The organism is Rhizobium sp. 05L429 (assembly GCF_056397645.1).
Genome location: NZ_JBFTNV010000018.1, coordinates 56,865 through 114,220, shown reverse-complemented (window position 1 = coordinate 114,220; position 57,356 = coordinate 56,865). Strand labels below are relative to the sequence as shown.

Sequence of the window (57,356 nt, the reverse complement as noted above, 5' to 3'; positions counted from 1 at the left end):
TGCTGTATCGAACCCCGTCATATTCGCTTGGACCCGCCCCCGGAGATCGGCAGAATGCAACCTCAGATCAAAACGCGCAAACAATAATCGATTGAAATACGAGGAAAATTTGCGGCAGCAAAAATCCAGTCAAATCATGGTGTTCTGATATGCGTGAGGCTCATCGCTGCACTGCCTAAAAGATGATGCCGCGATGCACAAAATGGCGTCACGGTAACTTGGCATTAGCTTCGCGATCATATAGCTATCGCTTAGGACGCTTAACCCTTATGGCGCTTTTGCGGCGCCACCGCCACCCCGGAGGATCAGCATGACGGATCAAAGCGCTACAATCAAAATCGGTGACAAATCAGTCGACCTCGCCGTGCGAAAAGGCACGGTCGGACCAGACGTGATCGATATCGGTGCACTCTACAAAAACACGGCTTCCTTCACGTACGACCCCGGGTTTACGTCGACCGCATCSTGTGAATCGAAGATCACCTATATCGACGGCGACGAGGGCGTTCTGCTGCATCGCGGCTACCCGATCGAGCAGCTTGCCGAGCACGGCGACTTTCTGGAAGCCTGCTACCTGCTGCTCTACGGCGAACTGCCGACCGCCGCTCAGAAGAAGGATTTCGACTATCGCGTCACGCACCACACCATGGTGCATGAGCAGATGAGCCGCTTCTTCACCGGCTTCCGCCGCGACGCACATCCGATGGCCGTCATGTGTGGCTGCGTCGGTGCGCTTTCGGCATTTTATCACGACTCCACCGACATTACCGATCCTCACCAGCGCATGGTCGCCAGCCTGCGCATGATCGCCAAAATGCCGACGCTTGCCGCCATGGCCTACAAGTACCATATCGGCCAGCCCTTCGTTTACCCGAAGAACGACCTGGACTACGCGTCCAACTTCCTGCGCATGTGCTTTGCCGTTCCTTGCGAAGAATATGTCGTCAATCCGGTGCTCGCACGCGCCATGGACCGTATCTTCATCCTGCATGCCGATCACGAGCAGAATGCTTCGACCTCGACGGTTCGTCTCGCCGGCTCCTCGGGCGCAAACCCGTTCGCCTGCATCGCCGCCGGCATCGCCTGCCTCTGGGGCCCCGCTCACGGCGGCGCTAACGAAGCAGCCCTCAACATGCTGACGGAAATCGGCACTGTCGACCGCATTCCGGAATATATCGCCCGCGCCAAGGACAAGAACGATCCGTTCCGCCTGATGGGCTTTGGTCACCGCGTCTACAAGAACTATGACCCGCGCGCCAAGATCATGCAAAAAACCACGCATGAAGTTCTCGGCGAACTCGGTATCAAGGACGATCCGCTTCTCGAAGTCGCCATGGAACTGGAGCGCATTGCGCTGACCGACTCGTACTTCATCGAGAAGAAGCTCTATCCGAACATCGACTTCTACTCCGGCATCACGCTAAAGGCCCTGGGCTTCCCCACGACCATGTTCACCGTGCTCTTCGCTCTGGCCCGCACCGTCGGCTGGATCGCGCAGTGGAACGAAATGATCGAAGATCCGGAACAGCGTATCGGCCGTCCGCGCCAGCTCTATATCGGCGAACCGAAGCGCGACTACGTGCCGGTTTCCAAGCGCTAAGCGCTGACTTCATAGACAAAAGAAAACCCGGTCAGGAATGGCCGGGTTTTTTGTTGGCTAGAACATCAAGCAATATTTGCGCCGCATGCTCGCCAGGCGGCCTTTCCGTCTGCATACGCTGCCAGATGAGATCGTAGCCTTCCTTCACCGCCTTGAGCTGGTAGGTGTCGGCTGACAGCCTCTCCATCCAGCGCGCGAGGCTTGCGCCGCGAACGATGTCGTTCAGATATTCGGGCACGACCGCGTAGTCGGCGATCAGATTGGGCAGGGCGCCGCTCCAGGTCTTGATGCCTGATGTCAGCATGCGCATGATCCAGTCGACCTTGTAGGCGGAAACGACGGGGACATCGGCAAGCGCCAGCTCCAGGATCACGGTGCCGGACGCCGCCATGGCCGCATCGGCTTCGGTGAAGGCTTTCCATTTCGCTTCAGCGCCGACGACGATGTCAGGCTTTACCGCCCAGCCTGCTGTCATTTCTCGCACGAGGGTTTCCCTGTGCGCCACAGTCGGCAGAATGAAGCGCTTCGCACCATTGCGGGCAACGAACTCGTTCGCGGCGGCTTCGAAATAAGGCAAAAGCTTCCTGATTTCTGACGAACGCGAACCAGGGAGGAGCAGGATCGCACCGTTACCGGGCTGCCGGCCAGCACGCAGGCGTCGGGTCTCCAGAAGTGTTGTATCGGCAACGAGACGGTGGCCTACATAGGTGGTCGCAGGTCCGTTGAGACGCCGCATCACCGCCGGCTCGAAAGGAAGCACCGCTAGCACATGATCGACATAGGCGAGCATGCGTTGCGCGCGATATTCCTTCCATGCCCAGACACTCGGACAGACATAGTTGACGACAGGCAGATCAGGCAGCGCGGTACGCACGCGCTTGGCGACGCGGTGTGTGAAATCCGGGCTATCAATGATGAGCAGGATATCGGGCTTTGCCGCAATGATCGCCGCTGTTGATTGCCGAATACGGGAAAACAGCGTCGGCAGCGTCGCCAGGACCTGCGTGATGCCCATGACCGAGAGTTCGGAGAAATCGAAGAGCGACGTCAATCCTTCGGCCTGCAAGCCCTCGCCGCCGACACCGACGAGTTCGATAGGGCCRGAATAGATTTTCTTGAGACCCGCGATGAGATCGGCGCCAAGCAGATCGCCAGATACTTCGCCGGCTACGACGGCAATTTTCAACGGCCTGTCGCTCATGCAAGCCCCCATCCAGGCAAGCCTTTGTCGATACCGCAGACAAAAAGACCGTTCTCGTCTGCCGCCTTGATGAGCGCGTCGCGATCAAGCACCAGCGAGCGGCCGGCTTCGATGGCCACTCCTGCAAGCCCGGCGGCTTTGGCATTGAGCACGGTGGACACGCCAATCGCCGGCAGATCAGCGCGGATATCCTGCTGTGGCTTGCAAAGCTTGACCAGCACGCCGCGCCGGCGTGGCGAAATACGGCCTGCTGATCTCAGGGCCGCCACGCGGTCGAGCATGCTGTCCGTGCCCTCAACGCCCTCAACAGCGACAACGCGTCCGCCGATCGAGACCGCACCCTGCCCGATATCCAGACTGCCAAGCACCTCCGCCGCCTTGCCTGCGCGCGCTATATCACGACGATCCTCTTCATTGGGCGAAACAGCACCAACAGGACCTGCGGTTGCCAGAAGATCCGGGGCAATCTCATGGGCACCCACGACACGCAGACCTCGCCCTTCGATCAGCTTGATCACCATCTGCAGAACGGTATCGTCGCCGCCCGAAAGCAACGTACGGATGGCGGCGGGTACCTTAGTCAGAATGCGCAGCGTCGGCCGCACTTCACGCCACTCCGGCCGGCGGCGCACGCTGCCCGACATGACGACACGATCGATGTGATATTTCTTGAAAAGCCTGTCGAGGGCAGCGAAATCACCGATACCGATGGTGGCGTGGTCGAAGCCGTCCCAGCGACGATCGCCCTCATCCTTCAGGATCACGATAACAGGATTTTCACCAGCCGAACGCGCAGCCTCGGCGACATAGGACGGCAGAAGGCCGCCACCGGCAATAATCGCCAGCCGGCCTTCAGCGGTGTCGCCAGCGGAAACCACAGATCAGCCCTTCTGTCCCCGGCTCGGCGAAGACAGCGCGCGATCGCTCTCGGCGGCGATAAAATCGAGGATCTCGACTACCTGCTCGCAATCGGCATATTCGTCGCGAATCTGGGCCGCATTCTCGCGGATCGAGCCGGCACCCTCGAAGATCGCCTTATAGGCACGGCGAACCGTGTGAATGACGGCGCGATCAACGCCGGCGCGCGTCATGCCGACGACGTTCAGGCCGCTCAGAATGCCGGGATTACCGTTCAGCATGCCGTAGGGAATGACATCGTAACTCACGGCCGAGAGCCCCCCGACGAAGGCAAATTTGCCGACTCGGGTAAACTGATGCACTGCCGCGCCGCCGCTGATGATTGCGTGATCGCCGACGGAAACATGGCCGGCCAGCATGACATTGTTCGACATGATGACATGGTCGCCGACCCGGCAATCATGGGCGACATGCGAATAGGCCAGGAAGAGACTGTTGTCGCCGATGACAGTCGAGCCGCCATGTTCGACGGTGCCGGTGTTCATCGTAACGCCCTCGCGAATGGTGCAGTTGCGCCCGATGATCAGCGACGTGTCGACGGCGCTGTGACGGGCGCTCTGCGAGTCGCCACCGATAACGGCCGAAGGAAATATACGCGTACCGGCGCCGACGGTCGTCAGACCGAGAACAACCACGTGGCTGATCAGTTCCACATTGTCGTGAAGCGTGACCTTGGGGCCAACATGGCAAAACGGGCCGACCACCACGCCTTCACCGACCGCGGCGCCGTCTTCGACCACGGCCGTCGGATGGATCCTGGCGCTTTCGGCGATCATGCTCATGCGTTGTCCTTGCGTACGATCATCGCGCCGATATCGGCCTCGGCGACAAGCGCGCCGTCGACCTTTGCGTCGCAATGGAATTTCCAGATATTGCCGCGTTGCTTTATTTTAAGCACGTGAAATTCAACGCGATCGCCCGGCACGACCGGCTTGCGGAAACGGGCGTTGTCGATCGTCATGAAATAGACGAGGTTGCCGGTCTGGCCTTCTTTCTTGGCGCAGATCGCACCCGCCGTCTGTGCCATGCCTTCGACCAGCAGAACGCCCGGCATGATCGGCGCGTCAGGGAAGTGGCCGGAAAAATGCGGCTCGTTGACCGTCACATTCTTGATGCCCACGGCGGCGTTGTCACCATCGATATTGACTATCTTGTCGACCATCAAAAATGGATAGCGATGCGGCAGCAGCTTCATGATTTCCATGATGTCGGCCGAAGAAAGCGTGGCGGCTGTAGCTTCAGTCATTCTTGCCTCCCTTTTTTCCGCGCGCTCCCGATTTTGCCAAGAGCTGTGTAGCATATTTCAGGTAGTCATTTAGCGGACGTGCCGGTATTCCGCCATAGCGGCCGCCAGCAGCAAGATCGGTCATGACACCACTTTTTGCAGCGATCTGCGCGCCATCGCCAATGGTGATATGTCCCTTGAGGCCAACCTGTCCACCGATCTGCACACCATCGCCGATGATGGTGCTGCCGGCCATGCCGACCTGCGAAACGATGGCGCAATGGCGACCGATACGGACGTTGTGGCCGATCTGCACTTGATTGTCGATCTTGGTTCCTTCGCCGATGACGGTATCGTCCATGGCGCCGCGATCGATGGTCGTATTGGCACCGATCTCGACATTGTCCTGGATGATGACTCGACCGATCTGCACGATCTTGATCATGCCGCGCGGGCCTGGTGCATAACCGAATCCATCCTGGCCGATACGGACACCATTATGGATGATGACGCCGTTACCGATGAGCGCACAGAGAATGCTCGCGCCCGTCGCGATCGAACCATTGCGGCCGATCTTGACGTTGGGACCGATGACCGAGTKAGCGCCGATACGCGTGCCCTCGCCGATCTCCGCGCCGGGACCGATGATCGCCAGCGGCTCGACGATTACGCCCTTCTCAAGCCGCGCCGTCGGATCGATAACGGCGCTCGGCGCTATCTCGGTCTCGCCGGACGAAAACGTCACCGGCTTGAGAGCCGCGGGATAGAGAAACCCGCCGGCCATCGCGAAGGCAGCATGCGGATTGGAGGAGATCACCACAGGGATATGCGGCGGCACCAGCTCAGAGAGCGCCTTGTCGCAAATTACGGCCGAAGCCTCGCAGGTCAGGAACTCGTCCCTGTTCCGGCGAGAGAGGATATAACAGATATCCCCGGCCTGCGCCCTGGCAATAGGTGAAACCGAGCGGATGATGACATCGCCATGAGCGGAATTGCCAAGCTCTGCCCCAAGAAATTGCGCCAACTCAACGAGTCTCACGCCTTCATGGGGCAGAAAAAAAGTATTTTGCTCCATCGGCAAAACTCCAGAACGGAATTGAAATTTACAGTTCCGGACTGCCGATATCAGAATTGGTTGTTAATGCCAAACTTGAAGCGCTGAGTCTTGTCGAAGTCTTCCTTCACGACCGGGATCGCATAGTCGACGCGGAGGGCGCCGAAGGGCGACTGCCAGATCAGACCGAGACCGACCGACGCACGCAGAGAGGAACCGTCACCTTCTTCGGTATCCGAACCGAGAAGCTCGACATCATTGCCGAACAGCGTGCCGGCATCTGCGAAGACTGCGCCGCGCAGGTTGAAGTCGCGCGGGAAGCCCGGCATCGGGAATGTCGCTTCAGCAGAAGCGGTGAAATAGGTCGTACCACCGAGCGGATCGTCCGGGTTGGTGATGCGCGGGCCGATACCCTTGTTTTCAAAGCCKCGAATATCGGAATTGGTCAATGTGAACTGGTCGAAGACGTTCAAGTGATCGCCGAAGCCGACAACGTAACCTGCCGATGCCGAGAGCGAACCGATGATATCGGCATCGTCAGCAAGCAGATGGTAGTAACGAGCCTTACCGTAGATCTTGTAATACTGCGAGTCGCCACCGAGCCCGGCAATTTCCTGCGTTGCGGTCGCGTAGATACCTTCACGCGGCAGGACGGTGTCGTCCAGCGTGTTGTAAGTCAGCGTCTGCGAAATGGAAGAGCGAGTCCACGGGCTTTCATCGACGAGATTTTGATAGGTAGCCGACAAATCACTTAGATTGCTTCCGCTGGAATCGTACTTCATCTGCTTGTAATTGTAGCGGAAAGTGGTCGCCAGATCTTCCGTGATCGGCGCAGTAACGCGCAGAACGCCGCTGGTTTCTTCGTAATCGTAGTTGTCGTTGCTCGACGTCTCGCTGTGATTGACATCGAAACCGGCGGCAAGGCGATAGCCGAGGAAGTAGGGCTCGGTGAAGTTGATGCCGTAAGCGCGCGAGCCTTCCTGACCGCCACCGGCCGAAACGCGGATGTACTGACCGCGGCCGAGGAAGTTCTTTTCTTCGATCGAGGCTTCAAGCAGCAGGCCGTCGCCGCCGGCCGCATAACCGGCGCCGATACCGAACGAACCTGTTGACTGATCCTGCACGTCGACAACGATGACGACGCGGTCAGCAGAACTGCCCGGCTGGGTCGAGATATTGACTGCGGAGAAGTAGCCGAGCGCTTCAAGACGGCGCTTTGCGCGAGTGATCATCTGCTGATTGAAGGCGTCGCCTTCGCTGAGATCGAATTCGCGGCGGATAACGTAATCGCGCGTGCGGCTGTTGCCGCGGATTTCGATACGCTCGACATAGGCGCGCTCGCCCTGGTCGACGAGGTATTCGACGCCGATCGTGTTGTTGTTCAGGTCGCGGTTACCACGCGGGGTAACGCGCGCAAAGGGATAACCGGCCGAAGCAACCTGATCCGAAATCGCTTCGATGGACTTCTGAACTTCCTTCGCGTTGTAGACCTGACCTTCGTGGGTTCTGACCAGCCCCTGCAGCTGCTGGGCATCGACGCCTTCAACGGTCGACTGGACGGTAACTGCACCGAAGTCGTAGCGCGGACCTTCCTCGATGTTGAAGGTCAGCGTGTACTTGTTCGTCGATTCGTCGAAAGCCGCATCGGAAGAAACGATGCGCATGTCGGCATAACCGCGATTGTAATAGAACTGGCGCAGCGCGTCTTCGTCAGCGTGCAGCTTGTCTTCGTTGTAGACGTCCTTGCGAGTCAGGAACGAGAGGAAGTTCGAACGCTTTGTCTGAATGACCGCGGCGAGACGGCCGGCGCTATAGGCTTGGTTGCCAACGAAATTGATGGCATCGATCTTGGTACGGTCGCCTTCATTGATAACGAAAGCGAGATTGACGCGGCCTTCGCCGAGCGGAACGACCTGCGTCGTCACTTCGACTTCGCTGCGGCCAGTAGCGGCATAGGCTTGCTTGATCGCCTGGATATCGGCCTGGATCTGCGCGTCGCTGTAAGGTCCGGCGGCATGCGTCTGGACGACGGCTGCCAGCTTGTCATCCTTGACCTTGCGGTTGCCGTTGAAGACCACCTGGTTGACGAGTTTTGCTTCCTGGACGTCGACGACGAGGGTGCTGCCCGAAACCGAGATCTTGACGTCGGAAAAATAACCGGTGCCGTAAAGCTGCTTTACGGAGTCGTCGATATCGGTGTTGGAGAAGCTCTTGCCGGGAGCAATGGTGATGTTCGACCGGACGGCCTCAGCACCGACGCGGCTTGCACCGCGGACGTCTATCCGCTGAATGACAGCAGCTTCCGCAGCCGTAGCCGAAACGAAAGTCAAAGCACCTGCGCCAGAAGCAACAACACCAGCAGACAGCGCAATCGCCGATACTGCGTTCAAAAACCTTGAACCAGCCTTCATTTCACCCATTACCTTTGTTTCCCTCGTCTCCGGCCCCGGGAGCCYCCGATTCCGGCCACGTGTGTCGTTTTACCCGCTTTTGACATACAAGCAAGGGAGCTCGTTAATTTCTGTTTACTTCATTTCCAAGCGTGACCCATTCGCCACTACAGCTTTGAAACATCGTAAATAAACAGTAATTTTTCCTCACTTTTACGCGCTAGCCAATGAGCGCGCTAATGTCATTCCAGGTGGCAAAAACCATTAATGTAAGTACCATGGCCAGACCAATGCGAAACGCAATTTCCTGAGCCGAAGAACCCAGCGGCCTTCCCCTAATCGCTTCCACCGCATAGAACATCAGGTGGCCGCCATCAAGTACCGGAACCGGCATCAAATTCAGCAATCCAATCGAAACTGACAAAACCGCAGCGAGCTGCAGCAACGCACCTATTCCAAGCGTAGCCATCTGGCCCGAAGCTTGCGCCACGCGGATCGGACCACCCAATTGGTCGGCTTTCATCGATCCATTGAGCAGATTGCCGATATATTTGAAGGTGCCGGTGACAATATGCCAGGTCTGGGTCACGCCTTCATGCAGCGCTTGCAGGGGCGTATAGGTCTGCAGGCGGAAGTGGCCGACCTCTTCGTTCGTGACGATGCCGATCAGGCCGATCTCGATCTTGTTGCCAAACTGGTCTGTAATGTCGGTGCGTTGCGGCACCATCGGCAGGTCCATCTTTTCGCCGTTACGCTCGACGCTCACGACAATATTCTGGTTCGGACGGATGCTGACATAGCGGCGCACGTCGTCGAAGGTCTGAACCTTGGTGCCATCGATGGAGACGAGCAGGTCGCCGGGCAGTATCCCGGCTGCGGCGGCAGCGCTATCCGGCTTCACTTCGGCAACGACGGGATCGGACACCGTGCGGCCATAGATCGCGAAAAGAACGGTGAAGATGGCAATGGCCAGGATAAAATTGGCGATCGGGCCGGCTGCGACGGTTGCTGCACGCTTCCACAGCTTTGCGCCCGCAAAGGAACGCTGCCGCTCTTCGTCCGTCATCGCGGCAAGCCTGTCGGTATCGGGCTTGCTGGATGCATCCTCATCGCCGAAAAAGCGCACATAGCCGCCGAGCGGGATCGCCGAGATCTTCCAGCGTGTTCCGTGACGATCGGTGAAACCGGCAATCTCCGGGCCGAAGCCGACGGAAAAGGCGAGAATACGGATACCGCTCCAGCGCCCCACCAGATAGTGGCCCATCTCATGCACGAATACGAGCAGCGACAGCACGATGACGAAGGGGACGATGTAGCCCGTCAAAAAACCGAATATGCCGGTCACCGCTTCCATGATTTCTTTCTTCTATCTGGCCGTAATGATCAAAGGCCGAACAATGCCGCACCGAGCGACGTCGTTCCGCCGCCCTTTATCAGCGAAAAAAGGCCAGCAAGCAAGAACGCTGAAAAACAGGCGAAAATCAGTCCATCGACACGGTCCATGACGCCACCATGCCCCGGAATGAGACGGCTGGAGTCCTTCACACCGAATTTTCGCTTGATGAAACTTTCGAAAAGATCGCCTGACTGGCTGAAAACGGACAGGACGAGCGCAATCACCGCGGCGCGATCCAGGGCTTCCGGAATCAGAAAGTGGACAATGACGGCTCCGGCAATGACGGCCGAAATGGCCCCGCCGACCGCCCCCGACCAGGTCTTGCCGGGCGATATGCGGGGAGCAAGCTTTGGACCGCCGACCGCACGCCCAATGAAATAGGCGAGAATATCGGTCGCCCAGACGACGGCGAAGATGAAGAGCATCGCGTAGAGGCCAAACGTTTCATCGCCGCGGATCGCCGCAAGCGCCAGCCCAGTGCCGCCAGCATATAAAAGCCCCGGCGCGAACCACCGGCTGGCACGATGCAGGAAGATCATGGCAATGCCGACCGCGGTCAGGGCGATCAGCATTCCGAGCGCATATTCGAAGGCCCCGGCGAGAACGAGCACGGCAACCAGCACCTCGCCGACCCAGCCGAGCACGTTGGTGACAGGGTCGCGCACGATACCCGTAATCGTCGACCATTCGTAATAGATCAGAAGCGCGATTGCCGCCGCCAGGATACGGAAGATGAAGCCGCCATACCAGGTGGCGGCAAGAACGATGATTGCGAGAATCAGACCTGAAACGATGCGGAGCTTCAGTTCCTGCTTCATCAGGTGTTCACAGCCGCAGCCTGCGCGGAGAGACCGCCGAAGCGGCGATCACGCGAAGCAAATTTCTCAAGCGCCGACAGGAAGAGCTCGCGGCTGAAATCCGGCCAGTATTCCGGCAGGAAAACGAACTCCGAATATGCGGCCTGCCACAAAAGGAAGTTGGACAACCGCTCCTCGCCGCTGGTGCGGATGATGAGATCGGGGTCGGGGATGCCGGCTGTGTCCAGCCGGGCGTTGATCAGCGCCGGCGTGATATCCTGCGACCTTAAGCGCCCCTCCTCCACGTCCTTGGCGAGGCTCATCGCAGCGCGGGCGATCTCGTCGCGAGAGCCATAGTTGAAGGCGATGACGAGTGTCAGCGCCGTATTGGCCCTGGTCGTCTCTTCGGCTTCAAGCAGAAGCTTGAGAATATCGCTACGCAGGTTGACGCGGTCGCCGATCACCCTGATGCGCACATTCTGCCGATGGAGCTCGGCGAGATCGCTGCGGATGAAGGCCTTCAGCAGGCCGAGGAGATCGGTGACCTCGGCCTCCGGGCGGCGCCAGTTCTCCGACGAGAAGGCAAAGAGCGTCAGGTATTTGATGCCCAGATCGCCGGCAGCGCGCACAGTCTGGCGAACGGTCTCGACCGCCCTGCGGTGTCCCATCGTCCGCGGCAGGCCGCGCTGCTTTGCCCAACGGCCGTTGCCATCCATGATGATGGCAACGTGTTCTGGCGCAGTCAAAAATGAAGTTTCCGACATTTTCCGTCCGGTCTTTCTTGGCGAGGACGCAAGTATACTAAACTTGCATGATTTCCTTTTCTTTCTCGCCAAGCAAGCGGTCGATTTCCAAAATCGTCTCGTCCGTCATTTTCTGAACGCGTTCCGACTGTGCCCGGCTTTCATCCTGGCCGATTACGCCATCCTTTTCGGCTTTCTTAAGGCCGTCCATACCGTCGCGGCGAACATGGCGAATCGCAACCTTGCTCTTTTCCGAATATTCGTGCGCCACCTTGACGAGCGACTTGCGGCGCTCCTCATTGAGTTCCGGCAGCGGAATACGCAGGTTCTGGCCATCGACGATCGGGTTGAGGCCGAGATTGGATTCGCGAATCGAACGATCCACGGCGCCGACCATGGTCTTATCCCAGACGGAGACCGACAGCATACGCGGCTCGGGCACGGTGATGTTGGCGACCTGGTTCAACGGCATGCGCGAACCATAGGCTTCAACCATCACCGGATCGAGAATGTTGGCCGAAGCACGGCCCGTGCGCAGCGATGCAATGTCGCTCTTGAACGCGGAAATGGCACCGTCCATGCGGCGCTTCAGTTCCTTGATATCGATGCCTTCACTCATGTCTATGCTCCCGTCTCAGAAGATTTGCGCCGGCAACGGCGCAGCTCCCATCAGTTGTCGGATACGATGGTCTTGAGACCACCACCCGTCAAGATTTCAGCGAAACGTCCCTTCTCGTGTATCGAGAAAACAACGATCGGAATGGAATTCTCGCGTGCGAGCGCAACAGCGGCGACGTCCATAACGGCGAGGCCCCGATCCAGCACCTCTTTGTGGGTCAGATGATCGAAACGCGTTGCGGTCGGATCCTTCTTCGGATCGGCGGTGTAGATGCCGTCCACCTGCGTGCCCTTGAAGATTGCCTGAGCGCCMATTTCAGCGGCGCGCAGCGCAGCAGCAGAATCTGTGGTGAAGAAGGGATTGCCGGTGCCGCCGGCAAAAATCACCACCCTGCCCAGCGACAGATGGTAGAGGGTTGCGCGCTGCGAAAAGCTCTCGCAGATTTCCGGCATGGAAATGGCCGACAGAACCACCGTGTCGATKTTCAGCTTGCGCAGCGATGTCGCCAGAGCGAGCGCATTGATGACGGTACCGAGCATGCCCATGTGGTCGCCGGTGACGCGGTCGCCGCCCTTGGACGCAACCGCCACGCCGCGGAAGATGTTACCGCCGCCGATGACGACGCCAACTTCGACACCCATCTGCCGTGCATCGGCGATGTCGGACGCGATGCGGTCCGCCACCGCAACGTCGATCCCGAAGCCCTGAGAACCCATCATGGCTTCCCCGGAAGCCTTGAGTAGAACGCGTTTGTAGATTGGTTCCGACGTCATGTTGGCTCCTCGTATATTGCCGCAGTTGCCCGATACACGAAGGGCATCGCGTTGTCACGCGATGCCCTTCGGTTTTCCCAAATATGGCTGAAAGATCAGCCCTTCGCGACAGCAGCAACTTCGGCTGCGAAGTCGGTTTCTTCCTTCTCGACGCCTTCGCCGAGGAGCAGGCGAGCCATACCGGTGACTTCGATCGGGGCGCCGGCTTCCTTTTCAGCGGCCTTGATGGCAGCGCCGACCGTCAGGTCCGGATTGATGACGAAAGCCTGCGAGAGAAGAGCGACTTCCTCGAAGAACTTGCGCATGCGGCCTTCCACCATCTTTTCGATGATGGCTTCCGGCTTGCCGGATTCGCGGGACTGCTCGATGAAGACGTTGCGTTCGCGCTCGGCGACTGCGGCATCGACTTCTTCGGCGCGGATAGCCAGCGGATTGGTCGCAGCAATGTGCATGGCAACCTGGCGGCCGATCGACGTCAGAACGGCCTTGTCACCGACCGACTTCAGCGCAACGAGAACGCCGAGCTTGCCGATGCCGTCGCCGGCAGCGTTGTGGACGTAGGTCGCAACGACGCCGTGCTCGACTTCGAGCTTGGCGGCACGACGGAGGGTCATGTTCTCGCCGATGGTTGCGATCGCTTCCTTGATGGTGTCGGCGACCGGCTTGCCGGATGCCGGATAGGTCGCAGCCGAAACGGCTTCGACCGTGCCGTCGGTGGAGAGCGCAACTTCGGCGATGCCGCGTGCGAGATCCTGGAAGGCATCGTTACGGGCAACGAAGTCGGTTTCGGAATTGAGTTCGATGACGACAGCCTTGTGACCGGCGCCGGCGATGGCGACCAGGCCCTCAGCGGCGGCGCGGCCGGACTTTTTGTCGGCCTTGGAGATGCCCTTGGCGCGCAGCCAGTCGATCGCGGCTTCGATATCGCCGTTGGTTTCAGTCAGCGCCTTCTTGCAGTCCATCATGCCTGCGCCGGACTTTTCGCGCAGTTCCTTCACCAGTGCAGCCGTAATCTCGGTCATAAGCTTCCTCTTGTCGGTTCAAGCGGTGGCCCGCAGTAGGCGGCGCGGCACCGGATTGAGGCACGAAATGTACCTGTATGTATGACAGCGTTATGAAGACGCGTCCTAACAGAATTCATAGGGGCAAAAGCAGTCGTAGCTTCCGCCTGAAAAGGGCAAGGCCGCCGAACTTCTGAGAGTCGCGAGCGGCCTTTCCCAATCTTCGCAAGCTTTGGCGGAGATTTTACTCCGCCCGCTTTATCAGGCTTCGGTCGCCTCATCGAGCGCCGGCTCGAACGGAGCTTCCGCAGAAGCGCCGAGGTCGYGGCCCGATCCGCTCTGCTGACGGGCAATACCGTCGATGGCAGCGCGGGCGATCAGGTCGCAGTAGAGAGCGATGGCGCGCGAAGCGTCGTCGTTGCCCGGGATCGGATAGTCGATCAGGTCCGGATCGCAGTTCGAGTCGATGATGGCGACGACCGGGATGCCGAGGCGCTTGGCTTCGTCGATCGCGATCTTTTCCTTGTTGGTGTCGATGATGAACATCAGGTCCGGCGTGCCGCCCATGTCCTTGATACCGCCGAGGGCCTTATCGAGCTTTTCGCGCTCGCGTTCGAGAGTCAGGCGCTCCTTCTTGGAGTAGCCGGACTGCTCGGAACCGAGGATTTCGTCGAGCTTGCGCAGGCGCTGGATCGAGTTGGAGATCGTCTTCCAGTTCGTCATCATGCCGCCGAGCCAACGCGAGTTGACGTAGTACTGGGCAGAACGCTTCGCCGAGTCAGCAATCAGCTCGGAAGCCTGACGCTTGGTGCCGACGAAGAGAACGCGGCCGCCGCGAGCAACGGTGTCGGACACGACCTGCAGGGCGCGCGACAGCATCGGAACGGTCTGAGCCAGGTCGATGATGTGGATGTTGTTACGATCGCCGAAAATGTACGGCTTCATCTTCGGGTTCCAGCGGTGCGTCTGGTGACCGAAGTGGACGCCTGCTTCAAGCAGTTGGCGCATAGAAAAATCAGGCAATGCCATGCCTTGTTACTCCTTTTCCGGTTGAACCTCCGCAAGGCGAACAGCATCCTCTTCGAAGATGCCACCGGGCGGAACCGCCGGATTTCTCCCGGACGATCCCATGCCTTACGTGTGGAATGCGCGTGGCCTTACATTCGATTTCCTGCAAAAGCAAGGCTTACGCCAAAAAATCTGGCGCGAACGGACGAATGAGCCGCGCCTGCGATATATACGCGTTGCCGGCTCAGCTTGCCAGCGTGTTTAGCAGCGAGAGCATGACGCCAGCGTCCGGGATCGGCAGCACGGCATCGATCTCGGCCGGCAGCAGGCCGGCAATTGGCCCCTTGGTATCACCGGTCGCCGTGCCGAGCGGCCCGCGAAAACCGTGTTTGGTCCAGGCAAGCTCCTGCAGGCGGGCGCTCGTCAGCGCCTCGATCAGACGTTCGGCCGTTTCGTCGACGACGATCAGCGGGTGTGCCGAATAGACCGTCGGGCGTGGATAGAGGACGACGGGTTTGGCTCCAGGCCCCGACTGGATGCGGCTCCATCGGTCGGCATCGGCGAGCGCCCATTCAACAAGTTGATTCTCGTAGCCGACAATCATCGGTTCGCCACCGAGCCCGCCTGCCAGATACTGGTCGAACAGCTTGCCTGACGATGGCGACTTGAAACCCATATTGCGGAAGATCGACTGCACTTTGCCGCCATATTGGGCGAGATCATCTGATGTCGCGACATTGCCGCTGAACAGGCTGAGCGCGAGACCCGAGAACATGAAGCCCGAATTCGACCGGTTGGGATCGGTCGAGACGATGCGCGCCCGGCCGTAGAGCGTGACGACGCCGAGCTTCGACCAGTCCGTCCCGGCAAGGATGGCGTCGAGCAAGGCCTTCAGGTCAAGCTGGTGATAACCGTCAGTTACCGTCACGAGGCCCGATTTGATCAGCCCGTCCACGACCGGCTGCCATGTGTAAACGACAATGGGCGTATTGAGCATGACACGGTCGTCGCGGATCTTCACGCCGCTCTGACGGGCGATATCCACCATGATGGATGAGGAAGGCCAGAGAAATTGCGGGTTCTGTGAGAGCAAGGCCTGCTCGCGCACCATCTCGACCGAGCCGGCAACACGGCTGTCGATCGAAAGGCCGTAGCCTTTGATAGCGCTGGCGACATCCGGATCGGCAAGGAAAGCCTCTTTCTCGCCGCCGATGAAGCCGAAAAGTTTTGTGCGTGCGCCAAGCAAGCCCTGCAGCTCCGGCCGGTCGCGGACAGCGAAATAGCCACCTGTGCCGGCAATGCCGGTGGCGAGCAGTCCAACTCCAAAGGCACGGCGGGAAAGAGCCATCAGCGTCCGATATCCTCTTTGAGCGATGCCTGGATGAGGCGCAGGTCTGTATCAAGTGTGCCGAGTTCAGCATCGACAAGGCTGTCGGCATAATGAACGAAGGCATCTTCGAGCTTGACGAGTACGGCGCGGACATCCTCCAACTGCTGGCGCTCCGGCGCGCGCTTCGCCTCGATCACCGCAAAGCCCTCGGCGACTTCGGCCGCACGCGGCAGATAGTAACTAAGGAAACGGCGCACGGTATTGGCGCTTTCCGGCTTGGCTTCCACCTTGCGGAAGACATCGGCGGCGATTTCAGCCAGGTGGCGCACGCGCGCTGCCGTCTGCTTGTCGGTGATATCGTCTGCGGCCGTCTCCAGCCTTTGCGCCGCGGGAGCGGCACCTTCCAGCAGTTCCCTCGCGAAGGCGACGCGGCCACGGCCGATCGCCTTGACATTCAGGCCTTCGAAAAGCCGGCGCGGCGACAGCAGGAACACGAGGCCGGCGAAGACGAACATGCCGATGACGACAGCGATCCAGAACGGCATGCCGGCTGTGAACGTGAGGACGGGAACGAGGATGGCCGTTACTGCTCCCGCCACGATCCAGTTGCCATCATTGCCGAGCCAGTTGCGCATGCCGGCCCTAATTATAACCGCGGGCKGTGCGGAATGCTGCCGCAAGGTCCGACCGACCGTCGAAGACACGCGCCGCCGTCGCCGCCGCCAGATTGGCGAGCTGGGTCTTGTCCGCATCGCCGAAAGTAATGCCGAAGATCGGCACGTGTGGCTCCATCGCGTTCCAATCGCTCATGAAGGCCGCACTTTGATCATCKGATCTGCCATCGGTCATGATGATGATCGCCGGCAGATAATTGCCGAGGTCCTCAGTTTTCGCCATCTGCTGGAGCGCGCGCTCGGCGCAGGCATACATATTGGTGCCGCCGCCGGCATGCTGGCCGGCAACCGCATTGAGAAGCCCCTGCTGCTCCATCGCATCGCCCGAGCCCGAAAAGATATTGCGGACATTGGCATCGAAGGGAATGACGAAGATGCGGTCAGCAGGTGACCACTGCACCAGCACCTTGCTGGCCTCTTCCGGCGTGAACAGGAAACGCATCGCCTCCTGCAGACTCTTCTCGCCGTCTCCCTGCATCGAGCCGGAGAAGTCGAGGCAGAGCGCCGTCAGCGACGGCTTGCGAAGTGCGGCCTGATAAAGCGTGAGTGCCTGGCGGATCACCGTTGGTTCCGGCATGCGGATAGCTGTCACCAGTCTCGTGGGATCGAAGTTCCAGCTCGGCTCCGGCTGCGCAGTCACACTGCCGAGCGGCAGGCGGCGGCCGGTTTCGGCGATCTTCTTCTGGACATAGGGCGAACGCAAATAGGCAAGCAGATCCTTGAAGAAGGTCTGTACCTCGGCGCCGCGGCCATGATCGACGAAACCGATCGGTGAATCCGCCATCGCCACGCCATCGGCGGGATAGATGGCGTAAAGCGGCTCCTTGCCCATGCCTGACAGTTTGTCGTTGGTTTCCTTGATGACCGCCTCGTAGTTCCACATGGCATCGTAGATCGTGCCCTTGCCAGCGGAATCCGTATAGAGGTCGGCGAGCCAGCCCGAAGAGCCGGAGGAGCGCGCAACGCCGGCAAGCAGGCTTCGAACGGTGTCCTGGACCGTCTTGTCGTCGAGATCGCCGGGCTCGATCACCGGCTTGTTGCCGAGCGCGCTTGAGAGCATGGCGAGATAGGCGCTGGCTCCTGAATTCGACTGAGTGGCTGATGTCATCAGAAACTTCAGCGAGCCGCTATCCACCGCTGCCAAGATATCCTTCACGAAGACATCCTTTCCGATCCAGCCGAGCTGTTCGGCCTTCGACTTGCGCACACCGAGGATGACGGGCGTCTGCGCCACCGACGTCAGGTCCTTGACCCTGCGCCTTGTGTCGAACATGTCGACCCAGACGCTGGAAGCGGGCCAGACGGCGTCCTGCTCAACGCCCTGATCGCTTTGCAGCGCGAGGCCGATATCGAGCGTGCCCTCATATTTGAAGGAGCAGGTCGCGTGCTTCTCCTTGCAGAATTCCTCGACGATCGGCTGGAGGACGGTGTTTTCCKACCCGGAAACGATCGAAAAGTCAGGGCCGCTGCTGAAAGCATCGCAGCCGGCCAGCGCCGCCAGACCAGACAGCGCCAGTGCGGAGACGAGTGATCGGATCATGTTTTTGCCGGTCACGCCTGTGTCATCGCCTTCTTGAGGTCGATCGTCAGTTGTTCCATATGCTGCTCGGCCTCAGCGCGCTTCTTACGGCCCTCCTCCTGGACGCGCAGCACGCCGGTTACAGTGTCGATCAGATCCTGATTGGCCTTGGCAAGCGTCTCCATATCAACGATGCCGCGCTGCGACTGCTGCTCGATGGCGATCGCCTGATCCTTCATCATTTCGGAGGCCTGGCGGATCATGTCATTGGTGGCGTCGGTGACCGTCTTCTGCAGATCGAGGGCCGATTTCTGCCTGCTAAGCCCGAGCAGAATGACCATCTTCTGCTTCCAGGCCGGAACCGTCAGTGCCGAGGTGGCCTGAAGGTTCTCGATCAGCGTCTCGTCGCCAGCCTGGACGATGCGGATCTGCGGAAGCTGCTGGATGCCGAGCTGACGAGCCTGCTGCAGATAGAAGATGCGTTTCTCCAGTCGGTCGAGCGCCTGGACGCTGTCCTGATAGGTCTGCGCTTCCAGCATGCCGTCGCCGGGCGCCGACGTCGCGGCATCGGCTGCGCTCTTCAGTTTCGGCAACTCGATCGCACGGAAATGGTCAGCGAAATTCTTGCCGGCCTGCACATAGGCGTCGAGCCGGATGATCGACTGTTTCGTCTCCTCATGCAGATCGTCGAGCAAGGCGATATMACGGCGCAGCGTATCCTTGTGGCGGTCGAGTTCCAGCCCGATACGGTCGATCTGACCCGCGACATCCTCGAACTCTTCCTTGAAGCGTTCGAGGCGTGCCTGGGCAGAGAGGAACATGCGGCTGAGGAAACCCTTCTCCTTCAACGACGCAGGATCGAGGCTCTTCGATTTCAGGATGATGTCGGTTAGAAGCTTGCCGACCTCACCGAGATCCTTGTTGCGCACCTCGCGCAGGATCCTGTCGGAATAGTCGCTCACAGACTGCTGCGCCCGGTCTCCGAAGACGGAGATTCCGGCGCGGTCAGTGATACTGATATTATCGGTGATGCGGGCTATTTCGGAGGGATCGGCGGCAATCGCCGGCAGAGAGGCATTCTGCATAGTCGCGAGATCGGTATCGGCCATTCGGGTCGTCTTTCTCGGCTTGTGGCGCAATTGGTCTTACGAATTGCAAACCCATTGTCGTAGCAAATGGGCCATCCACGCTGCAGGGTCGGAAAAGGCAGACTTCCACACGTACCGGCCCGCGATGACTCATCTCGGGACGACAGTTTAGCTGCACTAGAAATACGCTTTTATGACAGTTGGTTAAGGAGCGACAAAACCCGCCTTACTGGCAGGTCGGCGCGGCCTTCTTGTCGAGAAGTTCGAGATTGGCGAGCTTGCCGGTCAGCACGAAATCGCCGTAGTCCATCGTCAGGTCGCGCGTGATGCCGTTCTCATAGAGCTTGAACGACATGCGGTAGACCGGCAGAGTGTCCGATTTGGCATTCTCGTTGAAATAAGAGATCGTCACCGGCCAGAAGGCGGTCTTGGAGAACTGGCCGGCATTGCCGGCATCGGCCTCATCGGTGGCCGGGGTTTCCTGCTTGCCGACGATGGTCGTGGTGACCAGTGATTTGTCGCCGTCATCAGAGCCATCGAAAACGCGAGCTTCGAAGAAGCGCTTGCCGTCTTTGGCGTTCTGGATGACATCGAGCATATGCTCGGTCGGGAACCGGCTTTCGGCGAGCTGCAGCTCGCGGCTAGCCGGCTGCGTCAGGTCGACCTTCACGCCTTCCGGCTTATCCTCGGCCGCGCCGTTGACTTCCTTGTCGAGCTGGTCGTCGGTGAAGGACTTCGTGTCGAAGGTGAACTTGCCGTCCTTCAGGCTCTCGAAGGTCTTGGTCTGCTGGTCGCTGACGCGCACGCTATCGCCCGTGTCGATCTGGGTGACGAAGCGGAAATTCGTGGTGAAGCCTTCGCAATAATTGCCGTCGAACTCATAGACCATACGGCCGTACATGGAGGAGATGCCGGAGCGTTCCGAGGCGTCCTTCAGTTCCAGGTCGTAAACCGCGCGGTGAGCAACGAGCCCGGTCGCGATCACAGCGCTCGTCGCCGGCGCGGCCGCGGAGACATTGGCGGAAACGCTTGCGAGGAGAAGAGCGGCAAGTGACGATCGGAACATTCATTAACTCCTGTTGGACTCGTCCGCGATGTTATAAGAACCGTTTCGGCCAAATCGAGGCGGCCAAGTCGAGGCTCGAAACTGTCACATTAAAGATTCTAGTCTTGATGCATAATTTTTGAAGAATTGACAACAAAAGCGGAGACGAAAATGTCCGATCAAATCGCCGCGCGTCTGTCGGAAATGGGGATAACCCTTCCCGAAGCTGCCGCACCTGCTGCCAACTACGTCCCTTATGTCATCAGCGGCAATCTTCTCACCATTTCCGGCCAGTTGCCTCTCGAGTCCGGCAAAGTCGCCGTTACCGGCCACCTCGGCAAGAATGTCGACGTCGCCACCGGTCAGCGCGCCGCTGAACTTTGCGCCATCAACATTCTCGCACAGGCAAAGGCGGCACTCGGCGGCGATCTCGGCCGCATTCGCCGGGTCATCAAGCTTAACGGCTTTGTTGCATCGGTACCCGAATTCGTCGAGCAGCACCTTGTCATCAACGGCGCTTCGAACCTGATCGCCGGCGTGCTCGGCGAAGCCGGCAAACATGCCCGCGCCGCGGTCGGCATGGCTGCCCTGCCGCTCAATGCCGCAGTCGAAATCGATGCTATCATGGAAATCGCATAATGACGAATGCCRACTGGATCAAAGAGCTGCCGGTCGCGCATCGCGGCTATCATGACCTCAACAACGCCGTCTGGGAAAACACGCTCTCGGCCTTTTCGCGCGCCGTCGAAGCGGGCTTTGCCATCGAATGCGACCTGCATTACGCCTCGGATGCCGTGCCGGTCATCTTCCATGATGAAGATCTGGAACGTCTCTGCAACCTCAAGGGCGATGTGCGCGAACGGACCTCCCAGGAACTCGGGCTGTTTGCTGTCGGCGGCACGAAGGACAAGGTGCCGACGCTGAAGCAGCTTCTTCACCTCGTTAAGGGCAAAGTACCGCTGGTGCTGGAGCTCAAGGGCCGCGAAGCCGACGACGAGGGCTTTGCCGAGGCCGTTCTCGATGTGCTCGAGGGCTATGAAGGCAAGGTCGCGCTGATGAGCTTCGACCGGTGGCTGCTGAAGGATCTCAGGGAGCTCAACTCTCCCTACCCGATCGGGCTGACGGCCAACGGCAATACGACGGAAGAATATGCCACTCATGAGAATGCGATGGAGATCGGCCTCGATTTCATCTCCTATTATTATGCCGATCTGCCGAACCCGTTCGTCGCCGGCCAGCGCGACAAGGGCATTCCGGTCATCACCTGGACGGTRCGCGACGATGAGGCCCGCAAACATACATTCGAGAACGCCGATCAAATGACTTTCGAAGGCTTCGATCCGCGCACGGCGGTTTGACACTCGCTTTTTGAACAAGATCGTGCGCAGACTGGGAGGGAGAGCCCGCTCCCTCCCCCAACGGCTTCGCATTTACTTCATGACAGACGAATCGTCAGACGAACTTTCCATCCGCATCGAGCGATCATTCACCGAAATTTCCCCCGAGCGCTGGTCCAGGCTTTCGGGAGCATCGAAGACGTGCGACAGCGTCGCCTATAATCCCTTCGTCTCGCATGCCTTTCTCTCGGCGCTGGAAGAATCCGGCTCGGCTACCGCGCAGAGCGGCTGGCTTGGCCATCACATGCTTCTGGAAACCGACAAGGGTGAACTGATCGGCGCCCTGCCCGGCTATCTCAAAAACCACAGCCAGGGCGAATATGTCTTCGATCACGGCTGGGCCGACGCTTTCGAACGGGCTGGCGGCAGCTATTATCCAAAGCTGCAGTGCTCGATCCCCTTTACACCCGCAACCGGCCCGCGCCTGCTTGTGGCCGAAGGCCTTGCCCGCCTGCCAATTCAGAATGCCATGGCGGAAAGCCTCAAGGAGGTCGTCCGCCGTCTCGGTATCTCTTCGGCCCACATCACCTTCGTGCCCGAGGACGAGATGCCGGTCTTCGAAACCGACGGCTATCTGCACCGCACCGACAAGCAGTTCCATTTCATCAATGAAGGCTATGACAATCACGACGCGTTCCTGGAAACACTTGCCTCCCGCAAGCGCAAGGCACTGCGCAAGGAGCGTCGGACGGCGGTCGAGAACGGCATTACTATCGACTGGCTGACCGGCAAGGACCTGACCGAAGGCATCTGGGATCAGTTCTACGCCTTCTACATGGATACCGGCGGCCGCAAATGGGGCCGGCCCTATCTGACACGCAAATTCTATTCGCTGATCGGCGAGCGCATGGCCGACGACATCCTGCTCGTGATGGCCAAACGCGACGGCCGCTATATAGCGGGTGCCATCAACTTCATCGGCGGCGATACGCTCTACGGGCGGCACTGGGGCTGCATCGAGGATCACCCCTTCCTGCATTTCGAGGTCTGCTATCATCAGGCGATCGATTTCGCGCTGGAAAAGCGCCTCAAGAAAGTAGAGGCCGGCGCTCAGGGCGAACACAAGCTCGCGCGTGGTTACCTGCCGGTGACAACGCATTCGGCTCACTATATCGCCCATGCGGGATTGCGCCGTGCGATTGCCGACTACCTCGAGCGCGAGCGGGAGGATGTCGAGTATATGAATGATATGCTCGCCGAGCACACCCCCTTCCGCAAGGGCGAGCGGCTGCAGGAGGATTGACGCGCTTGGCCCCGCCGCGCTACGCGATCAAGGAAAACACGAGGAGATTTCGCCATGACCAGCGCCGCCTATGACGACAGCAATATCTTCGCCAAGATTCTGCGCGGCGAAATCCCGTCGCATCGCGTCTACGAGGACGACAAGACTGTTGTGTTCATGGATGTAATGCCGCAGGCGCCGGGCCATGTTCTGGTCCTGCCGAAGGCACCTTCCCGCAATATCTTCGATGCCGACCCAGCTTCCCTTTCCCACACGATCACCGTCGTCCAGAAGGTCGCGAATGCCGTGAAGGAAGCCTTCGACGCCGACGGCGTGTTCATCGCCCAGTTCAACGAACCGGCAGCAGGCCAGACCGTTTTCCACCTGCATTTCCATGTTATACCGCGGCATCAGGGCGTGGCGCTCAAGCCGCATTCCGGCAAGATGGAGGATGGAGCGGTGCTCGCCGCCAACGCGGAGAAGATCAAGGCGGAACTCGCGTAACGGAAACGMGGCCTTATTTTCAAGAATACCAAATTACTTCATCGATTTAGGAGGGAATCATGATCCGCCACACCGTTGCGTTCCGCCTGAAGCACGCCGCCGGTTCGGTCGAAGAGAAAGCCTTTCTCGACGCGGCACTGACGCTCAAGCAGATTCCAGGCGTCAGGAATTTCGAGCAGCTTCGCCAGACGAGTCCAAAGAACGATTTTACCTTCGGCTTCTCGATGGAGTTCGACGACCAGGCCGGTTACGACGCCTATAACGTGCACCCGCTGCATGTGGCCTTCGTGCGCGACCGCTGGATACCCGAGGTCGCTGACTTCCTCGAGATCGACTACACGAAGCTCTGAGAACTAAGGCAAACAAAAAGGCCGCTTTTCAGCGGCCTTTTTCATGTCTCACTTCGAAGACTACTTCTTGCGCGGAACCTTCGGCACCGTCGAGCCTTTCTTGGGGGCGTCGCGGACTTCCGGCTCCGGCTGCGGCACGGTCTTGGCCTTCGTCTTCTTGACCGGCTTGGTCTTCAGCTCGCCATCATCCTCATGGGCCGCATCCGGATGAACCAGTTCGGCTTCCGGCTTCGGCTTGATGGGCGCCGTTTCCGGAATGGCTTCCAGGATGAGGCCTGGCTTGCCGTCTTCCTTCGGGCCGACGGTGACATTGACGACGCCGCCCTTCTTCAACTTGCCGAAGAGGATTTCGTTCGCCAGGGGCTTTTTGATGGCATCCTGGATGACGCGGGCAAGCGGACGAGCGCCCATCTTCTCGTCATAACCCTTCTCGGACAGCCAGGCGATCGCGTCCTCGTGCAGGTCGAAGGTGACGTTGCGTTCGGACAGCTGAGCTTCCAGCTGCATGATGAACTTCTGAACGACCTTGTGAATGACGGCCGTCGGCAGCGGCGCGAACGGGATGATCGCGTCGAGACGGTTGCGGAATTCCGGCGTGAACAGGCGGGTCAGAGCCTCCTCATCTTCACCGGTACGCTTGGACGAACCGAAGCCGATCGCGGCCTTGGCCATTTCCGAAGCGCCCGCATTGGTCGTCATGATCAGGATGACGTTGCGGAAGTCGATCTTCTTGCCGTTATGGTCGGTCAGCGTGCCGTGGTCCATGACCTGCAGCAGGATATTGTAGATATCCGGATGCGCCTTCTCGATTTCGTCGAGCAGCACCACGCAATGCGGATGCTGGTCGACGCCATCGGTCAGCAGGCCGCCCTGGTCAAAGCCGACATAGCCGGGAGGTGCACCAAGCAGACGGGAAACCGTATGCCGCTCCATGTATTCCGACATGTCGAAGCGCAGAATCTCGACACCGAGCGAGGCAGCAAGCTGCTTGGCGACTTCCGTCTTGCCAACGCCCGTGGGGCCGGAGAAGACATAGGCGCCGATCGGCTTGTTCGGCTCGCGAAGACCCGCACGGGCGAGCTTGATCGAGGTGGACAGGGCCTCGATCGCCACATCCTGGCCATAGACTACCGAGCGCAACTCTTTCTCGAGGTTGGCAAGAACGGCTTCGTCGTCCTTCGAGACGGTTTTTGCCGGAATGCGCGCCATCGTCGCAATCGTCGCTTCGATCTCCTTTTCGGTGATCAGCTTGCGGCGCCTGGACGGCGGGAGCAGCATCTGGGCCGCACCGGTCTCGTCGATGACGTCGATTGCCTTATCCGGCAGCTTGCGGTCCGAAATGTAACGGGCCGACAGCTCGACGGCGGTCTTGATCGCCTCGTTCGAGTAGCGCAGGTGGTGGTACTCTTCGAAATAGGGCTTCAGGCCCTTCATGATCTCGATCGCATCATCGATCGACGGCTCATTGACGTCGATCTTCTGGAAGCGGCGAACCAGAGCCCGATCCTTCTCGAAGAACTGGCGGTATTCCTTGTAGGTGGTCGAACCGATGCAGCGGATCGCCCCTGAAGACAGAGCCGGCTTCAAGAGGTTCGAGGCATCCATTGCGCCGCCCGACGTCGCGCCCGCACCGATGACGGTGTGGATTTCGTCGATGAAGAGCACGGCACCCGGATATTCTTCAAGTTCCTTGACGACCTGCTTCAGGCGCTCCTCGAAGTCACCGCGATAACGCGTGCCGGCGAGCAGCGTGCCCATGTCGAGCGAGAAGATCGTGGCGTCAGCCAAAGCTTCCGGAACCTTGCCTTCGACGATGCGCTTGGCGAGGCCTTCAGCGATAGCGGTCTTGCCGACGCCGGGATCACCGACATAAAGCGGGTTGTTCTTGGAGCGGCGGCACAAGATCTGGATGGTCCGGTTGACCTCGGCGTGACGGCCGATCAACGGGTCGATCTTACCGCCTTTGGCCTTCTCGTTGAGGTTCACGCAGTAAGCCTTCAGCGCATCCTGCTGCTTCTTCGGCCCACCTTCTTCCTCGTTGCCGCCGCGTGCGGTCGGCTTGGATTCGGATTCTTCCTCCGCACCGCGGGGCGGACGGTTTTCGGATGCGCCGGGGCGCTTGCCGATACCGTGGGAAATGTAGTTGACCGCGTCGTAGCGGGTCATTTCCTGTTCCTGCAGGAAATAGGCAGCATGGCTCTCGCGCTCGGCGAAGATCGCGACGAGCACGTTGGCGCCGGTCACTTCCTCGCGACCGGAAGACTGGACATGGATCACCGCTCGCTGGATGACGCGCTGGAAGCCGGAGGTCGGCTTGGAGTCTTCGTCATAACCGGTGACCAGGTTGGAGAGTTCGTTATCGACATATTCCAGGAGCGTTTTACGGAGGGCGTCGAGGTCGACATTGCAGGCACCCATGACCGCAGCCGCATCGGCATCGTCGATCAGGGCGAGCAGCAGATGCTCGAGCGTGGCATATTCATGGTGCCGCTCGTTGGCAAAGGTCAGTGCCTGATGGAGCGCCTTCTCAAGACTAGGCGAAAATGTTGGCACGTTCAGTTCCTCACTTCTTTTCCATGACGCATTGCAGCGGATGCTGGTGCTGCCGGGCAAAATCCATCACCTGGCTCACCTTTGTTTCCGCCACCTCGTATGTGAATATTCCGCATTCGCCGACGCCATGGTTATGGACATGCAACATGATGCGGGTGGCACTTTCCCGATCCTTTTGAAAAAAACGCTCCAGAATATGGATGACGAATTCCATTGGGGTGTAGTCGTCATTCAAAAGCAGTACGCGATAGAGATTAGGCTTCTTGGTCTTCGGCTTGGTACGCGTGATGACCGAGGTTCGATTTCCGTTGTCCCCGTTCCTTTCGCTGTCGTTCTGCATCCGGATCGGTCTGGCGATCATTTTCATTCATTCCTCAATCAATCCGGCAGGCAGCATGGGAGGGGTGCTTTCCCGACGAATATCTGAAACCCTAAGGTAGTTCATAATAGAGCGATTTTAAGCCCCTTGTTTCCGACTGCAATCACAATTCCGCAGGACTTGACGCAAAGGCCAAAAAAGTATGCGCAAAACTGGGGGAAGCTTCAGGAAACAAAAAAAGACCGGCCGCAAGTGCGATGCCGGTCTTTGATTTTCAATAGGCAGCGGGAATCGCGCCGAAGATTTTATGCGGCTGCCGGGGTTACCGGTGCGGCCTTGGAAACGGTGGCCGCGGTGTTTGCCAGCGGTGCTTCGTAAGGCTTATAGGCATTCTTGGCGAGGTCGGCATACATTTCGCCGAGCTTCGTTGCCTCAGAGATAAAGGTCTCGTAGGCGGACTTCGCATAATTGGATTGCAGCTCGAACGCTGTTTCAAAGCTCTTGGCGCCCGAAAGCGTCTCGAAATGCGTGACAGCATCCTGGAACGACTTTTTGGAATATTCTGCGGCTTCAGAGGCAATCGCCTGGAAGCTCTTGGCAGTGTCGGAATAGCTTCTCAGCACTGTATCCACCACTTCCTTGTTCTTCCGGCTTGCGTCGTCAAAATTGAACATGAACCATCCTCCAATTGGCTGTTGCAGCGCAAAGGGTAGCTGCGACGCACAAATAGTCAAGTAGTCTTGTGCAGCGCAAAACATCCATAGATTGCATTAGCGACAACTTTTGAAAGAGCGCCGTTCGGGCACGTTCGTCTTTTGTTGATTTTGCTAAAATATATCAGGCGACTGCAACCGGAAGGTTATTAGAAATTTTGGCGAATAGATGCATTCGCCGTTTCAAACGGCTTGTCCTAATACGAAAAAGCCGGGCATCGKCTAGCGATGCCCGGCTTTTAACGAATGCAATGGGCATCACAGATCGACGTCAAGGATCGCCATCGAGAAGTTGTAGGAACGATCGCCATCCTCGTCATCGATATAGACGACGCCCAGAAATTCTTCGCCGAGATAGACTTCCGCGGAATCATTCTTGCGCGGGCGCGCCTTCACCACAATCTGCGGGTTCAGCGTGCGTTTGAAATAGGCGTCGAGTTTCTTGATTTCTTCAGGCTTCACGCTTTCATCTCCGTAAGCAATCTCGGTTGGCCGCTTCTTGCACAGGTAGAGCGGCGCTGTAAAGGTCGCGAGATCGGGTTCACAACGACTGTCTCCGCCAGCATTTAGGCGGTTTTTCGCATTTTCCAATGAAGGATCAGATATCGGCGCCGATAACCTGATCCATAACGCGGGCCGGCTCGGAACAGCCCGCTTCACCGACGACCTTGGCGGGCACGCCCGCTACCGTGGTCTTTGGCGGCACCGCTTTCAGGACGACGGAGCCGGCGGCGACKCGCGAGCAGAAGCCGATCTCGATATTGCCGAGGATCTTGGCGCCTGCGCCGATCATGACGCCCGTGCCGATCTTCGGGTGACGATCGGCCCCTTCCTTGCCGGTGCCGCCGAGCGTCACACCATGGAGGATGGAAACGTTGTCACCGATGACGGCGGTCTCGCCGACGACGAGGCCGGTCGCATGGTCGAGAAAGATGCCCTTGCCGATACGGGCGGCCGGATTGATATCGGTCTGGAAGACGCTGGAGGAGCGACTCTGCAAGTAGAGCGCGAAGTCGCGGCGGCCACGGTTCAGCAGCCAGTGCGCCAGCCGGTGCGTCTGCAGCGCATGAAAACCCTTGAAGTAGAGAACGGCTTCCATGAAGCGCAGGCAGGCGGGATCACGGTCATAGACCGCCTGGATATCGACGCGCAGGATCGAGCTCCATTCCGGCCAATCCTCCAGCATTTCCTCGAAAGTCTGGCGCAGCAGGTTTGCCTGCATGTCGGGATGGTCGAGGCGCTCGCAGATGCGGTGCACGACGCATTCTTCGAGCGAGCGGTAATTGATGACCGTCGAATAGAGGAAGGCAGCCAGCACTGGATCGCTTTCCGCAGCAAGGCGCGCCTCCTCCCGCAGGCTGTCCCATATGGGATCCATCACCTTCAGCGGATGAGCTACGTCCAGCGTGCGGATATCCGTCTTAGCGACCATTTCCGGCCTCCTCATTTCCCGTTGGAATGCGATTATATAGAGGAAAACGCCCATAACATAAATGGGTGCCCTCGCCACGTCCGTTCAACGCGTTTTTGCCGATATCACGGTTATGTCACCRGCCAGCGATATCAGCCGGCAGAGACTTCAGCGTAGAATTCCAGCACGGCCTTCTTGAACACCCGGTCGCCAACGGCGAGCATGTGGTCGCGGCCGGGAATATCCAGAGCGTGGGCGTCAGGCATCAGAGCCGCCAGTTCCTGGGGAGAACCGGCAATGTCGTCCTTCGTTCCAACCCCGATCAGGGTGGGCACATCGATTTTGCCCATGTCGGCGCGGGCGACGAGATCGCGCGAGCCCTTGATACAGGCGGCAAGCGCCTCGCGGTCGCTCTTCGTCTGCTCTGCAAATGCGCGGAACATCTGGCCGCGCGGATGGGTGACATCGGCAATCGACGGCGCAAGCAACGCATCGGCGATCGGATCCCAATCGCCTACGCCGTCCGTCATGCCGATACCGAGGCCGCCGAGCACCAGCGAACGAACACGGTGCGGATAGGCGAGCGCCGCAAAGACGGCGATGCGGGCGCCCATCGAATAGCCCATCAGGTTGGCTTCGGGGATGCCGAGATGATCGAGCAGCGCAATCGCATCGCCAGCCATGAACCACGGCCTGTATGCCTCGGCATCGCGCGGTTTGTCGCTCGCGCCATGGCCTCGGTTGTCGATGGCGATCACCCGGTAGCCAGCATCGCCCAAGGTCTTCAGCCAGCCCGGATGAACCCAGTTGACGCTCGCCGACGAAGCAAAGCCGTGGATGAGCACTACAGGCGGGCCGGAGGGATCGCCCTCGTCGAAAAAGGCAAGTTTCAGTCCGTCATGGGTGAAGCTTGAAAATGCAGGCGTATTCAGGTTCATCGGGCCGTCCTTATTTGGCGCGACCATAGTCGAGCGGCCTTTCATCGTGAAGCCAAAAACTCGCAACGGAGCCATGCTTTGGCACTACACTTTTCCGCCGAAGGCCTATAAAGTCCGCGCAGAATTTCAAAGCATTCGGAGACAGACATGGCCGGCCACAGCATTCCGCACTTCCAGAACGACGGCGGTCACCGCGTTATCGAAGTCGGCGTCAAGGAATTCATGTGCACCGGCGCATCCGTTCCCTTCGATCATCCGCATATCTTCATCGATATGGGCGACGACAACGAGAAGGTCTGCTCCTACTGCTCGACGCTTTATCGCTACAATGCGTCGCTGAAATCCAACCAAACCAACCCGCCCGGCTGCGTCTTCCACGTCAAAGCGGCGTAAAGTCGGCTCTGCGGATCGGACATCCCATGCCGGTCGAACATGCCGCCATCATCGGCGCCGGAATTGCGGGCCTAACGGCCGCACTGGCGCTCGCAAGGCGTGGCATCAGTTCGGATATTTTCGAACAGGCGCCCGAGCTTGCGGAAGTGGGCGCTGGCTTGCAGATTTCGCCTAACGCATCGCATGTGCTCGCCGAACTCGGCGTGCTCGACAGGCTGACCAGCCTCTGGCTCGAGCCGCAATCCATCCGGCTGATCTCAGGCAGTTCGCTGCGCGAACTTGCAGCTGTCCCGGTCGGGAATTTTGCCAGGAACCGCTGGGGAGCACCCTACGGCGTCCTGCATCGCACGACGCTGCAGAAGGCGCTGCTGGATGCGGTCAGTGCCAATCCGCTCTGCCAGCTCCATCTCGGAACACGTTTCGAAGCGGATTTGCCTCAGTGTCGGCGTTCGGCCGACGTCATCATCGGCGCCGATGGTGTCTGGTCCAGATTGCGGCAGGCAATACCGGGCGCCCCTGCCCCGCAATTCTCCGGAAACATCGCCTTCCGTTTCACCATCGCAGAAACAGAGGCGCCGGGCTTTCTCGACCGCGCCAGTGTCTCGGCCCTACTCGGCTCCTCGGCGCATATGGTCTGTTATCCGCTGAAGGAGACCGGTGGCTTCAACATGGTGGYKATCACCGCCGGCAATATTGCGCCGCAGGCCTGGCAGGGCGAGCCGACACAGGTTCAACAGGAGCTTCTGCAGTCGCGCTTCCGCCGCTGGCATCCTGCTATTGCCGGATTGCTCGGAGGGCGCAACGACATCACCTTCTGGCCGCTTTTCGAGGCAACGCCGGGCAAATGGCAGGACGGCAACAAGACTGTGCTGATCGGAGATGCGGCCCATGCGATGATGCCTTTTGCGGCGCAGGGGGCAGCGATGGCGATCGAGGATGCATTCGAGCTTACCGCCTTTCTTGCCACCCGACCGGTTTCCGAAGCCATCTCACTGTTCGAACGGCATCGCATGCCGCGCATCGCCAAGCTTCGCCAGCGCGGCGCCTTCAACCGTTTCGCCTATCATGCAAGCGGCCCGATCCGCCTCGGCCGGGATATCGTGCTGTCGCTGAAACCGCCGCAAAGCCTCGCGGCGGATCTCGACTGGATTTACGGCTACCGCCCAGTTGGCTAATCAGATGGTGGCTGATCAGACGGCATTTGCCGCAGCAAAGCCGCGCTCGATATCGGCCTTGAGATCAACGATATCTTCGAGACCAATCTGCAGGCGAATGACCGGACCTTCGGCCGGGGCCTTGGCGATCTTTCGGTCCGAGAGATTGACCAGTATGGCAAGGCTTTCATAGCCGCCCCAGGAATAGCCCAATCCGAAATAGGAGAGCGCATCGAGGAAGGCATGCGCCTTCGGCTTGACCTTTTGCGGATCGTCAACCTTCAGCACGAAGGAGAAGATGCCGCTGGCACCCTTGAAATCACGTTTCCAGATGTGGTGYGACGGGAAGCTCGGCAGGGCCGGATGCAGGACGCGGGCAACCTCTTCGCGGTTTTCGAGCCACGTGGCGATTGCCAGCGCGCTTTCGTAGTGGCGTTCCAGCCGGATGCCCATGGTGCGCAGGCCGCGCAGGATCTGGTAGGAATCATCCGGCGCGCCGCAAAGGCCCAGTGTGCCATGCGTTTCGATCAGCCGCGGCCAGTGCTCGGCATTGGCGGAAATGGTTCCCATCAGAATGTCAGAATGGCCCGACGGATATTTGGTCGAGGCATGGATCGACACGTCGACGCCAAAGTCCAGCGGCCGGAAGTAAATAGGTGTGGCCCAGGTGTTGTCCATCAGCACGACGGCGCCGTGCTTGTGCGACAGAGCTGCGATGGCCGGGATATCCTGCATCTCGAAGGTATTGGAGCCGGGAGCTTCGGTCAGCACGACCGTGGTGTTCGGCTTGAAGAGCGTCTCGATGGCCGCGTCGATCGCCGGATCGAAATAGTCGACCTCGACACCCATGCGCTTCAGGATCGTGTCACAGAAATGGCGCGTCGGGCCGTAGACGGAATCGACGACCAGGATGTGATCGCCCGCCGCGACATAAGCGAGGATGGCGACCGTGACGGCGGCGAGACCGGAGGGCACCAGCACAGTGCCGGCCGAGCCTTCGAGCGCATTGATCGCTTCAGCAAGGGCGTCGGTCGTCGGCGTGCCGCGGGTGCCGTAAGTGTATTTCTTGTTGCGCGTCTCCATCGACTTGGCATCGGGAAAGAGCACCGTGGACGCGCGCACCACCGGCGGATTGACGAAACCGTGATAATCCGCGGGGTCGTAGCCGATATGGGAAAGACGGGTATTGATGCCGGCGCCCGGCAGGAGACTGTCTAGATCTTTCATTTGGGAAATGGCCTTCTGGCGAGGGTATGCAAAGGCCGAACTCTTGAACCCCGCCGCCATCAGGGTCAACCCCCGCAACTTGACGCGATCGTCCCGCTCCGCGCCGCCGTCAGCCTTTACTCCGCGATTTTCGCGCTATTTTTCCTCAAGCTGGCGCCCAATTTCTAGCCAAGTGCCTAGGGACACAGCGTAATCTCCCAAAATGCTGAATTTTGCTCCAATTATTAGCCGCGACACTTGACCATAGTGACATTTGCGACTGTGATAGACCCACTCGCGCCGGGAGGGTTGCGGGAAACGGGGAGGTAAACGGGCTATTTCAATCCGGCCACTCCCCGAAAAGATAAATATAAGACAACAGAAAAAGGTTGGGAAAAATGAAGTACAAGCTCCTGTCCGTAGCAGCCGGCGCAGCAGTTTTCGCTCTTGGCGCTTCGGCCGCTTCGGCCACTACTCTTCAAGACGTAAAGGCAAAAGGTTTTGTCCAGTGCGGCGTCAATACCGGTCTTGCCGGCTTTGCTGCCCCTGATGCGTCCGGCAACTGGTCGGGCTTCGACGTTGATTTCTGCCGCGCGGTTTCCGCTGCGGTCTTCGGCGACCCCAACAAGGTGAAGTTCACCCCTCTCAGCGCCGCCAACCGCTTCCCGGCTCTGCAGTCCGGCGAAGTCGATGTGCTTGCCCGTAACACGACCTGGACGATCAACCGCGACACGGCTCTCGGCCTGAACTTCCGCTTCGTAAATTATTATGACGGCCAGGGCTTCATGGTCCGCAAGAGCCTGAACGTGAAGTCGGCACTCGAGCTTTCCGGCGCCTCTGTCTGCGTTCAGTCCGGCACCACGACCGAGCTCAATCTTGCCGACTACTTCAAAGCCAACAACCTGCAGTACAATCCGGTCGTCTTCGAGAAGCTCGACGAAGTCAACGCCGCCTACGACTCTGGCCGTTGCGATGTCTATACGACCGACCAGTCGGKTCTCTACTCGCTGCGTCTGACGCTGAAGAACCCCGACGAGCACGTGATCCTGCCGGAAATCATCTCCAAGGAGCCGCTCGCCCCAGCCGTACGCCAGGGTGACGACCAGTGGTTCGATATCATCAGCTGGGTCGGCTACGCGATGATCAATGCCGAAGAGTTCGGCATCACGCAGGCCAATGTCGACGAGATGAAGAGCTCCCCGAACCCGGATATCAAGCGTTTCCTCGGCGTTGAAGCCGATACGAAGATCGGTACTGACCTCGGCCTGACCAACGAATGGGCCTACAACGTCGTCAAGAACGTCGGCAACTATGGCGAAGTCTTCGAGAAGAACATCGGCCAGGGCAGCCAGCTGAAGATCGCGCGCGGCCTCAATGCTCTCTGGAGCAAGGGTGGCATTCAGTACGCTCCGCCGGTTCGTTAATCGGCATACCGCATGAAAGCCGGAAAGGCGGGTCACCGCCTTTCCTCCTCCTATAAAAAAGCTCCGCAAAGGAGCACATAACGTGGGGAATTGGCCAGGCATGACGCATCAGGTTGCGGATCGAACACCCATACCCAAGAGCGGCTGGAGCTTTCAGTCCGCCCTCTATGACCCCAAAATCCGGGGCATCTTCTTTCAAGCTCTTACTATCGTCCTTCTGGTCGCGCTGATCTGGTCGATTGCCCACAATACGGCAGTCAATCTGGCGCGCGCCAACATCGCATCGGGTTTCGGCTTTCTGAACGGTCGCGCCGGCTTCGAAGTCGGGCAATCGCTGATCCCGTACTCAGCCGATTCGACCTATGGCCGGGCGCTGCTCGTCGGCTTTCTGAATACGCTTCTTATCGCGATTACCGGCATCATCACCGCGACGATCATCGGCTTCGTCATCGGTATCGGCCGCCTGTCACGGAACTGGCTGATCGCCAAGCTCTGCACTGTCTATGTGGAAGTCTTCCGCAACATTCCGCCGCTGCTCGTGATCTTCTTCTGGTATTCGGGCGTTCTCGCTGTTCTGCCCAATGCTCGCGACTCGCTGCATCTGCCGCTCGGATCGTATCTGAACAATCGTGGCCTCGCCTTCCCCAAGCCTATCTTCGGCGAGGGTTTCTGGCTGGCCGGGATCGCCTTCGTCATTGCGATCATCGCCGCTATCGCAACGGCGCGCTGGGCGCATCGCCGTCAGGCAGCAACGGGCCAGCCGTTCCACACGATCTGGGTGTCGGCCGGTCTCATCGTCGGCCTGCCGCTCCTCGCCTTCCTTATCGCAGGCGCACCGCTTTCCTTCGACTTCCCAGTCGCCGGCAAGTTCAACCTGACCGGCGGTTCGGTGGTCGGCCCGGAATTCATGTCGCTCTTCCTGGCGCTATCCTTCTATACAGCGGCCTTCATTGCCGAGATCGTGCGTTCAGGCATTCGTGGCGTGCCCAAGGGACAGACGGAGGCGGCGGCCGCGCTCGGCCTGCATCCTTCGGCGATCACCCGGCTGGTGGTCATTCCACAGGCCTTCCGCATCATCATCCCGCCGCTGAGCAGCCAGTACCTGAACCTCACCAAGAACTCGTCGCTGGCGATCGCCATCGGTTTTGCCGATCTCGTCGCCGTCGGCAGCACGACGCTCAACCAAACAGGCCAGTCCGTTGAAGTGATCCTCATCTGGGCAGTCATCTATCTGGCACTGAGCGTTGCCACTTCGCTGCTGATGAACTGGTTCAACGCCAAGATGGCTCTGGTGGAGAGATAAGATGAGCGATAGTTTCGTCAGAACCACCATGCTGTCGCAGGAGCCGCCGCCATCGGGAGAAAAGGGCGCCGGCGCCTGGATCCGCCGCAATCTGATTGCGACGCCCAAGGACATCGTCCTCACGCTTCTGGCCGCCACCTTTCTTGCCTGGGCACTGCCGCATGCCTTCAACTGGCTGTTCGTACAGGCGGTCTGGACCGGTACGGATCGCACCTTCTGTGCGACGACCGTGCAGGGCGGCATCCAGCCTGATGGTTGGAGTGGCGCCTGCTGGGCCTTCGTCAACGCCAAGTTCGACCAGTTCATCTATGGACGCTATCCGCTCGACGAGCGCTGGCGGCCGACGCTGGTCGGCATTCTCTTCGTGCTTCTGCTCGTACCGATGCTCATCCCGTCGGCGCCGCGCAAGGGGTTGAATGCGATCCTGCTCTTCCTGGTGCTGCCAATCGTATCCTTCGTTCTGCTTTATGGCGGCTTCGGCCTCGAAATCGTCGATACCCCGCTCTGGGGTGGGCTCATGGTGACGCTGGTGCTCTCCTTCGTGGGCATCGTCGTCTCCTTCCCGGTCGGTATTCTTCTGGCGCTCGGCAGACGGTCGCATATGCCTGTCATCCGCATGGTGAGCATCGTTTTCATCGAAGTCGTCCGCGGGGTGCCGCTGATCACGGTCCTCTTCATGGCCAGCGTGGTATTGCCGCTGTTCCTGCCGGCAGGCTGGACCGTGGACAAGCTTCTGCGCGCCATCATCGGCGTGTCGATCTTCGCCTCAGCCTATATGGCCGAGGTCATTCGCGGCGGCCTGCAGGCCATTCCGAAAGGACAGTTCGAGGGTGCGGATTCGCTTGGCCTCGGCTACTGGCAAAAAATGCGGCTGATCATCATGCCGCAGGCGATCAAGCTGGTAATCCCCGGCATCGTCAACACCTTCATCGGCATGTTCAAGGATACGTCGCTGGTATCGATCATCAGCATGTTCGACCTGCTCGGCATCGTGCGGCTGAACTTCACCGACGCGAACTGGGCAACCGCGGTAACGCCGCTGACCGGACTGATTTTCGCCGGCTTCGCCTTCTGGCTTTTCTGCTTCGGCATGTCGCGCTATTCAGCATTCATGGAACGTCATCTCGACACCGGCCACACGAGATAAGAAGGAACAACAATGGCAGAGCCCCTCACCAAGAAATTGACCGTGTCGACGACCGACGTCGCCGTCGATATCGTCAACATGAACAAGTGGTATGGTGATTTCCACGTGCTCCGCGACATCAACCTGAAGGTCATGCGCGGCGAGCGCATCGTCATCGCCGGCCCGTCGGGTTCCGGCAAATCGACGATGATCCGCTGCATCAACCGTCTGGAAGAGCACCAGAAGGKCCAGATCGTCGTTGACGGCACGGAACTGACCAACGACCTCAAGAAGATCGACGAAGTGCGCCGTGAAGTCGGCATGGTGTTCCAGCACTTCAACCTCTTCCCGCATCTGACAATCCTGGAAAACTGCACGCTGGCGCCGATCTGGGTGCGCAAGATGCCGAAGAAGCAGGCCGAAGATATCGCCATGCACTTCTTGAAGCGCGTCAAGATTCCCGAGCAGGCCAACAAATATCCGGGCCAGCTTTCGGGTGGCCAGCAGCAGCGCGTGGCGATTGCCCGCTCGCTCTGCATGAACCCGAAGATCATGCTGTTCGACGAGCCGACCTCGGCGCTCGATCCGGAGATGATCAAGGAAGTGCTGGACACGATGGTGGGCCTTGCCGAAGAAGGCATGACGATGCTCTGCGTCACCCACGAAATGGGGTTTGCCCGCCAGGTTGCGAACCGTGTGATCTTCATGGACCAGGGCCAGATCGTCGAGCAGAATTCGCCGGCTGAATTCTTCGACAATCCTCAGCACGAGCGCACCAAGCTGTTCCTCAGCCAGATCCTGCACTGATCGGACGCGCATGGAGATTCAAAACCCGCCGACTGATTGCCGGCGGGTTTTTCGTGCAGTTTACTAAAGCTTGTCAGGATCCATGAGATCGGCTTGCCACGCTCTTTAGGTCTTTGTTTTACGCATGTCTTTAGCGGGAGGCGGCGGAGCGCAGCAGCCCGCAAAGTCCTGCAAGCTCCGGGTCGTAGCCTCCGGAAACAGATATGTCCCGGCAGCGGATCAGCATCTTGCGCCGGTCATTGACAGGCATTGTCCTGAAACGCTCGACAACCGCCGAGGACGAGCTGCTGGCCCCGGCCACTGAGCCGGCTCCGTCACCGACTTCATCAGCGCCGCCGCCAGGGCCGAGATTCAAGCCATTCGGCCCAAAAAGCGTAGAGCTTGTTGCATCTTCGCCGCTGAGGCGAACATCGACATTTGCGCCTGTACCAGAGCTGTCGAGAGCACGTGCGTTGACTTTTGCGTTGAGACTGCGGCTGCCACCAGCACCAAGATCGACGTTGGCATTGACGCCATCTCGCCCGCCGACGTCTGCACCCACATCAGCGTTCACGCCCTTGGCGCCGCCGACGGAGGCGTTCGCTTTCGTGTTTAAACCGCCTGAGTTGGCCGATGCGCCCACATCCGCACTTATGCCTCCAACATTGGCAGAAACGCCAAGATCGAGCGCTCGCGCAGTGGCGGCAGATAATGACAAAACGATGCAGGCCGAAGCAAAAAACGCAAGCGACCGCATGTGAGAAATGCACTTCATGACTTCCTCCGTTTTTTCGACAAACCGAGGAACGCGCGTACCTTCGATCGAGCGGGCCGTCCTCCATCGGAATAACCCGTTCGGATTAAACGCGGTCAAGTTGTGAATGTTTTCGGCGGCGCTCTCAAAAATATATGATAGTTAATATATTCTAAAATAACTATCTGGCACTGCTTCAAAATGGGTCAAATATAGCCCCTTTGGATGAGCGCGGCCGGCCTGCTGGCCGGCCGCAATGGTCGTATAACCCTCAATCAGATCAGTTGCTTCCGTCGTTCGGACGGGATTTCCGCGCCTCGGCGCTGCTGGAGGAGGCTGTTTTGCCATCCGGTTGCTGGCCGAAGTAAGTGCCGMCAAGATGTCCTCCGGCACTGGTGTTCTCTACCTGCCGCTCTGTTTTCTTGCGGATTTTCGTCTGCATCGGTTTTGCTCATTCTGCTCTCCATTGTTCGAAAAAATGGACATCTGGACAACCGATGCGGCCCGATAGGGTTCCATAAAAGATGGCCGCGGCGGCCTGGCACAGCCGACTCTCGGAACCAAAATGACTGCGAAGACTTTCCTGCCTTGGTTATGACAAAGCCGACGGTATATCCTTCCTGCGATATCAAAGGAGACGAAAATGAAAAAGATACTCGCGACCACAATCGCCGCAGCCTCTTTGCTCCAGGCTTTTGCCATGAGCGCCAGCGCAGCGGACTTGGTGCGGCGGGAGCCGCCGGTAGCTCCCGATGTAAGCGGGGGCGTAAAGATCGGCTACCTCGCTTGCGATATCGGCGGCGGCATAGGCTATGTGCTCGGGTCTTCCAAGCAGATCGATTGCGTCTTCCAGCCGACCAGCAGCAACGAATCGCCTGAGCACTACAGTGGTGCGTTGCGCAAGTTCGGCGTGGATCTCGGCTTTACCACACGTGGCCGCCTGCTTTGGGCAGTGTTTGCGCCGACGGCCGGCTATCACCGCGGCTCGTTGGCTGGCCTCTACCAGGGCGCGACCGCTGAAGCCACACTCGTCGGCGGCATCGGCACCAACGTGCTCTTCGGCGGCACTTCCGGCTCGGTCCACCTGCAGACGATCAGCGTCACCGGCCAGCTCGGCATCAATGTTGCCGCGACAGGCACATCCATGACGCTATCGCCTGAGAGCTAAGCGGCTACGAGCGAAGAAAACAAAAGCCGGCGGTGCATCGGATATGACGATGCACGCCGGCTTAATTCTTGCTTCCGATTGCAATGTAGCGCTTGGCCACAGTCGCGATATCTAGCAAATTCTCTGGAAAACTGGCGACCCCTGCAGGACTCGAACCTGCGACCTGCTGCTTAGAAGGCAGCTGCTCTATCCAGTTGAGCTAAGGGGCCATCTATATGCCGCGATCCGCGGCATCAGGCATATTCTGTATCACACCGAAGACGGATCAGTGCGTCCAGGGCTGCGTGCGCGTATAACGGAAGTTATCCGGATAAGCGACGACCTGTCGTGCAGGCTCCTTTGGAGCGATAACGCGGTATTCGATCCCGCTGCGCTTGGCATAGGCTTCAGCAAGCTCCTGCGTTTCGAAGGTCAGCTTCAGCTGCTGGCGCATATCGCCTGAAGACGTGTAGCCCATGATCGGGTCGATCTTGCGCGGCTGCTCCTGATCGAACTCCAGCACCCAGAGGTGGGTTTTGGCTTTGCCGGACTGCATTGCGGTCTTGGCCGGACGATAGATCTTAGCAGACATGACTGCGGCGCCTCCGATATGCGGGCAACGCCCGCCTTTCATAACTCAACCTGGAACCAGGCTTTCTTCCACACCGAACATGGCAGGAAGAAGTGAATTTTGCTTATCCGCAAATCCCCGTTTTTTCAAGGGAAAAACGCCACTGCTGCGGCATTGGCAGGTCGGCGAAACCGAACGCCGCGTAGCGCGTTTCTTATACAGAGCGCTTGATGCGCAGCCCTTATTCGCCGCCGTGTGTGGATAAGCGGGCAATTCTGTTACACAATCCGAAATGTTTCGGATTGTTGCATGTTTTGATCGCTTTCTAATTGTTATAAGCGGCATAGGCGACTAGGGTACCTACCAACCGTTGTGACACGGGTGAGAGCGATGAGAACCTCGGCAGAATTCCATGCCATCATGATTGGAGCAAGTATCACTGCGTTTTTCTACGCGGCGATCAGCTATGCTCAATATGTCGGCCTGCTTGCTCAGGGCTGAATCACGGCGCACGTGAGTAGGCGTGCTTTGCGAAGCGATGGCATCGCCACCATTTTCCTGACCGGGAAACTTCCTGAGCAAAAATCGGCACGGTAGCCAAAAGGCCTCTACAAACCGCGAAGCCGATCTCAAATAACAGAAATATTGGGAGAAAAATGGTCGGAGTGGAGAGATTCGAACTCCCGACCCTCTGGTCCCAAACCAGATGCGCTACCAGACTGCGCTACACTCCGAGCCTTTGATGGCAGCGGGAATACACGCTTCCCCCTGCCCTAGCAACCCCATAAATCCACCTCAGCCGGCAGATTTCACAGGCTTACTTCGCCTTTTTTGTTGTCGTGGCGCTGACGAGACGGTCGCCAGKGCGKATATTGAGCTTGTGGGCCGTGCCGGCGTTCACCTCGACCACATAGCGGACCTCACCCATCGAATCGATGATGTCGCGGGAATAGGGCTTTGCGTCTTCCTTGATATGGGTGATGACACCCCTGTCATCCGCGAAAAGCATGTCGAGCGGCAGGACGGTATTTTCCATCCACATGGTGACGCGCCGCGACACGCCGAAATCAAAGATCATGCCAGCGTCTTCAGCCATTGCCTTGCGGAACATCAGGCCATAGGCGCGCTGGTCGCCGGTAGCAGCGATCTCCACGGTGAAGTGCAGCATTTTGCCGGTAGCCGTCTGGATGATCAGCGGCTCTTTATCGAAGTGCATGTCCTGCTGCGCAAATGCCGGCAGAGCGACCATGAAAAAAAGCGCCATCAAGGCGCTTCTCATCATCTCGACAGAGACCAGGCCACGCATCAATGAGACCGGCCGACCGGGCTCGGAACGTCAGGATGGATCTCCGCAGCCATCAGCCCCTTCTCGCCATCACMGAAGCGCACCAGTACCACCTGGCCGGGGCGCAGTTCGGTGAGGCCGAAGCGGCGGAGCGTTTCCATATGCACGAAGATGTCTTCCGTGCCCTCACCGCGTGTGAGGAAGCCGAAGCCCTTGGTGCGGTTGAACCACTTCACCAGGGCGCGCTCGAGGCCACTGGTTGCAGTGACCTGCACATGGGTGCGAACCGGCGGCATCTGCGAGGGATGGATCGCAGTCGACTGATCCATGGAGAGGATCTTGAAGGCCTGGAAGCCACGCTCGCGGCGCTGGATGAGAGCGACGATGCGGGTGCCCTCAAGAATGGTCTGGTAGCCGTCGCGCCTCAGGCAGGTTACGTGCAGCAGCACATCCTGCATGCCGTTGTCGGGAACGATGAAGCCAAAACCCTTGGCCACGTCGAACCATTTCACCACGCCGGTGATTTCAACGAGGTCAACCGGTTCTCCCGACAACTCTTCAAGGTCGGTAAAGCCATTCGATGAAATCCTGTCAGCCATGTCGCCAGCCCCTCAATACGCGTCACACTGTTACGGTTAACTGATTCTTGAAATCAAGATTAACATCTTGGTAACGGATAAGCGCAAGTCCTAGTTTTCGGTTATTCCCAACTGTACATTTTATAGCGATGACTTGCCCGAAGCTGGTGTCCGTTACCCAGACGGGCTAGCCTGAAAAGAGAGAGGAAACAAAATGCGTTATCTCCACACCATGGTTCGCGTCAAAGATCTCGACGCCTCCCTCCATTTTTACTCCACCCTGTTCGGTCTCGAGGAAGTCCGCCGCCATGAGAACGAGAAGGGCCGCTTCACGCTCGTTTTCCTGGCTGCCCGGGACGATATCGACCGTGCCCGTAGCGAAAAGACTCCCTGCCTCGAACTTACCTATAACTGGGACGAGGAGGATTATACCGGAGGACGCAATTTCGGTCACCTCGCCTATGAGGTGGATGACATCTACGCGATTTGCCAGAAATTGATGGATAGCGGTATTACGATTAACCGTCCGCCGCGCGACGGTAATATGGCCTTCGTGCGTTCGCCTGACGGCATCTCAATCGAGATTCTGCAAAAGGGCGAGAAACTGGCCCCGACCGAGCCCTGGCTTTCGATGGGCAATACCGGCGCCTGGTAAGCCAAGCTGCGGGCAAGCTTCACGCGGCATTCTCCGGCTCTATCGTAACGGAAGTGCGCTTTCGGGCGCCTTCCGCATTCACCGGAGATTTCGCGGTTGACCAAGAATAACAAGCGGATTGCCACTCCGCGCCGGCAGGCTGTTGGTGCTTTGCTGATCGCCAGCTCTGTCCTGGCGCTTTCCGGCTGCGTTTCCGACAAGAAGGCACTTGATTCGGCCGCCGTCGCCACACCGGCTGCAGCAGGACAGCCGGCGCCCCGGCTGGCAGCGGCAATGCCGGCCGCATCTCCCACAGTGTCTAAACAGCTCTATCGCGACCCGATGCTGACGAATGTCTCCGGTGTCGATCCGCAGGTCGCCGCGCAGGATCCGAATGCGGCGCCGGTCCCGCCCGTCGATCCTGCCATGCAGCAGCAGCAGCCGTCCAATATCGGCGGTCTCGTCCTGCAATCGACGCGAATCAACGCGCAGGCGATGAGCATTTTCTCCGATCACCCAGCGCCGCCACAGAACAACTCGACCTCCACGGTCATCCAGCCGCAGGGTGCCAACGCTTACGCACCTCAGAACGCGGTTCCGAGATCGAGCGTGTTCAGCGCGCCCGAGCCACAGCAGGGCGAGATGCTGCCGCAGCGATCGTCGCAGAATACCAGCACGAAGTTTGCGCCTGATCAGACAGCCTCCCTTGCCAGCGGGGATATCCCGGGATCGACGATGAATGCGCTCTACAGCGCGCCGAAGCAGAATCTGCTCAGCAGCCTTTCCGGGCTCTTGCAGAAGGCATCGCTGCCGGGCATGACGCGTATCGCGCCAAACGGCCTGCATGTGCAGAACGACAACGTCCAGGTCGGCTGCTTCAAGCCCGATCTCATGCGGGTCATCAAGACGGTCGAGACTCATTTCGGCAAGCCAGTCGTCGTGACATCGGGCTACCGCGATCCGCAGCATAACCGGGAAGTCGGCGGCGCCGAGGAATCGATGCACAAGAGCTGTGAGGCGGCCGATATCCAGGTCGACGGCATCAGCAAATGGGATATTGCCCAATATATCCGCTCGCTGCCGAACCGCGGTGGCGTCGGCACCTATTGCCATACGGATTCGGTCCACCTGGACACCGGCAATGCCCGCGACTGGAACTGGGGCTGCGGCCGCAAGAGCGCGCCGATTGCCTCGGCACGGGCGATCTGACTTTCAACCCTTTGAAAGCATGACGTGAGGGAAGCGGCCGGCACCAAATTTCCGATGGCCGCCGCAGCCCGTTGATTTGGCTCGAATAATCTTCATTTGCTACCAGCGGAACAGCCTGTCATTTTTTTGCAAAATTTCGAATTTGCCGCTTGCGGGATCGGAAGTGCCTGACTATAAGGGCGCCACCACAGCACGCGCCCTTCGTCTATCGGTTAGGACGACAGATTTTCATTCTGTAAAGAGGGGTTCGACTCCCCTAGGGCGTGCCACTTCTTCTTCCGATCTAGGCCGTCTCTGCCGCTTGCGGAACGCATTGCGCCTTCCTATTTGAGCTGAAGGCCTGCGCCCTTCGTCTATCGGTTAGGACGACAGATTCTCATTCTGTAAAGAGGGGTTCGACTCCCCTAGGGCGTACCAAAATTTCATTTGCGGATATTCCGACCTTAGACCGCATAGCTCTTGCTTCAKGCGCTACTGATTTTCGCGTAATTCAATGATCACATCGCGCGCTATACACCGCGCGGCGCCGTCTTCGCCTTCCCGGMGCATCCTCCTGGCCTTGGGACTTTAGTCCGTTCCGGACAGGCGTTTTTCTGTGCATGATCCAGAATTAGATCGCAACCTGGGGGAGGAATACTGTGATCTACGAAAAGCGGAACGTTGCCGACAGCTCGAAAGAACGGACGCGCTTCGAGAAGGAAGCGGCCGAAGCCCTCAACAAGCATTACCGGCGCCCGATCGCTATCTGGTTTTCCTGGCAGCCAGGGCAGAAGCCCAATACTATCGATTTGCGGGCCACTTCGCAGATTTTGGCTGAAGCTGAAAGCCAGGGACCAACGAGAATTCCATGACTTGCAATGCTCCGAGGCTTAGGCGCCAGAAGGCTCTTTAGCATTTTCAAAGCTCGTCCTCGCCCTGCGATGTGCTAGCAATCCATCCAACGACAAGGTTGGCTTCCCGTCCACCCTCCCCTTTTCCACAAGCCAAGCAAAAAACTGGATAATCCGGCAAAAATTTCTCATTTTGCGGCTTGCGGCGCAGAAAAGTGCTGACTATAAGGGCGCCACCACAGCGCACGCGCCCTTCGTCTATCGGTTAGGACGACAGATTTTCATTCTGTAAAGAGGGGTTCGACTCCCCTAGGGCGTGCCACTCCCCTTCATGACTTCCCTTGCTTTTCATAGAGTTGCCTTCGCGACGCTGATTATGCGCAACATGCCAATTGATGTCGCTCGGCGCGGACTGGACGTCGAATTCCGGCAAGCTGCGCGGCGCCAAAACACGCCCCTCAATCTCGGTAGCAACGTCTCGGAAAGACCATCATTTTCAACAGTATAATCTGCCCAGAATTTGTTTTCGGAATTTACGGGGAATTAGCGAGCGAAGACTAAGATTATTCCGGACAGTTTCACAGATCCGGCACTCCAATATACTCCCTCGCGGCAGGTGACTTTCGAAAATGAGCCACACGGAAACGACCTATACTTCATGGTTTGAACGCATCAAAAACGCACTGATCGGCGCAGTGATTGGCCTCGTGTTGCTCATAGGATGCATCTGGCTGCTGGTCTGGAACGAAGGACGCGCAATCCAGACTTATCGCGCCCTCTCAGAAGGCGCGTCTCAGGTCGTTTCAGTCGATGGCTCTACGATCGATCCGGCAAATGAAGGCAAGCTGGTCCACATCAGCGGAACGGTGAAATCCGATCAGGTTCCCCGAGACAGCCAATTCGGTGTCATCGCCGACGGCGCCGTCGGCCTTTCCCGCAAGGTCGAGATGTATCAGTGGGTAGAAAAGAGCGAGAGCCAGACCAAGAAGACGCTGGGTGGCGGCGAGGAAACGACGACGAGCTATTCCTACAACAGAGAGTGGCGCTCGGACGTCGTCGATTCGAGCCGCTTCAAGCAGCCTGATGACCATCAGAATCCAACCAGCATGCCTGACGGCGCGACTTTCACGGCAAAGACAGCGCATGTCGGCGCCTTCTCGGTGCCGAGCAAGGATATTGCCGGGATCGGCGACTATTCGCGGCTCGCGCTCACCGACGGCGACGTCGAGCGCATCGCTGCCCAGATTGGCGCCGGCCGACCGGCAAGGCGAAGTGTCGAAGGCACCTATATCGGTCAGAACGAGAACCTGCCTGATGTCGGTGATCTCAAGATCGCTTACCAGCGGATCGATGTGGAAACGGCAAGCATCGTCGGCAAGCAGAGCCACGACGCTCTCAGTTCCTATGAGACGACGAACCATCGCAATATCTTCCTCACCGCCGATGGCGATATGGATGCCAGCCAGATGTTCAAATCGGCGGAGAGCGAAAACACCATCATCACCTGGCTTGTCCGCGCCGGCGGCCTGATCGGCTTGTTCGTCAGCTTCAAGCTAATGTTTGGGTTGCTGCCCATTCTCGGAGACCTGATCCCGTTTATCGGCTCGATCATCGGTTTCGGCACCAGCATCGTCGCCTTCGTGCTGACGCTACTGGTCGGTCCTGCCGTCATCGCCATAGGCTGGTTCGCCTACAGGCCGCTGCTGTCAGTCGGCATCATCGCGGGCGGCGTATTACTTGCGGTGATCGTTACCCGTCTTCGCAGAAAAGCGCCACTTTCCCAGCCGCAACCGGCCTGATCTCTGTTCCGGCCAAGGATTTTCCGCCAGTCACTTGGCCGGCGCGCCGTCGATGATGCGCAGCTGGATGCGGCGCGAACCCTGATAATGCTCGGCGCCGAGTGAGCCTGCGACATGCAGGTTGGCGCCGCGGGAATTGAGAAGAAGGTTGCCGAGCGGGGTCTCGGCAGCCCTGAAGGCGATGCCGTCGAGGCGCGTGCCATCCATCGCTTCCAGTGTCACCTTCACATGCCGCTCGCCGACGAGACGGGAATCACGAACACGATGCGCCGGTACGGCAAAGAGCGGCTGGGAATGCCCTGAGCCATAAGGCCCAGCCGTCTCCAGGCGATCGATGAGCTCGATCGTCGCGCCGCTTGCAGCGATCGCGCCATCGATCTTCAGCGTTTCATTGGCGACAAGGGCCGCCACCGTTTTCTGCGCCTTCTCGGTGAAGAAGCCGCGCAACAGGCCGAGCTTGCCACGTTCAACGGTTAGACCAGCCGCCATGGCGTGACCGCCGCCCTTGACGAGCAGCCCCTCATCGACCGCGGCACGCACCATCCTGCCCATGTCGAAGCCGTTAATCGAACGACCCGACCCGGTGCCCCTGCCGGAGGGATCGAAGGCAATGGCGAAGGCGGGACGCTTGAACTTCTCCTTCAGGCGCGCGGCAATCAGGCCGACAATGCCGGGATGCCATTTCTCGTGCGCCGTGACGATGACGGAAGCCCCCTCGCCGTCTCCATACTCTGCAAGCGCTTCGGCCTCGGCCTCCTGCAGCATGATCGCCTCCATGGCCTGCCGTTCGCGGTTGAGCTCATCCAGGCGCTGGGCAATGGCTTCAGCCTGGATCGCGTCATCGAGCGTCAGCAAGCGGCTCCCGAGTGCCGCATCGCCGATTCGTCCGCCGGCATTGATTCGTGGGCCGATCAGAAAACCGAAATGATAGGGCGTCACCGGCCCTGCCAGGCCCGCCTTGCGGAACAGCGCCGCAAGACCGGCATTGCTCTGGTGGCGCGCTGCGACCAGTCCTTTCACCACATAGGCACGATTGAGCCCCTTGAGCGGGACGACGTCACAAACGGTCGCGAGCRCGACGATATCCAACCACTGCAGCAGATCGATCGCGAGGATGCGCTTGTCGCCGGCCTCACGCAGCAGGCGCAAAGTCGCGACCAACACCATGAACACGACACCGGCGGCGCACAGATGCCCAAGCCCCGAAAGATCGTCCTCGCGGTTTGGATTGACAAGGGAATGGCAGGGCGGCAGCTCGTGTGTCACCTGGTGGTGATCGATGACGACGACGTCTATGTTGCGGTCAGCAGCGGCCGCCAACGCTTCATGGCTGGTGGAGCCGCAATCGACGGTCACGATCAGGGTCGCACCGTTATCGATCAACTGGTTGATGGCAGTCGGGTTGGGGCCGTAACCTTCGAAGATGCGATCGGGAATGTAGATATGCGCCTTGACGCCGAAATGGGTAAGGAAGCGATAGATGAGCGCGGAAGAGGCCGCACCATCGACGTCGTAATCACCGAAGATCGCGACGGGCTCGCCATCACGGATCGCCGCGGCGAGACGCTTGGCGGCCTTCTCGCAGTCGGTCAGCTTGTGGGGATCGGGCATCAGGCTACGGATCGTCGGATCGAGGAATTCGACCGCCTCATCCACCRTCACGCCGCGCCCGGCAAGCACGCGGGCGATCAGGTCCGGCAGACCATGCATCTGCGACATGGCGAGCGCGCGATTCTGCCCCGCCTGATCGAGGCGCGAAACCCAGCGATTRTCGAGGACGGACTTTTCGACGCCCAAGAAGGCGCGCGGTACCGGATCGACCTGATCTGCCATGCCAAACTCCGCTTTCATCATCTGCCCTTTTTACAGATGCGGCACAGATAGCAAAGCGGTGATTTGAGGGCTGTGGATTACCGGAAAAGTGCCCAGGCAATCAAGCCGATGCCGAGGACCTGCACGAAGACGATCGAAAGCAGGATTAGGAGCGTGGCCCAATTCCGGCCTCGCGGCGCCTCGCACTCAAGGGCTGCTCCATGCGCTGTCGGATCAGATATAGGCAAGCCCGCCCGAGGACTCTCGATCTCCGCCCGAACATGATCATGCGTATGCTCGATGTTCCTCAACCCACGACTCCAACGACTCCCAGGTTGATTATATCTATATCTACATATCTGTTAATATAAATCTTCGTGAAGTGCTTTGATTAATAACAGAAAACCCGTCCGGGCGATCCCGGACGGGCTGAAGTGGTCCAAACCGGGACAAAGTGTCAGGATTCTTCCTTGGGACGCTCGATGCGGATCACCTGCGGCTCTCCAACGAGGTAGCCCTCTTCCTTGATTGCAGCGACCGCCTTTCGCACAGAATCCTCCATCGTCGCATGGGTGACGAGGATGATCGTCTGATGATGCGAAGGCGCCAGATGCTGCTTGGAACGCTGGACGATCGATTCCAGCGAAATCTGGTTTTCCGCCATGCGCGTGGCGACGCTGGCGAAGACGCCGGTGCGATCGAGGACGGTCAGGCGGATGAAATAACCGCCCTCGTGGCTCTGAATCTGCGCCTTGCGGTAAGGCTCCAGCGATTTGGCGGGATGGCCGAGAACGGGAACGCGCTGCGCACCCGGCTKGCTCTTGGCGATGTCGGCGATATCGCCAAGCACCGAGGATGCCGTGGCGCTGCCGCCGGCACCGGGGCCGACCATCAGCAATTCGCCGAGAATATCGGATTCGATTGCGACCGCATTGGTGACACCATCGACCTGGGCGATGACGGAATCGACCGGCACCATGGTCGGATGCACGCGCTGTTCGATGCCGGTATCCGTGCGCTGGGCGACGCCGAGCAGCTTGATGCGGTAGCCGAGATCGGCTGCGGCATGGATATCGTCGATCGAGATATTGGTGATGCCTTCGAGATAGATATCGTCAGCGGCGATCCTGTTGCCGAAGGCGAGCGTCGTCAGGATCGAAAGCTTGTGGGCGGTGTCGTTGCCTTCGATGTCGAAGGCCGGGTCAGCCTCGGCATAACCGAGGCGCTGGGCTTCCTTCAGGCAATCGGCAAAGGACAGGCCTTCCTTCTCCATCTTGGTGAGGATGTAGTTGCAGGTGCCGTTCATGATGCCGTAGACGCGCGAGATCGTGTTGCCCGTCAGCGATTCACGCAGCGCCTTGATAACAGGGATGCCACCGGCAACGGCCGCTTCGAAATTCAAGAGCGAGCCCTTCTCTTCCGCGATCGTCGCAAGCTCGACGCCGTGATAGGCAAGCAGCGCCTTGTTGGCGGTCACCACATGGAGACCACGGGCAAGAGCGGCGCGAACGGCCGTATTTGCAGCCCCTTCGGCACCGCCGATCAGCTCGACGAACACGTCGATATCGGCCTTTTCGGCCAGTTCTTCGGGACGCTCATACCAGGTGATGCCGGTCAGATCGATACCACGGTCCTTCGTGCGGTCACGGGCCGAAACTGCCGTAATCGTAATCGGGCGGCCGCAGGTGACTGCAAGTTCGTTGCTTTTCTGCCTGATGATGCGAACAAGCGAGGCACCAACGGTACCCAAGCCCGCAATGCCGATTTTGAGGGCATCTGCCATGGATAGATCCTGAAATGTCTAGTGAGAGACAGCCGCAAATCTGCGGCTGTCTTCGAGGTTGGAATTAACGGTGGGCGTTGAGCGAGATGACGTTGTGCATCGTCTCGTCTGCCGTCGACATGAACTTCTTGATGTTGCGTGCGGCCTGGCGGATGCGGTGCTCGTTTTCGACGAGTGCCAGACGCACGTAGTCGTCGCCCATCTCGCCGAAGCCGATGCCCGGGGCAACGGCGACGTCGGCCTTCTCGACCAGCAGCTTGGAGAATTCCAGCGAGCCGAGATGACGGAACTTTTCCGGGATTTTCGCCCAAGCAAACATGGTGGCGGCCGGCGGCGGAACGTCGAAACCGGCCTTGCCGAAGCTTTCGACCATGACATCGCGGCGACGCTTGTAGACGTTGCGGACTTCCGCAATGTCGGAACCGTCGCCGTTCAGCGCATGCGTTGCCGCAACCTGGATCGGCGTGAAGGCGCCGTAATCGAGGTAGGACTTCACCCGCGTCAGCGCCGCAATCAGCCGTTCGTTGCCGACGGCAAAGCCCATGCGCCAGCCGGGCATGGAGAAGGTCTTCGACATGGAGGTGAACTCGACCGCCACATCCATTGCGCCCGGAACCTGCAGAACCGACGGTGGCGGCTCGCCATCGAAATAGATTTCCGAATAAGCGAGGTCCGAAAGCACGATAATGTCGTGCTTTTTCGCGAAGGCGATGACGTCCTTATAGAAGTCGAGGCTGGCAACGAAGGCCGTCGGGTTCGACGGATAGTTCAGGATCAGCGCCAACGGTTTCGGGATCGAGTGGCGCACGGCGCGCTCGAGCGGCGGGAAGAAACTTTCGTCCGGCTCGACCGACATGGATCGGATAACGCCGCCGGCCATCAGGAAGCCGAAGGCATGAATCGGATAGGTCGGGTTCGGGCAGAGAATGACGTCGCCCGGCGCGGTGATCGCCTGCGCCATATTGGCGAAGCCTTCCTTGGAGCCGAGGGTGGCGACGACCTGCGTATCCGGGTTCAGCTTCACGCCGAATCGGCGCGCGTAGTAAGCAGCCTGCGCGCGGCGCAGACCGGGAATACCCTTGGAGGACGAATAGCGGTGGGTGCGCGGGTCTTGGACGACTTCGCAAAGCTTGTCGACGATCGCCTGAGGGGTCGGAAGGTCTGGGTTTCCCATGCCGAGATCGATGATATCGGCCCCGCCCGCTCGCGCGCTCGCTTTCAAACGGTTGACCTGTTCGAAAACGTAGGGCGGCAAACGCCGGACTTTGTGAAACTCTTCCATCTCTTTCCCCATGGAAATGCGGCCAGCTGACCGCTGTCGAAGCTCGTTCCGTCTCCCGGCATCTGCGATACGAGCTTCAGACTCGCAGCGCCGTATTCTTCTTCAACTTAACTGCGCGGCAAATCTTTGACGGAGAGGCCGCGCACGAAGCGCATTATCGGGAAAATTGTGTCTTCCGATCCATCCGGAAGGCTTTGCGTCCAAATCGCCTTAAAGGCAAGGCTTATTTGGTGATTTCGGAGAGCGTCGCGGCCCCGTGGTCGGCGGCAAGCGCGCGCATCTCAGCTACGCGGCGCTGATACTCCGCTTCCGAGATCGCACCCGACTGGCGCTTGGCGCCAAGGGCGGTCAACTGATGCTGCAGCTCGGCCGCCTGTTCGTCGCTCATCTGCACATTGGCGGCCGTCAGTGGCGCGCCGAATGTCGGGTAGCCGTCGCCCGGTTCCTTGGCAAGGCCGCCTTCGACCGCTTCGCCCTTGGAAGCCGGCATCACGACTGCGGTCGGCGCTGCCATGCGCTGGGCGAAGGCCTGCTTCTCCTCGGCGGTCTTGTTGCATCCGGCAAGCGCAAAGGCCATGGCCGCGGCCGCCGCGCAGATTGCTGCGGTGCGGGTGAAGGTCGCGATATGCCCAATGCCTGTCGTCGTCATGCCTGATGATCCAATCCTGCCTGCTTCGACTGTTAAATTCGTCGCAGCGACAAAGCAATAGCATGAGAGCGGTCGCGCGGAACTTGTTTTCTTCATCGCCGCAGATGTACAACGGACGAACAGTGGATGCCGCCGCCGGAGGAAGTGCGTGACCGACAGCAAGCGGGAGAATGGTGCCAAGGTGGATTTCGACGCCAAGGATCTCGATCCCTATCTCCTGAAGGATCCCGAGGCCATGGCGATGAACTTCGCCCGTGCGCTCGAAAATCTCGGCAAGGCCGCTTCGGCGTGGCTCGGCCCGCGCGAGCGCGGCGAAATCTCCGACACGGTCGTCGACCCTGTCACCGATATGGTGAAGACGCTCTCCAGGGTCACTGAATACTGGATCGCCGATCCGCGCCGCACCTTCGAGGCACAGACACAGCTCATGACCTCGTTCTTCGGCATTTGGATGAACTCCATGCAGAAGATGCAAGGGACCTCACCAGCAGTGGAGCCGGTCGCACGCGTCGACAAGCGCTTCGCCGACGAGGACTGGCAGAAGAATCCCTTTTTCGAATTTCTCAAGCAGGTCTATTTCGTGACTGCCGACTGGGCCGAAAAGCTGGTTGCCGAAACCGAAGGGCTCGACGAGCACACCAAGCACAAGGCCGGCTTCTATGTGAAGCAGATCACGGCAGCGCTCTCACCCACCAATTTCGTGGTCACCAATCCGCAGGTCTATCGGGAGACGATTGCGACCAGCGGCGAGAACCTCGTGCGCGGCATGAAGATGCTGACCGAGGATATTATCGCCGGCCGCGGCGAATTGCGTCTGCGCCAGACCGACATGACCAAATTCGCCGTCGGCCGTGACATGGCGCTGACGCCGGGCAAGGTGATCGCCCAGAACGAGATCTGCCAGGTCATCCAATACGAGCCATCGACGGAAACGGTGCTGAAGCGTCCGCTGCTGATCTGCCCGCCATGGATCAACAAGTTCTATATTCTCGACCTCAACCCGCAGAAATCCTTTATCAAATGGTGCGTGGATCAGGGACATACGGTCTTCGTCATCTCGTGGGTCAATCCTGATAGTCGTCATGCGCTGAAGGACTGGACCGCTTACGCAAGGGAAGGCGTCGATTTCGCGCTGGAGACGGTGGAGAAGGCGACCGGCGAGAAAGAGGTCAACGCCATCGGCTACTGCGTCGGCGGTACATTGCTTGCCGCAACCCTTGCCCTGCATGCCAAGGAGAAGAACAAGCGCATCAAGACCGCGACACTCTTCACTACGCAGGTCGATTTCACCCATGCAGGCGACCTGAAGGTCTTCGTCGATGAGGAGCAGCTCCAGGCACTGGAAGCACATATGCAGGAGCTGGGCTATCTCGACGGCTCGCGCATGTCGACGGCGTTCAACATGCTCAGGGCGAGCGAGCTCATCTGGCCCTATTTCGTCAACAACTACCTGAAGGGTCAGGAGCCCCTGCCCTTCGACCTGCTTTTCTGGAACGCCKATTCGACCCGCATGGCGGCGGCCAACCATGCTTTCTACTTGCGCAACTGCTACCTCGGGAATGCGCTGACCAAGGATGAGCTGGTCCTCGACGGCAAGACGGTGTCGCTGAAGGACGTCAAGATCCCGATCTACAATCTCGCGACGCGTGAGGATCATATCGCGCCGGCGAAATCCGTCTTCCTCGGCAGCCAGTTCTTCGGCGGCAAGGTGCAGTTCGTCGTGACCGGCTCCGGCCATATTGCCGGCGTCGTCAACCCGCCCGACAAGCACAAGTACCAGTTCTGGACTGGCGGCCCAGCCAAGGGCGACTACGATACGTGGCTTGCCAAGGCAAAGGAAACGGCGGGCTCATGGTGGCCGCACTGGCATGCGTGGATCGAGACCCAAGCCGGCGATCGCGTTGCTGCCCGCAAGCCGGGCGGCGCGGCACTCAACGCCATCGAGGAAGCACCCGGCAGCTATGTGATGGCGCGGAGCTGACGGCGGAAAAATTTTCCGCCGTCGAATTACCTCTCGCCGGGCGGGGATATACCAGCAACCGCAAGCCTTTGAAAAATAGCCTTCTCTAAATTATTGCGTCTCTTTTCGTCACATTCGAAGCAGATAGCAGTGACCGTAAACCAATTGGAAACCATAGTTCGTCATCCTTAAGAAACGGTCGCATGTCGCGGATAGGCCAAAATTCGGCCTTTTTGGGTAGTTAGCGGCTCCGGCATAGATCAGTTGTCAGTGCTGCCGGCCTGCGTAGCGCGTTTAGAAGACGAGTAGAGTATGGCGTTTGCGGTAGGGACGTTCAATAACGTCGCCCCTTTTGGCGGATCCGCTGTTCGTTCGGGCAGATCTCGCGGTTTACTCACCGGCATCGCAATCGCCGGACTTTTGGCCTCCACGTGGCTTGTCGGCACCGTTGCAACAATGCAATCCGTATCGATGCCCTTCTCGTCGCCGAAGGCGATCGCTCAGGTCACAGCGGCGCCGAGGACAGCAGCAGTTGTCGTCACGCATGAGCGGCTTATCCACGTCAACAAGGCTTCACGGCTTGCAGCATTCGATGCCAAGCCGGTGATGCCGTTGACGGCACAGTTGATCCAGTCTCACGCCGAGAAGACATCCGCCGCATCGAGCGCAAAGCTGGCGCTCACCAAGACCACTCGCCTACCCGTGGCTATCGCAGAAGCTCAGCCAGTTGCGATCTCCGACAATGCGCGCTTCAGCAAGGAAGATGCTGTCACGGCAGCGGCGCCCGCTGTCCAGACCGCTGCCGCCATGCCTGTCGAGAATGACGCAGACCGGATCATCATCCCATCGAAGGAGACCGTCGCTGCTGCCGAAATGCCGGCTATGCTCGCTCTGGCCGAAGCCGGCCCGCGCGTCATGCCTGCTCCCGTCGAGCCCCCGCTGGCAAGCAGCCCTGCTGCTCCCGCCGCAGGTAAGCCGGCAGAGGTGGAAGTCGCCGAAGCAGACGATGATGCACCGCCTTTCGGTCTGGTTCTCGCCCCGGATGAGGATTCCGTTCCGCTGCCGATGGCGCGGCCAGACGKTCTCGTCGGCAAGCCGGCGCCTGCCTCAAAGGGTTCGCAGCGTGCTGCCGAGCCTGTGCTTGCCTATGCAAAGCCGAACTCGCCGATCGAGGACGATGACGACGATGCGGTGCCGCGCTACGACAAGCCGGTCTTCACACCGCGGCTTCGCGCCGGCGTCGCAATCTATGATATCGAGAATGGCACAGTTTACCTGCCGAACGGCGAACGGCTGGAGGCCCATTCCGGCCTTGGCAAGATGCGCGACAATCCGCGCTTTGTGAGCCAGAAGATGCGCGGACCAACGCCGCCGCACACCTATAACCTGACGATGCGTGAAGCTCTGTTCCACGGGGTGGAAGCCATTCGTCTGACGCCGGTGCAGGGATCGGACGCCATTTTCAACCGTGTCGGCCTGCTCGCGCATACTTATATGCTCGGCAGGAACGGCGATTCCAACGGTTGCGTTTCCTTTAGGGATTACAAGCGCTTCCTGGCTGCCTACAAGCGTGGAGACATCAGGCAGCTCGTCGTCGTGCCGCGGATGAACAACAAGCCGGCTTCGACGCTCGCCTCGCTCTTCTCCTCACGCACCTAGAGCCTTTCCTGGTCAGATTGCAGCATTCTGTTGGCTCAAACGGAGTCGGATGGTCGACCGGCCGGCGCGCGTCGTAGCCCAGATCTACGGCCAAGCCGGCCGGTCGATCAGGCGGCCCGTTTCAGCCAACCCGAAGGGCCGGGCATCTTTCCGCCAGGATCAAAGGCGATCGGCTCGGACGTACCGAGGGGTATGCCCTTCGCCAATCGCCTTTGATCCTGACGAAAACCTACTCCGGCAGAATGCTGCAATCTGACCAGGAAAGGCTCTAAAGATTGGCCGCGAGGAAATCGGCGAGCGCCCGGCTCTCCGCTGAGAGGCGCGGCTTTCCCCTGACGAGCGCAAGTTCGGATGCCGGCTGCGGATCGAACCCGTCTGCCGCTCCAAGTTGACGATGTTCAGGCAAGACGGCATCCGACGGCAGCAGGCTGATGCCGAGGCCAGAGGCGACAGCCGCCTGAACTCCCATCAAACCCTGGCTCGTATAGGCGATGCGCCAGCGCCGTCCGCTGCGCTCGATGAAGCGGATCGCCCTCTCTCTGTAGATGCAGCCGACCGGGAAAACGGCAAGCGGAACAGGCTCATCCCGAACCAGTCGGCGCGTGCTCTCGACCCAGACCAGTTCCTCCTTCCAGCTCGCCAGACAGGCACCATCGCCGGGTTCTCGCTTGATCAGTGCCAGATCGATTTCACCCGTATCGAGAAGGCGGCGAAGCTCGACGCTCCAGCCGCTGACGGTGTCGAGCCTTATATGCGGTGAGGCAGCGGAAAAACCGGAGAGAAGATCGATGAGCCTGCGGCCGGCGAAATCTTCGGGAACGCCGAGCCTGACGGTCTTGGGCGCAGCGGGCTGGCGCATGACGTCCATTGCCTCTTCTGCTGTCGTCAGCAAGCGTCGGGCATAGCTCAAGAGAATTTCGCCCTCCTCCGTCGTCTGGATGCCACCTGTCGACTTGTCGCGCAGAAGCAAGGTGTGGCCGATGTTGGCCTCGAGCTTCTTGATCTGCTGGCTGACGGTGGACTGGGTAAGGTGAACACGCTCAGCCGCCCGCGTGAAGCCGCCGGCATCGACGACCGCTGCGAAGGTCCGTAGAAGATCGAGGTCGAAGGCGAAGATCATTCGATTTTCCACTATCTGTAATTATCACATTTAATTTCTCAATGACTCTGTTCTTTGTCAACATGCTGCAAATCATGGAGACGAGAGATGACACTTTCCGAAAACCGGCCGACCTGGCTGACGTTCGATTGCTACGGCACGCTGATCCAATGGGATGAAGGGCTGCTTGCCGCCATGGACACGATCCTGTCTGCAAAGGGCCGCGATATTGACCAGCCTGCCTTCATCGCTGTCTACGATCGCTACGAGCACGAGTTGGAACAGCAGAAGCCGCACCGGTCCTTCCGCCAAGTCACGGCCCTCGCATTGGAACTGGCTATGCAGGAATTCGGCCTGCCATTCCACGCCACCGATGCCGATTTGCTGACATCCTCGATCGGCCGGATGCCGCCCTTCCGGGAAGTCGTCGAAACACTCGACAAGCTGAAGGCTGCAGGCTTCAAGCTTGCCATCATCTCCAATAYGGATGACGCCATCATCGCCGGCAACGTCGCGCAACTCGGCGGCTTCATCGACCGGGTGATTACCGCGGAACAGGCGGAAGCCTACAAGCCGTCGCCACAGATTTTCCGGCATGCCTGGAAAACGCTCGGCATCGGCATGGAAGATCTCGTGCATATCTGCGCCAGCCCGCATCTCGACCTTGTGGCCGCGCGCGAACTCGGTTTTCGTGCCATCTGGGTCGATCGCGGCACGGGACGCAAACCGCTTGGCGACTATCGCCCCAACGAGATCGTGCCGACGCTCGACAAGGTGCCCGGTCTTTTTGGCGCAAACGGCTGGATGTAATTGACGCGATTGGAGACAAGACATGGCTCATGAACTGGACCTGGCGAAGGGACAGCCGGCGATATTGCGCAACCTGCCGCTCGATACCGAAGAGATCTGGCAGGCGCGTGTCGATCTGGCGGCGTGCCTTCGAATGGCGGCGCGGCTCGGGCTTGAGGAAGGCATCTGCAACCATTTCTCGGCAGTCGTGCCCGGCCATCCCGATCTCTTTCTCGTCAACAGGCTCGGCTGGGCCTTTCAGGAAGCGACCGCCTCATCGCTGCTGATCTGCGATCTAGACGGCAATGTCGTTGCCGGCGACGGCATGCCGGAGGC

The 57,356-nt window shown here is 59.2% G+C and carries 57 protein-coding genes and 5 tRNA genes (2 of these 62 cut by a window edge); 24 read left to right on the top strand and 38 right to left on the bottom strand.

The window, feature by feature from the left end:
• Nucleotides 1-21, bottom strand: partial view of a ComEC/Rec2 family competence protein gene (locus AC1DNW_RS19850; RefSeq protein ID WP_477854116.1) — the start only. Its footprint begins 2,403 nt before the window's first position; only the first 21 of its 2,424 coding nucleotides appear in the window; its start codon is at nt 19-21; its stop codon lies beyond the left edge, outside the window.
• Between the two features lie 289 nt (nt 22-310).
• Between AC1DNW_RS19850 and gltA the strand changes: the two genes are divergently transcribed.
• A complete protein-coding gene (gene gltA / locus AC1DNW_RS19845; RefSeq protein WP_007822430.1) occupies nt 311-1,600 on the top strand; it encodes a citrate synthase in 1,290 nt (429 codons plus the stop codon).
• A gap of 31 nt (nt 1,601-1,631) precedes the next feature.
• On the opposite strand, the gene lpxB is transcribed toward gltA, so the two are convergent.
• The 18 genes from lpxB to AC1DNW_RS19755 form a co-directional block, all read right to left on the bottom strand.
• Entirely contained in the window at nt 1,632-2,801 is a 1,170-nt protein-coding gene (gene lpxB, locus AC1DNW_RS19840; RefSeq protein WP_113310149.1) for a lipid-A-disaccharide synthase, read from the bottom strand.
• Entirely contained in the window at nt 2,798-3,679 is an 882-nt protein-coding gene (locus AC1DNW_RS19835; RefSeq protein WP_113310150.1) for an LpxI family protein, read from the bottom strand. Before AC1DNW_RS19835 ends, lpxB begins: the two co-directional genes overlap by 4 nt.
• Nucleotides 3,680-3,682: 3 nt before the next feature.
• Entirely contained in the window at nt 3,683-4,501 is an 819-nt protein-coding gene (lpxA, locus tag AC1DNW_RS19830) for an acyl-ACP--UDP-N-acetylglucosamine O-acyltransferase (protein WP_113310151.1), read from the bottom strand.
• Nucleotides 4,498-4,965, bottom strand: a complete 468-nt coding sequence (gene fabZ, locus AC1DNW_RS19825) for a 3-hydroxyacyl-ACP dehydratase FabZ (protein ID WP_113310152.1) — start codon at nt 4,963-4,965, stop codon at nt 4,498-4,500. The genes lpxA and fabZ overlap by 4 nt, the downstream gene beginning before the upstream one ends.
• The gene (lpxD, locus tag AC1DNW_RS19820) at nt 4,958-6,019 is read right to left on the bottom strand and encodes a UDP-3-O-(3-hydroxymyristoyl)glucosamine N-acyltransferase (RefSeq protein ID WP_477854115.1); all 1,062 of its coding nucleotides are present in this window, start codon (nt 6,017-6,019) and stop codon (nt 4,958-4,960) included. Before lpxD ends, fabZ begins: the two co-directional genes overlap by 8 nt.
• Before the next feature lie 50 nt (nt 6,020-6,069).
• Nucleotides 6,070-8,409: an outer membrane protein assembly factor BamA gene (gene bamA / locus AC1DNW_RS19815; RefSeq protein WP_113295736.1), complete on the bottom strand. Its 2,340-nt coding sequence runs from the start codon at nt 8,407-8,409 to the stop codon at nt 6,070-6,072.
• A 199-nt stretch (nt 8,410-8,608) separates the two neighbouring features.
• Nucleotides 8,609-9,742 carry an RIP metalloprotease RseP gene (gene rseP / locus AC1DNW_RS19810; RefSeq protein ID WP_113310154.1) on the bottom strand — a complete coding sequence of 378 codons (1,134 nt, stop codon included), beginning with the start codon at nt 9,740-9,742 and terminating at the stop codon, nt 8,609-8,611.
• A gap of 29 nt (nt 9,743-9,771) precedes the next feature.
• The gene (locus AC1DNW_RS19805; protein WP_113310155.1) at nt 9,772-10,602 is read right to left on the bottom strand and encodes a phosphatidate cytidylyltransferase; all 831 of its coding nucleotides are present in this window, start codon (nt 10,600-10,602) and stop codon (nt 9,772-9,774) included.
• On the bottom strand, nt 10,602-11,345 hold the full coding sequence (locus AC1DNW_RS19800) for an isoprenyl transferase (protein WP_113295635.1): 744 nt from the start codon (nt 11,343-11,345) through the stop codon (nt 10,602-10,604). The genes AC1DNW_RS19805 and AC1DNW_RS19800 overlap by 1 nt, the downstream gene beginning before the upstream one ends.
• 37 nt (nt 11,346-11,382) lie before the next feature.
• Nucleotides 11,383-11,943: a ribosome recycling factor gene (frr, locus tag AC1DNW_RS19795; RefSeq protein WP_113310156.1), complete on the bottom strand. Its 561-nt coding sequence runs from the start codon at nt 11,941-11,943 to the stop codon at nt 11,383-11,385.
• A 50-nt stretch (nt 11,944-11,993) separates the two neighbouring features.
• Complete coding sequence (gene pyrH, locus AC1DNW_RS19790) at nt 11,994-12,716, bottom strand: UMP kinase (protein WP_477854114.1); 723 nt, start codon at nt 12,714-12,716, stop codon at nt 11,994-11,996.
• A gap of 95 nt (nt 12,717-12,811) precedes the next feature.
• Nucleotides 12,812-13,738 (bottom strand): translation elongation factor Ts, encoded by a 927-nt coding sequence (tsf, locus tag AC1DNW_RS19785; RefSeq protein ID WP_113310157.1) that lies wholly within the window; start codon nt 13,736-13,738, stop codon nt 12,812-12,814.
• A gap of 240 nt (nt 13,739-13,978) precedes the next feature.
• Nucleotides 13,979-14,746 (bottom strand): 30S ribosomal protein S2, encoded by a 768-nt coding sequence (gene rpsB / locus AC1DNW_RS19780; RefSeq protein ID WP_477854113.1) that lies wholly within the window; start codon nt 14,744-14,746, stop codon nt 13,979-13,981.
• 223 nt (nt 14,747-14,969) lie between these two features.
• Nucleotides 14,970-16,073 carry a hypothetical protein gene (locus AC1DNW_RS19775; RefSeq protein ID WP_477854112.1) on the bottom strand — a complete coding sequence of 368 codons (1,104 nt, stop codon included), beginning with the start codon at nt 16,071-16,073 and terminating at the stop codon, nt 14,970-14,972.
• Entirely contained in the window at nt 16,073-16,690 is a 618-nt protein-coding gene (locus tag AC1DNW_RS19770) for a 5-bromo-4-chloroindolyl phosphate hydrolysis family protein (protein ID WP_113310159.1), read from the bottom strand. Before AC1DNW_RS19770 ends, AC1DNW_RS19775 begins: the two co-directional genes overlap by 1 nt.
• A gap of 7 nt (nt 16,691-16,697) precedes the next feature.
• A complete protein-coding gene (locus AC1DNW_RS19765; protein WP_477854111.1) occupies nt 16,698-18,269 on the bottom strand; it encodes a VWA domain-containing protein in 1,572 nt (523 codons plus the stop codon).
• A gap of 11 nt (nt 18,270-18,280) precedes the next feature.
• The gene (locus AC1DNW_RS19760; protein ID WP_477854110.1) at nt 18,281-19,357 is read right to left on the bottom strand and encodes a toxic anion resistance protein; all 1,077 of its coding nucleotides are present in this window, start codon (nt 19,355-19,357) and stop codon (nt 18,281-18,283) included.
• Between the two features lie 205 nt (nt 19,358-19,562).
• Entirely contained in the window at nt 19,563-20,402 is an 840-nt protein-coding gene (locus AC1DNW_RS19755; RefSeq protein ID WP_113295643.1) for a cell envelope integrity EipB family protein, read from the bottom strand.
• A 150-nt stretch (nt 20,403-20,552) separates the two neighbouring features.
• On the opposite strand from AC1DNW_RS19755, the gene AC1DNW_RS19750 reads away from it, so the two are divergent.
• The 5 genes from AC1DNW_RS19750 to AC1DNW_RS19730 all read left to right on the top strand — a co-directional run bounded on the left by AC1DNW_RS19750 (nt 20,553) and on the right by AC1DNW_RS19730 (nt 23,854).
• Nucleotides 20,553-21,020, top strand: a complete 468-nt coding sequence (locus AC1DNW_RS19750; protein WP_113295644.1) for a RidA family protein — start codon at nt 20,553-20,555, stop codon at nt 21,018-21,020.
• Nucleotides 21,020-21,739, top strand: coding sequence for a glycerophosphodiester phosphodiesterase (locus tag AC1DNW_RS19745; protein WP_477854109.1), 720 nt, complete (start codon nt 21,020-21,022; stop codon nt 21,737-21,739). The genes AC1DNW_RS19750 and AC1DNW_RS19745 overlap by 1 nt, the downstream gene beginning before the upstream one ends.
• 79 nt (nt 21,740-21,818) lie before the next feature.
• A complete protein-coding gene (locus AC1DNW_RS19740; protein ID WP_113310178.1) occupies nt 21,819-23,021 on the top strand; it encodes a GNAT family N-acetyltransferase in 1,203 nt (400 codons plus the stop codon).
• A 54-nt stretch (nt 23,022-23,075) separates the two neighbouring features.
• Nucleotides 23,076-23,504, top strand: coding sequence for an HIT family protein (locus tag AC1DNW_RS19735; RefSeq protein ID WP_113295647.1), 429 nt, complete (start codon nt 23,076-23,078; stop codon nt 23,502-23,504).
• A 59-nt stretch (nt 23,505-23,563) separates the two neighbouring features.
• On the top strand, nt 23,564-23,854 hold the full coding sequence (locus AC1DNW_RS19730) for a Dabb family protein (RefSeq protein WP_113310179.1): 291 nt from the start codon (nt 23,564-23,566) through the stop codon (nt 23,852-23,854).
• A gap of 60 nt (nt 23,855-23,914) precedes the next feature.
• Here AC1DNW_RS19730 and clpA read toward each other — a convergent pair whose 3' ends face one another.
• The 6 genes from clpA to AC1DNW_RS19700 all read right to left on the bottom strand — a co-directional run bounded on the left by clpA (nt 23,915) and on the right by AC1DNW_RS19700 (nt 29,788).
• Nucleotides 23,915-26,407: an ATP-dependent Clp protease ATP-binding subunit ClpA gene (gene clpA, locus AC1DNW_RS19725; protein WP_113295649.1), complete on the bottom strand. Its 2,493-nt coding sequence runs from the start codon at nt 26,405-26,407 to the stop codon at nt 23,915-23,917.
• A 10-nt stretch (nt 26,408-26,417) separates the two neighbouring features.
• Nucleotides 26,418-26,768 (bottom strand): ATP-dependent Clp protease adapter ClpS, encoded by a 351-nt coding sequence (gene clpS, locus AC1DNW_RS19720; RefSeq protein WP_037072724.1) that lies wholly within the window; start codon nt 26,766-26,768, stop codon nt 26,418-26,420.
• A 263-nt stretch (nt 26,769-27,031) separates the two neighbouring features.
• Nucleotides 27,032-27,400: a phasin family protein gene (locus AC1DNW_RS19715; protein WP_113295650.1), complete on the bottom strand. Its 369-nt coding sequence runs from the start codon at nt 27,398-27,400 to the stop codon at nt 27,032-27,034.
• 297 nt (nt 27,401-27,697) lie between these two features.
• Nucleotides 27,698-27,901, bottom strand: coding sequence for a DUF3126 family protein (locus AC1DNW_RS19710; RefSeq protein WP_012557538.1), 204 nt, complete (start codon nt 27,899-27,901; stop codon nt 27,698-27,700).
• A 136-nt stretch (nt 27,902-28,037) separates the two neighbouring features.
• Nucleotides 28,038-28,871, bottom strand: coding sequence for a serine O-acetyltransferase (cysE, locus tag AC1DNW_RS19705; protein WP_113295651.1), 834 nt, complete (start codon nt 28,869-28,871; stop codon nt 28,038-28,040).
• Between the two features lie 131 nt (nt 28,872-29,002).
• Nucleotides 29,003-29,788, bottom strand: coding sequence for an alpha/beta hydrolase (locus tag AC1DNW_RS19700; protein WP_113310200.1), 786 nt, complete (start codon nt 29,786-29,788; stop codon nt 29,003-29,005).
• A gap of 147 nt (nt 29,789-29,935) precedes the next feature.
• Here AC1DNW_RS19700 and AC1DNW_RS19695 point away from each other — a divergent pair, with 147 nt between their 5' ends.
• Both AC1DNW_RS19695 and AC1DNW_RS19690 read left to right on the top strand, forming a co-directional pair.
• On the top strand, nt 29,936-30,181 hold the full coding sequence (locus tag AC1DNW_RS19695; protein ID WP_112547845.1) for a zinc-finger domain-containing protein: 246 nt from the start codon (nt 29,936-29,938) through the stop codon (nt 30,179-30,181).
• Between the two features lie 26 nt (nt 30,182-30,207).
• Nucleotides 30,208-31,356, top strand: coding sequence for an FAD-dependent monooxygenase (locus tag AC1DNW_RS19690; RefSeq protein WP_477854108.1), 1,149 nt, complete (start codon nt 30,208-30,210; stop codon nt 31,354-31,356).
• Nucleotides 31,357-31,371: 15 nt separating this feature from the next.
• Here the strand turns inward: AC1DNW_RS19690 and AC1DNW_RS19685 are convergent, their stop codons facing one another.
• Entirely contained in the window at nt 31,372-32,562 is a 1,191-nt protein-coding gene (locus tag AC1DNW_RS19685; RefSeq protein ID WP_113295739.1) for a cystathionine beta-lyase, read from the bottom strand.
• 377 nt (nt 32,563-32,939) lie between these two features.
• Here AC1DNW_RS19685 and AC1DNW_RS19680 point away from each other — a divergent pair, with 377 nt between their 5' ends.
• The 4 genes from AC1DNW_RS19680 to AC1DNW_RS19665 all read left to right on the top strand — a co-directional run bounded on the left by AC1DNW_RS19680 (nt 32,940) and on the right by AC1DNW_RS19665 (nt 37,201).
• A complete protein-coding gene (locus tag AC1DNW_RS19680; RefSeq protein ID WP_477854107.1) occupies nt 32,940-33,965 on the top strand; it encodes an amino acid ABC transporter substrate-binding protein in 1,026 nt (341 codons plus the stop codon).
• 100 nt (nt 33,966-34,065) lie between these two features.
• Nucleotides 34,066-35,268: an amino acid ABC transporter permease gene (locus AC1DNW_RS19675; protein WP_113310181.1), complete on the top strand. Its 1,203-nt coding sequence runs from the start codon at nt 34,066-34,068 to the stop codon at nt 35,266-35,268.
• A 1-nt stretch (nt 35,269) separates the two neighbouring features.
• Nucleotides 35,270-36,415 carry an amino acid ABC transporter permease gene (locus AC1DNW_RS19670; RefSeq protein WP_113310182.1) on the top strand — a complete coding sequence of 382 codons (1,146 nt, stop codon included), beginning with the start codon at nt 35,270-35,272 and terminating at the stop codon, nt 36,413-36,415.
• A 12-nt stretch (nt 36,416-36,427) separates the two neighbouring features.
• Nucleotides 36,428-37,201: an amino acid ABC transporter ATP-binding protein gene (locus tag AC1DNW_RS19665; protein WP_477854106.1), complete on the top strand. Its 774-nt coding sequence runs from the start codon at nt 36,428-36,430 to the stop codon at nt 37,199-37,201.
• A 130-nt stretch (nt 37,202-37,331) separates the two neighbouring features.
• Here the strand turns inward: AC1DNW_RS19665 and AC1DNW_RS19660 are convergent, their stop codons facing one another.
• Together AC1DNW_RS19660 and AC1DNW_RS19655 are read right to left on the bottom strand one after the other, a co-directional pair.
• Entirely contained in the window at nt 37,332-38,054 is a 723-nt protein-coding gene (locus AC1DNW_RS19660; RefSeq protein ID WP_477854105.1) for a hypothetical protein, read from the bottom strand.
• A 160-nt stretch (nt 38,055-38,214) separates the two neighbouring features.
• A complete protein-coding gene (locus tag AC1DNW_RS19655) occupies nt 38,215-38,376 on the bottom strand; it encodes a hypothetical protein (protein ID WP_477854119.1) in 162 nt (53 codons plus the stop codon).
• 201 nt (nt 38,377-38,577) lie between these two features.
• On the opposite strand from AC1DNW_RS19655, the gene AC1DNW_RS19650 reads away from it, so the two are divergent.
• A complete protein-coding gene (locus tag AC1DNW_RS19650; protein ID WP_113310183.1) occupies nt 38,578-39,102 on the top strand; it encodes a DUF992 domain-containing protein in 525 nt (174 codons plus the stop codon).
• Between the two features lie 132 nt (nt 39,103-39,234).
• On the opposite strand, the gene AC1DNW_RS19645 is transcribed toward AC1DNW_RS19650, so the two are convergent.
• The 5 genes from AC1DNW_RS19645 to AC1DNW_RS19625 form a co-directional block, all read right to left on the bottom strand.
• Nucleotides 39,235-39,311, bottom strand: a tRNA-Arg gene (locus AC1DNW_RS19645).
• Nucleotides 39,312-39,367: 56 nt separating this feature from the next.
• Nucleotides 39,368-39,673, bottom strand: coding sequence for an ETC complex I subunit (locus AC1DNW_RS19640; RefSeq protein WP_113295742.1), 306 nt, complete (start codon nt 39,671-39,673; stop codon nt 39,368-39,370).
• Nucleotides 39,674-40,309: 636 nt separating this feature from the next.
• Nucleotides 40,310-40,386: transfer RNA gene (locus tag AC1DNW_RS19635), tRNA-Pro, on the bottom strand.
• A gap of 83 nt (nt 40,387-40,469) precedes the next feature.
• Complete coding sequence (locus AC1DNW_RS19630; protein WP_477854104.1) at nt 40,470-40,958, bottom strand: DUF192 domain-containing protein; 489 nt, start codon at nt 40,956-40,958, stop codon at nt 40,470-40,472.
• Nucleotides 40,958-41,536, bottom strand: a complete 579-nt coding sequence (locus AC1DNW_RS19625; RefSeq protein WP_477854103.1) for a cold-shock protein — start codon at nt 41,534-41,536, stop codon at nt 40,958-40,960. The genes AC1DNW_RS19630 and AC1DNW_RS19625 overlap by 1 nt, the downstream gene beginning before the upstream one ends.
• Before the next feature lie 193 nt (nt 41,537-41,729).
• Between AC1DNW_RS19625 and AC1DNW_RS19620 the strand changes: the two genes are divergently transcribed.
• The 7 genes from AC1DNW_RS19620 (at nt 41,730) to AC1DNW_RS19590 (ending at nt 45,987) form a co-directional block, all read left to right on the top strand.
• Nucleotides 41,730-42,170, top strand: a complete 441-nt coding sequence (locus tag AC1DNW_RS19620) for a VOC family protein (protein ID WP_113310185.1) — start codon at nt 41,730-41,732, stop codon at nt 42,168-42,170.
• A 96-nt stretch (nt 42,171-42,266) separates the two neighbouring features.
• Nucleotides 42,267-43,358, top strand: coding sequence for a YcbK family protein (locus AC1DNW_RS19615; protein ID WP_477854102.1), 1,092 nt, complete (start codon nt 42,267-42,269; stop codon nt 43,356-43,358).
• A gap of 194 nt (nt 43,359-43,552) precedes the next feature.
• Nucleotides 43,553-43,627 (top strand) — tRNA-Glu (locus tag AC1DNW_RS19610).
• Nucleotides 43,628-43,700: 73 nt separating this feature from the next.
• Nucleotides 43,701-43,775, top strand: a tRNA-Glu gene (locus tag AC1DNW_RS19605).
• A 221-nt stretch (nt 43,776-43,996) separates the two neighbouring features.
• Complete coding sequence (locus AC1DNW_RS19600; protein ID WP_113310186.1) at nt 43,997-44,209, top strand: hypothetical protein; 213 nt, start codon at nt 43,997-43,999, stop codon at nt 44,207-44,209.
• Between the two features lie 226 nt (nt 44,210-44,435).
• Nucleotides 44,436-44,510, top strand: a tRNA-Glu gene (locus tag AC1DNW_RS19595).
• A 307-nt stretch (nt 44,511-44,817) separates the two neighbouring features.
• The gene (locus AC1DNW_RS19590) at nt 44,818-45,987 is read left to right on the top strand and encodes a TMEM43 family protein (RefSeq protein WP_113310187.1); all 1,170 of its coding nucleotides are present in this window, start codon (nt 44,818-44,820) and stop codon (nt 45,985-45,987) included.
• 30 nt (nt 45,988-46,017) lie between these two features.
• Here the strand turns inward: AC1DNW_RS19590 and recJ are convergent, their stop codons facing one another.
• From recJ to AC1DNW_RS19570, 4 genes are all read right to left on the bottom strand, one after another.
• Entirely contained in the window at nt 46,018-47,820 is a 1,803-nt protein-coding gene (recJ, locus tag AC1DNW_RS19585) for a single-stranded-DNA-specific exonuclease RecJ (protein ID WP_477854101.1), read from the bottom strand.
• Nucleotides 47,821-48,256: 436 nt separating this feature from the next.
• Nucleotides 48,257-49,582, bottom strand: a complete 1,326-nt coding sequence (locus AC1DNW_RS19580) for a homoserine dehydrogenase (RefSeq protein ID WP_477854100.1) — start codon at nt 49,580-49,582, stop codon at nt 48,257-48,259.
• A 64-nt stretch (nt 49,583-49,646) separates the two neighbouring features.
• Nucleotides 49,647-50,864 (bottom strand): LL-diaminopimelate aminotransferase, encoded by a 1,218-nt coding sequence (locus AC1DNW_RS19575; RefSeq protein WP_113295665.1) that lies wholly within the window; start codon nt 50,862-50,864, stop codon nt 49,647-49,649.
• A 223-nt stretch (nt 50,865-51,087) separates the two neighbouring features.
• Complete coding sequence (locus AC1DNW_RS19570) at nt 51,088-51,513, bottom strand: hypothetical protein (protein ID WP_113310190.1); 426 nt, start codon at nt 51,511-51,513, stop codon at nt 51,088-51,090.
• Between the two features lie 148 nt (nt 51,514-51,661).
• Between AC1DNW_RS19570 and phaC the strand changes: the two genes are divergently transcribed.
• A complete protein-coding gene (phaC, locus tag AC1DNW_RS19565) occupies nt 51,662-53,494 on the top strand; it encodes a class I poly(R)-hydroxyalkanoic acid synthase (RefSeq protein WP_477854099.1) in 1,833 nt (610 codons plus the stop codon).
• A gap of 291 nt (nt 53,495-53,785) precedes the next feature.
• Complete coding sequence (locus AC1DNW_RS19560; RefSeq protein ID WP_477854098.1) at nt 53,786-55,132, top strand: DUF2778 domain-containing protein; 1,347 nt, start codon at nt 53,786-53,788, stop codon at nt 55,130-55,132.
• Between the two features lie 268 nt (nt 55,133-55,400).
• Here AC1DNW_RS19560 and AC1DNW_RS19555 read toward each other — a convergent pair whose 3' ends face one another.
• Nucleotides 55,401-56,252, bottom strand: coding sequence for a LysR substrate-binding domain-containing protein (locus AC1DNW_RS19555; RefSeq protein WP_113311624.1), 852 nt, complete (start codon nt 56,250-56,252; stop codon nt 55,401-55,403).
• Nucleotides 56,253-56,339: 87 nt separating this feature from the next.
• Between AC1DNW_RS19555 and AC1DNW_RS19550 the strand changes: the two genes are divergently transcribed.
• Both AC1DNW_RS19550 and AC1DNW_RS19545 read left to right on the top strand, forming a co-directional pair.
• Nucleotides 56,340-57,041: a haloacid dehalogenase type II gene (locus AC1DNW_RS19550; RefSeq protein WP_477854097.1), complete on the top strand. Its 702-nt coding sequence runs from the start codon at nt 56,340-56,342 to the stop codon at nt 57,039-57,041.
• A 22-nt stretch (nt 57,042-57,063) separates the two neighbouring features.
• A protein-coding gene (locus AC1DNW_RS19545) for an aldolase (protein WP_113311622.1) crosses the window boundary here: on the top strand, nt 57,064-57,356 show its 5' end (the start). 499 nt of this gene lie beyond the right edge of the window; 293 of the gene's 792 nt are visible here — the first part of the coding sequence; it begins with the start codon at nt 57,064-57,066; its stop codon lies off the right edge, out of view.

Excerpts from the sequence above, each read along its gene's own strand:
- AC1DNW_RS19755 (WP_113295643.1), bottom strand. The coding sequence starts at position 20,402 with ATGTTCCGATCGTCACTTGCCGCTCTTCTCCTCGCAAGCGTTTCCGCC.
- AC1DNW_RS19800 (WP_113295635.1), bottom strand. The coding sequence starts at position 11,345 with ATGTCGGAAACTTCATTTTTGACTGCGCCAGAACACGTTGCCATCATC.
- frr (WP_113310156.1), bottom strand. The coding sequence starts at position 11,943 with ATGAGTGAAGGCATCGATATCAAGGAACTGAAGCGCCGCATGGACGGT.
- AC1DNW_RS19695 (WP_112547845.1), top strand. The coding sequence starts at position 29,936 with ATGGCCGGCCACAGCATTCCGCACTTCCAGAACGACGGCGGTCACCGC.
- AC1DNW_RS19770 (WP_113310159.1), bottom strand. The coding sequence starts at position 16,690 with ATGCGCAACTGGCTCGGCAATGATGGCAACTGGATCGTGGCGGGAGCA.
- tsf (WP_113310157.1), bottom strand. The coding sequence starts at position 13,738 with ATGACCGAGATTACGGCTGCACTGGTGAAGGAACTGCGCGAAAAGTCC.
- AC1DNW_RS19750 (WP_113295644.1), top strand. The coding sequence starts at position 20,553 with ATGTCCGATCAAATCGCCGCGCGTCTGTCGGAAATGGGGATAACCCTT.
- lpxA (WP_113310151.1), bottom strand. The coding sequence starts at position 4,501 with ATGAGCATGATCGCCGAAAGCGCCAGGATCCATCCGACGGCCGTGGTC.
- AC1DNW_RS19570 (WP_113310190.1), bottom strand. The coding sequence starts at position 51,513 with ATGACGACGACAGGCATTGGGCATATCGCGACCTTCACCCGCACCGCA.
- rseP (WP_113310154.1), bottom strand. The coding sequence starts at position 9,742 with ATGGAAGCGGTGACCGGCATATTCGGTTTTTTGACGGGCTACATCGTC.
- AC1DNW_RS19620 (WP_113310185.1), top strand. The coding sequence starts at position 41,730 with ATGCGTTATCTCCACACCATGGTTCGCGTCAAAGATCTCGACGCCTCC.
- AC1DNW_RS19555 (WP_113311624.1), bottom strand. The coding sequence starts at position 56,252 with ATGATCTTCGCCTTCGACCTCGATCTTCTACGGACCTTCGCAGCGGTC.
- AC1DNW_RS19740 (WP_113310178.1), top strand. The coding sequence starts at position 21,819 with ATGACAGACGAATCGTCAGACGAACTTTCCATCCGCATCGAGCGATCA.
- fabZ (WP_113310152.1), bottom strand. The coding sequence starts at position 4,965 with ATGACTGAAGCTACAGCCGCCACGCTTTCTTCGGCCGACATCATGGAA.
- AC1DNW_RS19590 (WP_113310187.1), top strand. The coding sequence starts at position 44,818 with ATGAGCCACACGGAAACGACCTATACTTCATGGTTTGAACGCATCAAA.
- AC1DNW_RS19675 (WP_113310181.1), top strand. The coding sequence starts at position 34,066 with ATGACGCATCAGGTTGCGGATCGAACACCCATACCCAAGAGCGGCTGG.
- clpS (WP_037072724.1), bottom strand. The coding sequence starts at position 26,768 with ATGATCGCCAGACCGATCCGGATGCAGAACGACAGCGAAAGGAACGGG.
- AC1DNW_RS19650 (WP_113310183.1), top strand. The coding sequence starts at position 38,578 with ATGAAAAAGATACTCGCGACCACAATCGCCGCAGCCTCTTTGCTCCAG.
- AC1DNW_RS19715 (WP_113295650.1), bottom strand. The coding sequence starts at position 27,400 with ATGTTCAATTTTGACGACGCAAGCCGGAAGAACAAGGAAGTGGTGGAT.
- AC1DNW_RS19670 (WP_113310182.1), top strand. The coding sequence starts at position 35,270 with ATGAGCGATAGTTTCGTCAGAACCACCATGCTGTCGCAGGAGCCGCCG.
- AC1DNW_RS19640 (WP_113295742.1), bottom strand. The coding sequence starts at position 39,673 with ATGTCTGCTAAGATCTATCGTCCGGCCAAGACCGCAATGCAGTCCGGC.
- AC1DNW_RS19735 (WP_113295647.1), top strand. The coding sequence starts at position 23,076 with ATGACCAGCGCCGCCTATGACGACAGCAATATCTTCGCCAAGATTCTG.
- AC1DNW_RS19730 (WP_113310179.1), top strand. The coding sequence starts at position 23,564 with ATGATCCGCCACACCGTTGCGTTCCGCCTGAAGCACGCCGCCGGTTCG.
- AC1DNW_RS19700 (WP_113310200.1), bottom strand. The coding sequence starts at position 29,788 with ATGAACCTGAATACGCCTGCATTTTCAAGCTTCACCCATGACGGACTG.
- AC1DNW_RS19805 (WP_113310155.1), bottom strand. The coding sequence starts at position 10,602 with ATGAAGCAGGAACTGAAGCTCCGCATCGTTTCAGGTCTGATTCTCGCA.
- AC1DNW_RS19775 (WP_477854112.1), bottom strand. The coding sequence starts at position 16,073 with ATGGCTCTTTCCCGCCGTGCCTTTGGAGTTGGACTGCTCGCCACCGGC.
- AC1DNW_RS19575 (WP_113295665.1), bottom strand. The coding sequence starts at position 50,864 with ATGGAAGAGTTTCACAAAGTCCGGCGTTTGCCGCCCTACGTTTTCGAA.